The 57671-nt window shown below is 43.3% G+C and carries 57 protein-coding genes (2 of these 57 cut by a window edge); 42 read left to right on the forward strand and 15 right to left on the reverse strand.

Going from position 1 to position 57671, the window contains the following annotated elements; translation table 11 throughout:
- Window positions 1-1014, forward strand: the 3' portion of a protein-coding gene (locus AAA942_RS02775; protein WP_338218706.1) for a homoserine O-acetyltransferase family protein. 27 nt of this gene lie to the left of the window's left edge; 1014 of the gene's 1041 nt are visible here — the last part of the coding sequence; its start codon lies beyond the left edge, outside the window; it ends in the stop codon at window positions 1012-1014.
- A 20-nt stretch (window positions 1015-1034) separates the two neighbouring features.
- On the opposite strand, the gene AAA942_RS02780 is transcribed toward AAA942_RS02775, so the two are convergent.
- The gene (locus tag AAA942_RS02780) at window positions 1035-1475 is read right to left on the reverse strand and encodes a DUF2147 domain-containing protein (protein WP_338218707.1); all 441 of its coding nucleotides are present in this window, start codon (window positions 1473-1475) and stop codon (window positions 1035-1037) included.
- 48 nt (window positions 1476-1523) lie between these two features.
- Here AAA942_RS02780 and pdeM point away from each other — a divergent pair, with 48 nt between their 5' ends.
- From pdeM to AAA942_RS02825, 9 genes are all read left to right on the forward strand, one after another.
- Window positions 1524-2222 carry a ligase-associated DNA damage response endonuclease PdeM gene (pdeM, locus tag AAA942_RS02785; RefSeq protein WP_338218708.1) on the forward strand — a complete coding sequence of 233 codons (699 nt, stop codon included), beginning with the start codon at window positions 1524-1526 and terminating at the stop codon, window positions 2220-2222.
- Window positions 2223-2262: 40 nt separating this feature from the next.
- Window positions 2263-3153, forward strand: a complete 891-nt coding sequence (locus AAA942_RS02790; RefSeq protein WP_338218709.1) for a cell division protein FtsX — start codon at window positions 2263-2265, stop codon at window positions 3151-3153.
- A gap of 5 nt (window positions 3154-3158) precedes the next feature.
- Window positions 3159-3368, forward strand: coding sequence for a DUF3098 domain-containing protein (locus tag AAA942_RS02795; protein ID WP_338218710.1), 210 nt, complete (start codon window positions 3159-3161; stop codon window positions 3366-3368).
- A 38-nt stretch (window positions 3369-3406) separates the two neighbouring features.
- A complete protein-coding gene (gene truB / locus AAA942_RS02800; RefSeq protein ID WP_338218711.1) occupies window positions 3407-4090 on the forward strand; it encodes a tRNA pseudouridine(55) synthase TruB in 684 nt (227 codons plus the stop codon).
- On the forward strand, window positions 4077-5000 hold the full coding sequence (locus tag AAA942_RS02805) for a bifunctional riboflavin kinase/FAD synthetase (protein ID WP_338218712.1): 924 nt from the start codon (window positions 4077-4079) through the stop codon (window positions 4998-5000). The genes truB and AAA942_RS02805 overlap by 14 nt, the downstream gene beginning before the upstream one ends.
- A 12-nt stretch (window positions 5001-5012) precedes the next feature.
- The gene (locus AAA942_RS02810) at window positions 5013-5711 is read left to right on the forward strand and encodes a CoA transferase subunit A (protein ID WP_338218713.1); all 699 of its coding nucleotides are present in this window, start codon (window positions 5013-5015) and stop codon (window positions 5709-5711) included.
- A gap of 57 nt (window positions 5712-5768) precedes the next feature.
- Window positions 5769-6428 (forward strand): CoA transferase subunit B, encoded by a 660-nt coding sequence (locus tag AAA942_RS02815; RefSeq protein WP_338218714.1) that lies wholly within the window; start codon window positions 5769-5771, stop codon window positions 6426-6428.
- Window positions 6429-6482: 54 nt separating this feature from the next.
- Window positions 6483-6824, forward strand: a complete 342-nt coding sequence (gene gldC, locus AAA942_RS02820) for a gliding motility protein GldC (protein ID WP_338218715.1) — start codon at window positions 6483-6485, stop codon at window positions 6822-6824.
- A gap of 304 nt (window positions 6825-7128) precedes the next feature.
- Window positions 7129-10170, forward strand: a complete 3042-nt coding sequence (locus tag AAA942_RS02825) for a carboxypeptidase-like regulatory domain-containing protein (protein ID WP_338218716.1) — start codon at window positions 7129-7131, stop codon at window positions 10168-10170.
- A 405-nt stretch (window positions 10171-10575) separates the two neighbouring features.
- Here the strand turns inward: AAA942_RS02825 and AAA942_RS02830 are convergent, their stop codons facing one another.
- Window positions 10576-12075, reverse strand: a complete 1500-nt coding sequence (locus tag AAA942_RS02830; RefSeq protein WP_445083332.1) for a peptide MFS transporter — start codon at window positions 12073-12075, stop codon at window positions 10576-10578.
- A 473-nt stretch (window positions 12076-12548) separates the two neighbouring features.
- Between AAA942_RS02830 and pckA the strand changes: the two genes are divergently transcribed.
- Together pckA and AAA942_RS02840 are read left to right on the forward strand one after the other, a co-directional pair.
- Window positions 12549-14150 carry a phosphoenolpyruvate carboxykinase (ATP) gene (pckA, locus tag AAA942_RS02835; protein ID WP_338218718.1) on the forward strand — a complete coding sequence of 534 codons (1602 nt, stop codon included), beginning with the start codon at window positions 12549-12551 and terminating at the stop codon, window positions 14148-14150.
- Window positions 14151-14264: 114 nt separating this feature from the next.
- Window positions 14265-14702: a peptidylprolyl isomerase gene (locus tag AAA942_RS02840; protein WP_338218719.1), complete on the forward strand. Its 438-nt coding sequence runs from the start codon at window positions 14265-14267 to the stop codon at window positions 14700-14702.
- 133 nt (window positions 14703-14835) lie between these two features.
- Here AAA942_RS02840 and AAA942_RS02845 read toward each other — a convergent pair whose 3' ends face one another.
- On the reverse strand, window positions 14836-16392 hold the full coding sequence (locus AAA942_RS02845) for a hypothetical protein (protein ID WP_338218720.1): 1557 nt from the start codon (window positions 16390-16392) through the stop codon (window positions 14836-14838).
- A gap of 174 nt (window positions 16393-16566) precedes the next feature.
- Here AAA942_RS02845 and AAA942_RS02850 point away from each other — a divergent pair, with 174 nt between their 5' ends.
- Window positions 16567-17157: a hypothetical protein gene (locus AAA942_RS02850; protein WP_338218721.1), complete on the forward strand. Its 591-nt coding sequence runs from the start codon at window positions 16567-16569 to the stop codon at window positions 17155-17157.
- Between the two features lie 5 nt (window positions 17158-17162).
- Here AAA942_RS02850 and AAA942_RS02855 read toward each other — a convergent pair whose 3' ends face one another.
- The 4 genes from AAA942_RS02855 to AAA942_RS02870 form a co-directional block, all read right to left on the reverse strand.
- Window positions 17163-17873: a TrmH family RNA methyltransferase gene (locus tag AAA942_RS02855; RefSeq protein ID WP_338218722.1), complete on the reverse strand. Its 711-nt coding sequence runs from the start codon at window positions 17871-17873 to the stop codon at window positions 17163-17165.
- Between the two features lie 11 nt (window positions 17874-17884).
- Window positions 17885-20503 (reverse strand): DNA gyrase/topoisomerase IV subunit A, encoded by a 2619-nt coding sequence (locus AAA942_RS02860; RefSeq protein ID WP_338218723.1) that lies wholly within the window; start codon window positions 20501-20503, stop codon window positions 17885-17887.
- A gap of 81 nt (window positions 20504-20584) precedes the next feature.
- Window positions 20585-22483, reverse strand: a complete 1899-nt coding sequence (locus AAA942_RS02865) for a DNA topoisomerase IV subunit B (protein ID WP_338218724.1) — start codon at window positions 22481-22483, stop codon at window positions 20585-20587.
- A 9-nt stretch (window positions 22484-22492) separates the two neighbouring features.
- Complete coding sequence (locus AAA942_RS02870) at window positions 22493-22984, reverse strand: DNA topoisomerase IV (RefSeq protein WP_338218725.1); 492 nt, start codon at window positions 22982-22984, stop codon at window positions 22493-22495.
- Window positions 22985-23204: 220 nt separating this feature from the next.
- Between AAA942_RS02870 and AAA942_RS02875 the strand changes: the two genes are divergently transcribed.
- Window positions 23205-23591: a hypothetical protein gene (locus AAA942_RS02875; protein WP_338218726.1), complete on the forward strand. Its 387-nt coding sequence runs from the start codon at window positions 23205-23207 to the stop codon at window positions 23589-23591.
- Here AAA942_RS02875 and AAA942_RS02880 read toward each other — a convergent pair.
- Together AAA942_RS02880 and AAA942_RS02885 are read right to left on the reverse strand one after the other, a co-directional pair.
- On the reverse strand, window positions 23572-24504 hold the full coding sequence (locus AAA942_RS02880; protein WP_338218727.1) for an ROK family protein: 933 nt from the start codon (window positions 24502-24504) through the stop codon (window positions 23572-23574). The two genes, AAA942_RS02875 and AAA942_RS02880, sit on opposite strands and share 20 nt — an antisense overlap.
- 43 nt (window positions 24505-24547) lie before the next feature.
- Window positions 24548-25048, reverse strand: a complete 501-nt coding sequence (locus AAA942_RS02885; protein WP_338218728.1) for a YkgJ family cysteine cluster protein — start codon at window positions 25046-25048, stop codon at window positions 24548-24550.
- Window positions 25049-25111: 63 nt separating this feature from the next.
- Between AAA942_RS02885 and AAA942_RS02890 the strand changes: the two genes are divergently transcribed.
- Window positions 25112-25471: an arsenate reductase family protein gene (locus AAA942_RS02890; RefSeq protein ID WP_338218729.1), complete on the forward strand. Its 360-nt coding sequence runs from the start codon at window positions 25112-25114 to the stop codon at window positions 25469-25471.
- Here AAA942_RS02890 and AAA942_RS02895 read toward each other — a convergent pair.
- Window positions 25468-26301: a CvfB family protein gene (locus tag AAA942_RS02895; RefSeq protein WP_338218730.1), complete on the reverse strand. Its 834-nt coding sequence runs from the start codon at window positions 26299-26301 to the stop codon at window positions 25468-25470. The two genes, AAA942_RS02890 and AAA942_RS02895, sit on opposite strands and share 4 nt — an antisense overlap.
- Window positions 26302-26479: 178 nt before the next feature.
- On the opposite strand from AAA942_RS02895, the gene AAA942_RS02900 reads away from it, so the two are divergent.
- Complete coding sequence (locus tag AAA942_RS02900; protein ID WP_338218731.1) at window positions 26480-27373, forward strand: 3-hydroxybutyryl-CoA dehydrogenase; 894 nt, start codon at window positions 26480-26482, stop codon at window positions 27371-27373.
- A gap of 15 nt (window positions 27374-27388) precedes the next feature.
- A complete protein-coding gene (locus tag AAA942_RS02905; protein WP_338218732.1) occupies window positions 27389-28006 on the forward strand; it encodes a deoxynucleoside kinase in 618 nt (205 codons plus the stop codon).
- 2 nt (window positions 28007-28008) lie between these two features.
- Here the strand turns inward: AAA942_RS02905 and AAA942_RS02910 are convergent, their stop codons facing one another.
- From AAA942_RS02910 to AAA942_RS02920, 3 genes are read right to left on the reverse strand one after another with little or no spacing between them, the layout of a single operon-like run.
- Window positions 28009-28653 carry a DUF7255 family protein gene (locus AAA942_RS02910; protein WP_338218733.1) on the reverse strand — a complete coding sequence of 215 codons (645 nt, stop codon included), beginning with the start codon at window positions 28651-28653 and terminating at the stop codon, window positions 28009-28011.
- 3 nt (window positions 28654-28656) lie between these two features.
- The gene (locus tag AAA942_RS02915; RefSeq protein ID WP_338218734.1) at window positions 28657-29115 is read right to left on the reverse strand and encodes a DUF2452 domain-containing protein; all 459 of its coding nucleotides are present in this window, start codon (window positions 29113-29115) and stop codon (window positions 28657-28659) included.
- Window positions 29112-29270, reverse strand: a complete 159-nt coding sequence (locus AAA942_RS02920) for a hypothetical protein (RefSeq protein ID WP_338218735.1) — start codon at window positions 29268-29270, stop codon at window positions 29112-29114. The genes AAA942_RS02915 and AAA942_RS02920 overlap by 4 nt, the downstream gene beginning before the upstream one ends.
- 152 nt (window positions 29271-29422) lie before the next feature.
- On the opposite strand from AAA942_RS02920, the gene AAA942_RS02925 reads away from it, so the two are divergent.
- The 3 genes from AAA942_RS02925 to ggt are packed head-to-tail and all read left to right on the forward strand — an operon-like array spanning window position 29423 to window position 33848.
- Window positions 29423-29758: an Hpt domain-containing protein gene (locus AAA942_RS02925; protein WP_338218736.1), complete on the forward strand. Its 336-nt coding sequence runs from the start codon at window positions 29423-29425 to the stop codon at window positions 29756-29758.
- Between the two features lie 19 nt (window positions 29759-29777).
- A complete protein-coding gene (locus AAA942_RS02930) occupies window positions 29778-32141 on the forward strand; it encodes a prolyl oligopeptidase family serine peptidase (RefSeq protein ID WP_338218737.1) in 2364 nt (787 codons plus the stop codon).
- Between the two features lie 3 nt (window positions 32142-32144).
- Entirely contained in the window at window positions 32145-33848 is a 1704-nt protein-coding gene (gene ggt / locus AAA942_RS02935) for a gamma-glutamyltransferase (protein WP_338218738.1), read from the forward strand.
- A 12-nt stretch (window positions 33849-33860) separates the two neighbouring features.
- On the opposite strand, the gene AAA942_RS02940 is transcribed toward ggt, so the two are convergent.
- Window positions 33861-34457 carry a riboflavin synthase gene (locus AAA942_RS02940; RefSeq protein WP_338218739.1) on the reverse strand — a complete coding sequence of 199 codons (597 nt, stop codon included), beginning with the start codon at window positions 34455-34457 and terminating at the stop codon, window positions 33861-33863.
- 110 nt (window positions 34458-34567) lie between these two features.
- Between AAA942_RS02940 and AAA942_RS02945 the strand changes: the two genes are divergently transcribed.
- The 6 genes from AAA942_RS02945 (at window position 34568) to AAA942_RS02970 (ending at window position 38822) form a co-directional block, all read left to right on the forward strand.
- Window positions 34568-35227: a protein-L-isoaspartate(D-aspartate) O-methyltransferase gene (locus AAA942_RS02945; protein WP_338218740.1), complete on the forward strand. Its 660-nt coding sequence runs from the start codon at window positions 34568-34570 to the stop codon at window positions 35225-35227.
- A gap of 136 nt (window positions 35228-35363) precedes the next feature.
- Window positions 35364-35894, forward strand: a complete 531-nt coding sequence (locus AAA942_RS02950) for an acyl-CoA thioesterase (RefSeq protein ID WP_338218741.1) — start codon at window positions 35364-35366, stop codon at window positions 35892-35894.
- A gap of 89 nt (window positions 35895-35983) precedes the next feature.
- Window positions 35984-36580 carry a hypothetical protein gene (locus AAA942_RS02955; protein ID WP_338218742.1) on the forward strand — a complete coding sequence of 199 codons (597 nt, stop codon included), beginning with the start codon at window positions 35984-35986 and terminating at the stop codon, window positions 36578-36580.
- Window positions 36581-36586: 6 nt separating this feature from the next.
- Entirely contained in the window at window positions 36587-36898 is a 312-nt protein-coding gene (locus AAA942_RS02960; protein ID WP_338218743.1) for a DUF3817 domain-containing protein, read from the forward strand.
- Window positions 36899-36901: 3 nt separating this feature from the next.
- Window positions 36902-37918 carry a hypothetical protein gene (locus AAA942_RS02965; protein ID WP_338218744.1) on the forward strand — a complete coding sequence of 339 codons (1017 nt, stop codon included), beginning with the start codon at window positions 36902-36904 and terminating at the stop codon, window positions 37916-37918.
- A 19-nt stretch (window positions 37919-37937) separates the two neighbouring features.
- On the forward strand, window positions 37938-38822 hold the full coding sequence (locus AAA942_RS02970) for a CorA family divalent cation transporter (RefSeq protein WP_338218745.1): 885 nt from the start codon (window positions 37938-37940) through the stop codon (window positions 38820-38822).
- Here AAA942_RS02970 and rfbA read toward each other — a convergent pair.
- The gene (gene rfbA, locus AAA942_RS02975; protein WP_338218746.1) at window positions 38815-39675 is read right to left on the reverse strand and encodes a glucose-1-phosphate thymidylyltransferase RfbA; all 861 of its coding nucleotides are present in this window, start codon (window positions 39673-39675) and stop codon (window positions 38815-38817) included. The genes AAA942_RS02970 and rfbA overlap by 8 nt on opposite strands.
- 90 nt (window positions 39676-39765) lie before the next feature.
- Here rfbA and AAA942_RS02980 point away from each other — a divergent pair, with 90 nt between their 5' ends.
- The 16 genes from AAA942_RS02980 to hppD all read left to right on the forward strand — a co-directional run.
- Window positions 39766-41262, forward strand: a complete 1497-nt coding sequence (locus AAA942_RS02980; protein WP_338218747.1) for a glycoside hydrolase family 32 protein — start codon at window positions 39766-39768, stop codon at window positions 41260-41262.
- 63 nt (window positions 41263-41325) lie between these two features.
- Entirely contained in the window at window positions 41326-41673 is a 348-nt protein-coding gene (locus tag AAA942_RS02985) for a hypothetical protein (RefSeq protein WP_338218748.1), read from the forward strand.
- A gap of 52 nt (window positions 41674-41725) precedes the next feature.
- Complete coding sequence (locus tag AAA942_RS02990) at window positions 41726-42220, forward strand: hypothetical protein (protein WP_338218749.1); 495 nt, start codon at window positions 41726-41728, stop codon at window positions 42218-42220.
- A gap of 36 nt (window positions 42221-42256) precedes the next feature.
- Window positions 42257-43912, forward strand: coding sequence for a sodium-dependent transporter (locus tag AAA942_RS02995; RefSeq protein WP_338218750.1), 1656 nt, complete (start codon window positions 42257-42259; stop codon window positions 43910-43912).
- Window positions 43913-44219: 307 nt separating this feature from the next.
- Window positions 44220-44648: a (4Fe-4S)-binding protein gene (locus AAA942_RS03000; RefSeq protein WP_338218751.1), complete on the forward strand. Its 429-nt coding sequence runs from the start codon at window positions 44220-44222 to the stop codon at window positions 44646-44648.
- Between the two features lie 4 nt (window positions 44649-44652).
- Complete coding sequence (gene kefF / locus AAA942_RS03005; RefSeq protein ID WP_338218752.1) at window positions 44653-45219, forward strand: glutathione-regulated potassium-efflux system oxidoreductase KefF; 567 nt, start codon at window positions 44653-44655, stop codon at window positions 45217-45219.
- A gap of 6 nt (window positions 45220-45225) precedes the next feature.
- A complete protein-coding gene (locus tag AAA942_RS03010) occupies window positions 45226-47094 on the forward strand; it encodes a monovalent cation:proton antiporter-2 (CPA2) family protein (RefSeq protein ID WP_338218753.1) in 1869 nt (622 codons plus the stop codon).
- Window positions 47095-47157: 63 nt separating this feature from the next.
- The gene (locus AAA942_RS03015; RefSeq protein WP_338218754.1) at window positions 47158-47775 is read left to right on the forward strand and encodes a TetR/AcrR family transcriptional regulator; all 618 of its coding nucleotides are present in this window, start codon (window positions 47158-47160) and stop codon (window positions 47773-47775) included.
- Between the two features lie 42 nt (window positions 47776-47817).
- Window positions 47818-49173, forward strand: coding sequence for a TolC family protein (locus AAA942_RS03020; RefSeq protein WP_338218755.1), 1356 nt, complete (start codon window positions 47818-47820; stop codon window positions 49171-49173).
- 2 nt (window positions 49174-49175) lie between these two features.
- A complete protein-coding gene (locus AAA942_RS03025; RefSeq protein WP_338218756.1) occupies window positions 49176-50228 on the forward strand; it encodes an efflux RND transporter periplasmic adaptor subunit in 1053 nt (350 codons plus the stop codon).
- Between the two features lies 1 nt (window position 50229).
- Window positions 50230-53265: an efflux RND transporter permease subunit gene (locus tag AAA942_RS03030; RefSeq protein ID WP_338218757.1), complete on the forward strand. Its 3036-nt coding sequence runs from the start codon at window positions 50230-50232 to the stop codon at window positions 53263-53265.
- A gap of 4 nt (window positions 53266-53269) precedes the next feature.
- Entirely contained in the window at window positions 53270-53518 is a 249-nt protein-coding gene (locus AAA942_RS03035) for an acyl carrier protein (RefSeq protein WP_338218758.1), read from the forward strand.
- Between the two features lie 55 nt (window positions 53519-53573).
- The gene (locus AAA942_RS03040) at window positions 53574-54647 is read left to right on the forward strand and encodes an MBL fold metallo-hydrolase (protein ID WP_338218759.1); all 1074 of its coding nucleotides are present in this window, start codon (window positions 53574-53576) and stop codon (window positions 54645-54647) included.
- Window positions 54648-54846: 199 nt separating this feature from the next.
- A complete protein-coding gene (locus AAA942_RS03045; protein WP_338218760.1) occupies window positions 54847-55743 on the forward strand; it encodes a bile acid:sodium symporter family protein in 897 nt (298 codons plus the stop codon).
- A complete protein-coding gene (locus tag AAA942_RS03050; protein WP_338218761.1) occupies window positions 55740-56744 on the forward strand; it encodes a 1-acyl-sn-glycerol-3-phosphate acyltransferase in 1005 nt (334 codons plus the stop codon). The genes AAA942_RS03045 and AAA942_RS03050 overlap by 4 nt, the downstream gene beginning before the upstream one ends.
- A gap of 72 nt (window positions 56745-56816) precedes the next feature.
- Window positions 56817-57671, forward strand: the 5' portion of a protein-coding gene (gene hppD / locus AAA942_RS03055; RefSeq protein ID WP_338218762.1) for a 4-hydroxyphenylpyruvate dioxygenase. The gene runs 240 nt beyond the window's last position; only the first 855 of its 1095 coding nucleotides appear in the window; the start codon lies at window positions 56817-56819; its stop codon lies off the right edge, out of view.

Here is a 57671-nt window from a genome sequence, read left to right on the forward strand (position 1 = left end):
TTGACAATGATTGATCACACCTTTCACAGCGATGAACCTCTTGTCTTGGAATCTGGACAAGTATTTCAATCTTACGATTTAGCCTATACCACTTATGGTCAGCTTAATGAGAATAAGACCAATGTAATATGGGTAGTCCACGCTTTAACCGGCAACTCTCATGCTGCAGAGTGGTGGGAAGGATTGATTGGGGAGGGGAAATTCTTTGATCCATCTGAGTATTTTATCATTTGTGCAAATCTTTTGGGAAGCAACTATGGATCTACCAATCCACTTAGTATCAATTCGGAAACTGGAAATGCTTATTTCTATGATTTTCCCCAATTGACTCCGAGAGATTTGGCTGCCAGTTTGGAGAAATTGAGAATTCATCTCCAGCTTGACCAAATCCATACCTTGATTGGAGGGTCCCTCGGAGGGCAGGTAGCATTGGAGTGGGCCGTGGAATTAGGTGTGAAGCTAAAAAATGCAGTCATTTTAGCCTCAACGGCTAAAACCAGCCCATGGGTGATCGGATTTAATGAAGCTCAAAGAATGGCTATTGAATCCGACTCCACTTGGGGGAGCAAGACCTCAGATTCCGGCAAAAAAGGATTGGAAGCAGCAAGAGCCATTGCCATGCTGAGTTATCGACATCCAAGTGATCTGAAGAAAAAACAATCGGATTCGGAAGAAAAACTGGATGGTTTTCGGGCTGCTTCTTATCTCCGCTATCAAGGACAGAAATTAGCCAATCGATTCAATGCCCTCTCCTATTGGACTTTGACCAAGGCTATGGACAGTCAGGATTTGGGCAGAGGTCGGCGTGGAGTCGAAGACGCTCTTCAAAGTATTGAAGCAAGGGTATTGGCCATCGGGGTCAATACCGACTGGCTTTTTTTGCCGGAGGAGTCTCAGTTTATCGCTAAAAAAGCCAAAAAAGGCCAATACAAAGAAATCGATTCCTCAGCAGGTCATGACGCTTTCTTGATTGAATTTGGCCAATTAAGTGAGCTTTTAGCTGCTTTTTATTAGGAGTAGGAAAAGGGCTGGTTTTACTCCGCCTTAGTCCACTCGACTGTTCTCCCAATAAAAGAGAAACCCATGTATCCTTTCACTTCCAATAAGCCTTTATTGGTAAGTTTGACTTCACAGGAATAGGTATTACCTGATTTGGGGTCGTAGATTTTACCATTTTTCCAAGCTCCGCCGGAATACTTTAAGTCCTCCAGAATCGTCATTCCCAAAATGGGTCTGCTTTGAAGTTTGCTGTCCGAATTATTGGAATCCACCACGGGCTTACCATCTCTGATGGGTTCTTTCAGCCAGATTATCTTTCCATAAAAAGCTTCCCCTTTTTTTTCAATCTGAACTTTGGCGTCTTTTTCGGTATTGTACCAGACACCCAAAATGGCACTTTCAGTCTGAGCGTGGAGATTTCCAGCAGAGAATATCAGAAGAAAGAAAAACAAAGAAGTGAATTGTCGCATTTTCATATTCTTTAAGATTTCATATCGAATAATACGAATACCTTTGAAATTGTTATGTTGGAGACGGGAAAAATAACTAATCCTTCTGGATTTCAGACCATTCATTTTTTAGAGACCGACTTGGTTTTATTGAGTGAAAAGGCCATTTGGGTAAAAGATTTTCAGGCTCTTTTAATTTCGGATTTGCATTTTGGTAAAGCCGCTCACTTCAGGAAATCAGGAATCCCCATTCCGGAACCTATTCATTACTCTGACCTCCAAGTCATAGAGGGATTGATTAAAAAATGGGCCCCAACCGCTATCTTTTTTTTGGGTGATCTTTTCCATAGTGATTGGAATGGGCAATGGGAGGTTTTAATTCAGTTTATGGAGAGATTTGCTCAAATCAAATTTCATCTGGTCAAAGGAAATCATGATATTCTTCCATCTGCTTTTTACACCAATACCCCTTTAAAAATTCATTTGGAGACTTTCAGGTTGGGAAGTTTGCTTTTGTCTCACGAACCTTTTCCCAAAGTAGAACCTGAAATGATAAATATTTGTGGACATATCCATCCCGGAATTTTACTCAGAGGAAAGGCCAGGCAGCATGTACGAATTCCCTGTTTTCACTTTGACGGAAAAACGTTGATAATGCCTGCTTTCGGTAATTTTACTGGTTTGGCATTGGTCAAGCCAGAGTCGGGCCATTGGATTTGGGGTATAGCTCAGGAAAAAGTAATCCCTATCCTTTCTGGCACAGCGATTGGTTAAATCCCACTGGCTTTTCTATTTTTGACCCGAATTATCTGCAATGACTTCTCCAAACAAACAAAAAAAGACTTTAGGCTACTTCAAATTTGGAAGTGTACTTTTCAGCACCACACTTTCCCTTTTCATCGTCGGCCTCTTTGGTGTCATTTTGATTCAGGCCAGGACACTCAGCCGACTGATCCGGGAAAATATTGAGGTGCAGGTATTTCTGGATAAAAACCTTTCCTCTGAAGAATTAGGACAGATTCGCTCTGACATTTCAGGGAGGCCTTTTGTCTTAGTGAAAGAAGACTCGCTCAGCATGAAGTTTATCTCCGATGAGGAAGCTGCTGAGATTTTTATCGAAAGTACTGGAGAAGATTTTACCAAATTTCTGGAAGACAACCCTCTCAGAGACAGCTATGTAATCGGGATAGCTGAGGAGTTTCAGACATCCGAACAGCTGGAGGTCATAGCTAAAGAACTGGAAAGCATTCCCGGCGTATTTGAAGTGTCTTACATGACGGATTTGGTCGATTATATTAACAAAAACCTGATCAAAGTGAGTATTGTCATGTCTGCATTTATTGCCATTTTGATTATTACAGTGGCTATGCTGATTAATAATACCATTCGATTGGCCTTGTTTTCCCAGCGTTTCCTGATCCGCTCTATGCAGTTGGTGGGGGCGACTAGAGGTTTTATCCGAAAACCATTCCTAATGAGAGCTTGGGTATTTGGTATGCTGGCAGGGGCTGTTTCTTCAGGAATTTTATTTGGGCTGATTTCCTATGCCAAATCCAACATTGAGGGTTTTGCTCTACTTCAAAACGAATACCTGCTCTTTTTGCTCTTTGGCGCGCTTATCGTCATTGGGGGGATTTTATCCCTTCTGAGTACTTTGCGGGCAGTTAATAAATATTTGAACATGTCTTTGGACGAACTTTACTGATCATTATGAATAACCAACCGTTTCCTTTTGAAAAGAAAAATTATAGGCTAATGCTCATTGGGTTGGCTATGATAGTTCTTGGATTTGTCATCATTGGCTTGGACTCGGAGCCGCATGGCAATGGGTTTTTGGGCTTGACATTAGGCCCCATTGTAACCTTGGCAGGATTCATTTTTGAGTTTTACGCCATTTTCGCTAAGTCGGAGAAAAACTGATCTCCTTCCCTATTTCCAGGGATTACAAATTGAATTTCATGCAACAAGAAGCCTACGGCGAAGTATTTCTCATCGATAAACCCTTGGAGTGGACTTCTTTTGATGTGGTCAAAAAACTCCGCAATGCCCTCCGTATCAAGAAAGTCGGGCATGCCGGCACCTTGGACCCTTTAGCCACCGGACTGTTGATTGTTTGTGCAGGCAAGATGACCAAGCAAATTGAGACATTTATGGGTCAGGAGAAAGAGTATACCGGGACATTCGTCTTGGGGGCAACTACTGAGTCATTTGATCTGGAAAAACCTGTCATCCCTGTAGCAGACCCCAGTCGTATCACTTTAGCTGAGGTAAAAGAAGCAGCAGCCCGACTGACAGGGGATATTTTTCAGGTTCCTCCCATGCACTCTGCCATTAAAGTAGACGGAAAAAGGGTTTATGAATCCGCACGAGCAGGTAAAGAAGTGAAAATGGAAGCCCGGCCGGTACAGGTACGCGAATTCGAAATCACTAGATTTGAAGGAAATGAAGTGGATTTTCGAATTTCCTGCTCAAAGGGTACTTATATCCGGAGTCTTGCGAGAGATCTTGGAGAACATTTGGGGATTGGAGCCTATCTCAAAGCACTTTGCCGAACTAGAATTGGAGATTTCAGATTGGAAGAGGCAAAAGACATTATGACTTGGGTAGAAGAAGTTAAAAACCGCTCCCATGAGAATATATGAAGGCTTAGACGAATTTCACGCAGTATCCAATGCAGTGGTCACTTCTGGGACTTTTGATGGCGTGCACCTAGGCCATCAGAAGATACTGTCCCGAATAAGGGAAATCGCAAGAGGACTTCAAGGGGAAACCGTTTTGATTACTTTTTGGCCTCATCCCCGACTGGTCCTTTATCCCAAAGAGCACAAATTACATTTACTCACCACTTTTGAGGAAAAGGCCTCCCTTCTGAGAAAATACGGAATCGATCACCTAATTACCATTCCATTCACGAAGGAGTTTTCCCAGCTTAGTTCAGAAGAGTTTATAAGGAAAGTTCTGGTTGATAAAATCCATACCAAAAAACTGGTTATTGGATATGATCATCGATTTGGAAAAAACAGAGAGGGAAGCTTCGAATACCTACAGAATCACAGCTCTGAGTTTGGTTTTGAGTTGGAAGAGATCTCCCGTCAAGATGTAGATGAAATCGGTGTATCCAGCACCAAAATCCGTCGGGCTTTGGAGACTGGTGATATTAACACAGCCAACAGTTATCTGGGAAGACCGTATGAAATAAATGGAATTGTCGTCAAAGGTCAGCAAATCGGCCGTTCCATAGGCTTTCCTACTGCCAATATCCATGTGCCCAATGATTACAAACTTATCCCCTGTGACGGAGTTTACGCAGTGGAAGCCATGGTCGATGGAGGCCTTTTCAAAGCCATGCTCAATATCGGAAACCGGCCGACTGTGGATGGATCAAAAAAGACTGTAGAAGCCCATCTTTTTGATTATCAAGGAGACCTATACAATCGACAGATTACCATCTTCTTTAAGGAGTTTCTTAGAGAAGAGAAAAAGTTTGACAGCTTGGAAGAGTTGAAAAAGCAACTGCTGGAAGATCAAAAGCAGGCTAAACTTGTACTATAAACCCAAATAAAAATGATCAACAAAACCGTAAAAGACGCTCGGGAGGCGGTAGCTGATATTCCGAGCCATTCCTTTCTGATGATGGGAGGGTTTGGACTTAGCGGAATTCCCGAAAACTGCATTGCCGCGCTTTTGGAAAGAGATATTGAAGGATTGACGATCGTATCCAACAATGCAGGAGTAGATGACTTTGGGATCGGGCTTTTACTCAAAAAGCGGATGGTCAAAAAAATGATTTCCAGCTATGTTGGAGAAAATGCAGAGTTTGAACGTCAGCTCCTTAGTGGGGAATTGGAAGTAGAGCTAATCCCTCAAGGAACCCTAGCGGAAAGAGTGAGAGCTGGAGGAGCTGGAATTCCCGCATTTTTTACCCCAGCAGGAGTAGGTACTGAAGTAGCCCAAGGAAAGGAAACCCGGGAATTTGATGGAAAGCTATACCTTCTGGAAAAGTGGCTGAAAGCTGATTTTTCGATTGTAAAGGCTTGGAAAGGTGACACGGCAGGAAACCTGATTTTCAAAGGTACAGCAAGAAATTTCAATCCGATGATGGCTGCTGCTGGCAAGATTACCATCGCAGAAGTAGAAGAATTGGTCCCTGCCGGAGAATTAGATCCCAATCAGATTCACACTCCGGGAATTTACGTGCAGCGTATCTTTCAAGGAAAAGATTACGAAAAGCGGATTGAGCAAAGGACAGTTACAATAAAATGACCCGAAGTCATTTACAAGAACAAACAAGCTTTTGTCTAACTTCTTACCCAAACCTAAATGCTAACTAAAGAACAAATCGCCCAAAGAATCGCCAAAGAGGTGAAAAACGGGCAGTATATAAATCTTGGAATCGGTATTCCCACCTTGGTAGCAAATTATATTCCAGCTGAATTGGATGTAGTCCTACAGTCGGAAAACGGACTTTTAGGTATCGGCCCCTTCCCCACCGAAGAGCAAATTGATCCAGACTTAATCAATGCCGGCAAGCAGACGGTCACGATGTTGCCAGGCTCTTCCCTTTTTAATTCGGCTGAATCTTTTGCTATGATTAGAGGCGGCCATGTACATTTGACCATTTTGGGAGCTATGGAAGTATCTGAAAATGGAGACATAGCCAACTGGAAAATTCCCGGAAAAATGGTCAAAGGGATGGGCGGTGCAATGGATTTAGTCGCTTCTGCAGAAAATATCATCGTAGCCATGCAGCACTGTTCCAAGGATGGAAAGTCAAAATTGCTGAAAGAGTGCAGCCTTCCAATTACAGGAATTCGCTGTGTGAAAAAAATCGTTTCTGACTTGGCTGTTTTGGAAATAGCTCCTGATGGAGGATTTATACTCCTTGAAAGGGCTCCAAGCGTTTCCGTTGAAGAGATTCAAGAAAAAACTGAAGGAAAATTAATTATCAAAGGAGAGATTCCGGAAATGTCATTCAATTAAGGTGAGAGTTGAACTGTCAGAAATCTTTTCCTGTTCCACATCAAAATTTGAAACATGAAAAACTCAGAGATCAAGTTCCAGGTGCAGCTGGACGAGAATAATTTGCCAAAAAATATCCTATGGGATGCCTCCGACAAAGAGGCGGATGGTCTGGAGTCCACAAAAAGTATCAGCCTCAATGTTTGGGATAGTTTAAATCATTCTACCCTTAGAATAGATCTTTGGACAGATGAAATGTCTGTGGCAGAGATGAAGAGGTTCTACATTGATATTATGGGAGGAATGGCGCAGACAATCCTAAATAGTACAGGAGATGAGTACATGTCAGAGGAAATCAAGGACCTCTGTGATCGTATGGTCAAGCATGTGAATGAAGAAAATCGAAAGAATTCATAAGCTAAAAGTCCGGTCAATCCGGACTTTTTTATTTTTCACGGAATAATATTTTTTTCATTTCGTTTTACGGATTTTCAATAAAAATCAAGTCGAAATAATAAAACCTTAATAATGAATTCTAATTTTTTAGAAAAACCCAAAAAAAGACTCAGTTTCCTTTGCTAGGACAAAATTCTCTATTTGTATTTAGTTAATTTTTTTTCTGCAGTTTCATTGAATTATGGGTTTTTAACATAAATTTCGACGAAATGCAGTTATTACCCATCATTGCAACATCACCAAAAATAACCTCAAAAAAACGCCTATGAGAAGTTTTACTCAAAAGTTCTGGGCTTCAGTGTTTTCCCTTTTCCTTTTAGTTTCCTTGGGAAGTTGGGATGCCAAAGCTCAAACAACCATCTCCGGAACGGTAACCGATGCGGATACCAAGGAGACCCTAGTCGGTGTCAACATTGTGGTCAAAGGAAAAGTAATCGGAACGATTACTGACCTGTCCGGCAAGTTCACCCTCAATGTCAATCAGGATCCTCCCTTTACCTTGATCTTTTCAATGGTAGGATATACCTCACAGGAGGTGGAGATTACAGGGGGTATTTCCAATTTGTCCATCCAGCTTGCTGAGGCTTCGATTATGGGACAAGAAGTCGTTATTTCAGCATCCCGTGTGGAAGAGAGCATTATGAAGTCTCCTGTTTCCGTGGAAAAAATGGACATCATTGCCATCCGCGAAGTCCCTCAGGCCAGCTTTTATGATGCCTTGAATAACCTGAAAGGTGTAGAAATGAGTACCCAATCTCTCACCTTTAAGTCATTCAATACCCGAGGGTTCAACTCTAATGGTAACGTCCGAACTGTCCAAATGATTGATGGAATGGACAACCAAGCACCGGGCTTGAACTTCTCTGTGGGTAACATCGTGGGGATTTCCGAACTGGATTTGGAAAGTGTAGAATTGATCCCAGGTGCAGCGTCTGCACTTTATGGTCCCAATGCGATCAACGGAATTTTGTTGATGAACTCTAAAAACCCATTCCAATACCAAGGATTGTCTGCAAATGTGAGAACAGGCTTCATGAATGAAGACAGCAGAACTCAACCGGGTACAGGGTTTTATGACTTCAGTGCTCGATACGCTAAAGCCATTTCAGATAAGGTTGCTTTCAAAGTAAATGTAAGCTATTTGGCCGCTGACGATTGGCAGGCAAATGACTTCAGAGACCAATCCCTTTTGAATGGATCTACTATCGAAGGGGGTACCCGACTTAACAATCCCGGATATAATGGGGTCAATGTCTACGGTGACGAAACCAACGTGAGCATGACTTCTGTAGCCAATCAAATGGTGGCAGCAGGTGTGCTTCCTCAAGCGGCCTTAGGATTGATTCCAAATACCTTTGTATCCAGAACGGGCTACAGAGAAAGTGACTTGGCTGATTATAACACCAAATCCCTCAAGCTTAATGCGGCTTTGCACTGGAGATTGAATGACCGTGTGGAAGCTATCCTTCAAGGTAATTACGGATTTGGTACTACTGTTTACACAGGTGCTGACCGCTATTCAATCGCAAACTTCAACCTAGGTCAATACAAAGCCGAACTGAGAGGTGCAAATTGGTTCTTGAGAGCCTATACCACTCAAGAGCGTTCTGGTGATGCTTTCGCAGTAGGTATCGCTGCACAAGGAATCAACGAAGAGTGGAAGCGCAGTCAGCAGTGGTTCCCTGAGTATGTTGGAGCTTTTGTTCAGGCCAAATTACAGGGTGCCGATGATGCTACTGCTCATGGTGCAGCCCGAGGATTTGCTGACCAAGGTAGATTTATGCCAGGTTCACCGGAATTTGAAGCTGCCAAGCAGCGAGTGATTTCTAGACCTATTCCAGGAAATGCCCAAGGTGTAGGTGCACAGTTTGTCGATAAGACCAATTTGTATCACTTTGAAGGTTCTTATACTTTCACAGGAATCAAATTCGCTGACTTCGTGGCAGGAGCTAACTACAGAATCTACGCATTGAATTCCGAAAAGACCCTCTTTGCTACCGATGAAAATGGAGATGAATTTAGCATCAACGAATACGGTGGATACCTTCAGGGTTCCAAGCTTCTTTTCAATGACAAGTTTAAGCTGACCGCTTCTGTTCGTTACGATAAGAACGAAAACTTCCAAGGACAGTGGTCTCCAAGAGTTTCCGGTGTCTATTCTGTAAACAACCACAACTTCAGAGCTTCATACCAAACCGGTTTCCGTATCCCGACTACTCAAGATCAGTACATCGACTTGCTAACTCCTCAGGCCAGATTATTGGGAGGTCTTCCTTTATTCAGAGATCGGTATAACTTCAATACCAATCCAGTTTACAGCTTAGCCACTGTTCAGCAGTTTGGAGCGGGAGTACAGGCGGATACCCAGCCAGGTTCACCTGTGTATCAGCAAAGTATACAGCAGTCTACTCAGCTCGCAATACAGCAGGCTACTCAAATTGTAACTGAACAAGTTCAAGCTGGCCTTATTCCACCTTCTGAAGCTCCTGCTGCCATTGCCGCTTTGGTTCCACAGCTAGTACCTGCGATTGCTGCCCAAGTAGTACCAGTGAATGCATCTACAGCCAATTTGGGAACATTGACTCCATTTGAACTGACTGAGTTCAAGCCTGAGCGAGTGAAATCTTTCGAAGTAGGTTATAAAGGCCTTTTCTCCAACAGACTTTTGGTTGATGCTTACGCTTACTTCAACCGATTTGAAAACTTCATCGGTGGTCAGGTATTGGTACAGGACGGTGATCCGAATACCGGAGGTCTTGGACCAAATCCTATCACAGGGTTGAACTTGATCGGTGTCGGCCCTGGAGGTAGATCTATTTACTCCATTCCGGTAAACAGAACAGAAATTATTCAGTCTTGGGGTTGGGCTTTGGGATTGGATTACAAGCTTCCTAAGAACTACTCTATCGGTGGTAACGTGTCTTATAATACACTTTCCAATTTGGAGGAATTGGCTGAGACCGGATTCCAGCCGTCCTTTAATACTCCAGAATATCGTTACGTCATCAACTTTGCAAATAGAGAAGTGGTAGACAATGTAGGCTTCGCCCTCTCCTACCGTTGGCAGGGTGAATTCGTATGGCAGTCTTCTTTCGTAGGTCCTGCGGTTTCTTCTCAGCAGTTGTCAGTGATGCCAGCATTTGGCACATTCGACGCTCAAGTGAGCTACAAGATGAAGAGCATCAAGTCCATCCTTAAACTGGGTGGCACCAACCTCTTCAGCAACGGATATCGTCAGGCTTGGGGTAACCCAACCGTAGGCAGCATGTTCTATGTAAGCTTGACCTTTGACGAGTTCTTGAATTAAAAATCAATTAACCACCAATCAACCAAGCCATCCCGAACATTCGGGATGGCTTTTTCTATTTCGATTTTTTAGTTTTTGGAATGTCCCATTAAGAAACTATGATGATCCCCCTTTCTTGCGCAAAGAATGAAAAGTACTTGCGTCTCGAAAAGGTTATGGATTAATTTCAGTACAGGGATTGATACTTATATCGAACTGATAAAAATCTATTGCTGCCTTATTTTCTTCTTTTTCAAATAGCTAATTCAAAATGAAACAGAACAACTGTTTCTGAGCTTATTGGAATCAAAACCGAAGCAAAATCAGGGGAATTTGGTGTTTGGGGATTCGTTGGTAATCCTTTAAGCCAAAAAAAAAGCTTATCCAAAAATTCGGAAAAGCCTTAATTATTGAAAGAGAGTGACCTTAGTGTACCTCTCCCATCATTTTCCTCAAAATAGGTTTAAGTAAGAAGAGAACAAGAGCAGAACCAATCACCGTATACACAATCATCATAAACTGATCCGGCATGGCTGCTAATCCTTCTTCTGAACCCCCACTCGCCTCTCCAGCGATCAATCCAGCGATAAGATTACCCAATGCGACTGAAAGGAACCAAATCCCCATCATTTGTCCTCCATAGCTCTTTGGAGCCAATTTGGTGACCAAAGACAATCCAACCGGAGAAAGACTCAACTCCCCAAATGTGTGGAGTAGATAGGTGATGATCAACCAGCTTGGAGCTGCCAATTCTCCGGAAGCGGCAATTTTGGTAGCGAAATACATGACAAAGAATCCCAAGCCAAGGAGAAGCAAGCCAAAGGTGAATTTCAGAGGAGAACTGGGCTCTAGATTCATTCTACCAAGCCACACCCAAAGTGCTGCAAAAAAGGGAGCAAAAATGATGATAAATAAGGAATTGATCGACTGAAAATACCCTGTAGGAATATCCCATCCCATCACTGTCCGATCGGTAAATCGCTCTGCAAACAGATTTAAAGTCGACCCTGCCTGCTCAAATCCCGACCAAAACATGGCAGAAAACAAAAACAGAATGGCTATCACTCCTACCTTATTTCTATCGCCTTTGGAAAGTCCTCCAAAGGCAATGACATAACCCAAATAGCCAAATGCAACCAAGGCGATGACAGTACCTGAAGCACCCGCAATGGCAGAAGCATTGATTGGAATAATCCCAGTGAATAAGACTCCCACAAAAACAGCCAAGACAAGTCCGATTACTTGGGTAACAGACCTTAGTTTATTTCTGTCCTTGATTTCTTTTGGACTCTCGGCAACGGGAGCTTCACCATAGCCATCCAGTGCCTTTCCGGTCAGTTTGTATTGGATCAATCCAAATACCATCCCCAAGCCTGCAAGACCAAAGCCAAGGTGCATATCATACTCTGCCACCGTGCTGCAGGCCAAAGGCGCAATAAATCCTCCAATGTTGATACCCATGTAGAATATGGAAAAACCCGCATCCCGCTTGGAACTGCCTGTAGGGTAAAGCTGCCCAACTATCGAGCTGATATTTGGCTTCAAAAGCCCAGTTCCTAAAACGATCAAGATCAACCCTAAAAAGAAGGAATTGGTATCTAAGCCAGAAAGGCTTTCCTTGGGTCCAGAGTTGCCGTAAATCCAATTTTCTATGCCGGGCAAAGCCATCATAAAATGCCCTAGTGCAATTATGATTCCTCCATACCAAACACTTTTTTTCAACCCAAACAACCGGTCAGCCAACCAGCCTCCCGGAAGTGCCAGAAGGTAGACTCCCATGGTATAAAGACCATAGATAGCCCCGGCTGTTTTATCATCAAAGCCCAATCCTCCATCTACGATGGCCTTGGTCATAAATAGGATGAGCAGGGCACGCATCCCGTAGTAGCTGAACCTTTCCCACATTTCTGTGAAAAACAATGTCATCAGGCCTTTAGGATGTCCAAAAGCCGTCCCTCCGCTAAATTCGGTAATGGGTTTATTTTCCAATGGTATTTAGATTTTGAATGAAGTTGAATTCACAATGATAAATGATTTTGCCCTTTGTTTCCAAAGTTTACCAATCTCAAACTGCTCATTCTTTGGCCTAGGAGATAAGAATCTAAATCCGCCACTTTATAAAAGCTTCTTCTTTGGTTTTTAAGGAAAGGATAAGGTATCTATTTCATAATCAACTTATTTTATGATAAATTAAATTATATCCTGTCATTCTTGTTTTTGGAAAGTTTTTAAATTCCAAAGAAAATTTTGTTGGCCAAAACATGACCTATGTCATTTAAACCGTGTTTTTTCTTCCGAAATCGATTGAACGGCTAAATTTCGCAGATTTTTTATCTGCCAATTAAAATTCATTACTTAATTTTGGCAAGACAATTTTCAGTTTGTAAACCCAAAAATTTATGCAGGACAACGTTCTGGAACTTACCGCTTCCCCGATTTCATTCCTTGATTTTTCCACTCAGGGAAAAGTGTATCACAACCTGCCACCAGCTGAATTGGTGGAACATGCACTGGCAAGAAAGGAGGGATATCTTACTTCTACTGGAGCCTTTATGGCAGATACCGGAAAGTTTACCGGTAGATCTCCCAAAGACCGCTATGTGGTCAAGGATGAGCTCACCGAAAATGCAGTTTGGTGGGGAGAAATCAATATTCCGGTATCCCAAGAGACTTTTGACCACCTTCTTCAGAAAATGTTGGTCTTTTTGGAAAAGAAAGATCTTTTCGTTCGGGATGCTTTTGCCGGAGCTGATCCTGAGCACCGACTCAATCTAAGAGTTATCAATACTTGGGCTTGGCACAATCTGTTTTGCTCCAATATGTTTCTACGGCCTTCACAGGAGGAATTGGAAAATTTTGAGCACGATTTCACCATTATCTGTGCTCCGGGATTTGAAGCCGATCCTGCTACAGATGGGGTTCAAAACCCCAACTTCGCTATCCTGAATCTAAGCAAGCGTATGATCCTGATCGGTGGTACCGGTTATGCAGGGGAAATGAAAAAAGGAATTTTCTCTGTCCTGAATTTCTTACTTCCCCATGAGAAGAACGTCCTCTCCATGCACTGCTCGGCAAATGTGGGAAAAGAAGGAGACACAGCTGTTTTCTTTGGACTTTCCGGGACGGGAAAAACCACACTTTCTGCCGATCCTAACCGGTCTTTGATCGGAGATGATGAGCATGGATGGACAGAAACCCAAATATTCAATTTTGAAGGGGGATGCTACGCAAAAGTGATTGATTTGACGAGGGAAAAAGAACCTGAGATTTACGATGCGATCAAGTTTGGGGCTATTGTGGAGAATACCCGATTCATTCCGGGTACCCGACAGGTCGATTATACCAATAAATCGGTCACTGAAAATACCCGAACGGCCTACCCTATTCATCATATTGCCAATGCGGCCATACCTTCTGTGGCCCCTATTCCAAAAAACATCTTTTTCCTTACTGCAGATGCTTTTGGGGTAATTCCACCGATCTCCAAATTGAACAAGAGTCAGGCGATGTACCATTTTATTTCTGGTTACACAGCAAAAGTAGCCGGTACTGAAATGGGAGTAACAGAGCCCAAACTTACTTTCTCAGCCTGCTTTGGAGCGGCCTTCCTTCCACTCCACCCGACTGCTTATGCTAATCTTTTTGGAGAAAAAATGGAAAAGCATGAAGTCAATGTATGGCTAATCAATACCGGCTGGACAGGCGGACCTTACGGCGTGGGATCCAGAATGAAGTTAAGCTATACACGAGCCATGATCTCCGCAGCTTTGGAAGGAAAATTGGATTTTGCACCTTTCCGTACCGATGAAAACTTCGGTTTTCAAGTTCCTGTTATTTGTCCCAATGTACCTTCTGAGGTGCTCAATCCCAGAAATACCTGGAGCAATCCTGATGATTACGATAGGCAGGCAAAGGAATTGGCACAGGCTTTCATCAAAAACTTTAATAAGTATAAAGACTTTGCCACGGAGGATATACTATCCGGTGCGCCGAGAGTCTAATCTAAAAATGAGGAGTGCTTCGGCACTCCTTTTTTTGTTTTTGTGCTGAAATGCCAAATCAAAGTTTATTTTTGTCAGCGATTCAAAATACGCCTGAATTTTAAACCATAACCAATGAAAACAGCTGAAATTATTACCGAAAAGGGTACCATGAAGGTGGAGTTTTATGAAAAAGACGCTCCCAATACAGTCCAAAATTTTGTGGACTTAGCAAACAAAGGCTTTTATGATGGACTTACTTTTCATCGCGTAATTCCCAATTTTGTGATTCAGGGGGGGTGTCCCGTTGGCAATGGAACCGGAGGCCCGGGTTACAAAATCAAATGTGAACTAGACGGGGATAATCAATACCATGACCGGGGAGTCTTGTCCATGGCTCATGCAGGAAGAAATACTGGTGGTTCCCAGTTTTTCATTTGCCACAGCAGGACAAATACCGCGCATTTGGACAGAAATCATACTTGCTTTGGAAAAGTAGTCGAAGGTTTGGAAGTAATCGACGCTATTCGGGCCGGAGACACGATCGAAAAGATTGTTATCCACGAAGCTTAAATTAAAAAATTTCTGATTTAAAATTATCGTTTGTCACATTGAGCGAAGTCGAAATGTTGTCCAGAATTTTGGAAATGACCTTCGACTCCTCTCAGGTTGACTACGGGACAACAAATTTCACAGAATCATTTTTTTAGTTCATCTCTTCAAGGATGCTCAGTATTTCCCGGTGGATTTTAGGGGCTGTTTCAGGTCCCAAAGAGTTTATTTCCCCATAGGGACGATTTTTGTAATCATAAGTAAAAGGCGGCTCTGTATCCCACTGACTTTTAGGTACAATGTATCCGATCATATCATTGGTCAAACCTCCGAAAAACTTGAATTTTCCGGGAATACGGGTTTGGATAGCTGGAACTTCTACCGGCTGAATTCCAAAATCGGCTCCATCAGGGGATTCTACTCCTCCATGGAGGATTTCTGGATACAACTCTCCGGGAACATGTACGAATGTAGCCGGACCCAATGTCCAAGCTGATACCTCCGAGCGAATATGCTTCCAAGAGGTAAATCCCCTTTCAAAGATCCCCAATATTGCCGCCAGGTGAAAAAGGGAATTATCCATTTTCAGGTCGATGGTTTTGGCACGAATATGTAAAGGTGCTGTATGAAAAGTCTCCCAAACAGAGTCCTGAAGGGTTTCCAAGGTGATTTTCGCCAAGGCTTTACCTTGAGCTCTCATTTTTTCCGGGCTTTGTCGGAGAAAGGTCTCCCCGGAATAAGGATCAACAACCTCCATCTCCGGATGGGTAGTCATAAGACCACCTACCGCTCCGTTCAAAAAAATGGCCACTCCTCCTACTCCTTCCATGACCAAGGAGTCACCCACCTGAATTCCTGATTCTACCCCATTGCGCCAAGGGTCTGGAAAATCAGAACTGAGTTGGATGTTTTCAGACCAAAGGGTCTCCGGATGATTTCCCCAATTCATAAGTGTGCCCAAGGTTGCTCCGGTTTCTACATCCAATACCTGCATCAATTTCAACGAAGCATCAAATATGGCAGGTGGTCGTGTATCTCCCACAAGAGGCTTTAGCTTTTCGCTTTCCTCTGCAAATCGGACATAGGCAGGACGAACTGCGGAAGATGCTTCCGATACAGCATCTTTGATTCCTTCCAAAACCTGATTCAAATAATCAGGATTTACGCCTCTAGTATAATCCGATGGACCCCACTGCCCGATGAGGTCTGGGGATGAGTGTACATGTGTACTGGCAATGAGCACATAGTCCAAGTCAGGATTACTTTCCAAGATCCGCTTCCGGGCTAGGATCACCTCATCATTGCCAAAGCCAATCATATCGATAACACAAAGGGCCATTTTGATTTCTCCCGCTTCCAGTACCATCGCTCTGGCCCAGAGAGGGTCTAAGACACCTTGTGCAGGTCTTGAATTATGAAAACCGGCCAACCAGATTGCATCAAATTGCCCATTGCCATTGGCATCTTCGAAGGTGTCCCCATCCTCAGGATTGTACCGGGAATCTCCATTGGCATCTGTCCAAGTTTCAAATTCCCGGGGTGTAATATCCACTTTGGCAAAACCGGCAAAAATTGGAGATTCAGGACTTTTCAAATGAAGGTCTAATGAATAATCGGGGAATCGGTCTTTGGTCTTGACATAAATCCAAACGACCGAAAACAGAAGCAGGATACCGATTAATAGTGTGAAGGTGAGGAATAGCTTTTTCATAGGAATGATGAAAAATAATCAGGCAGGAATCTAGTCAAAAGAAGGCAAAACTCAGATTGAATCTTGGTATTTCTCCTGAAAGCAAAACAAGAAGCATTCAATCTCAACGCATTGGGAATGAATCGGAAATTAGTATGGAATGGTTATTGTCATTTAAAGAAGAATTCTACTCTTATGATAAAAAAGTTACTAATCGTTTTCATCCTTTTCCTATCCTTTCAAAACGTTTATTCCCAACGGTATGGGACTGCTTTGGGCCTTAGATTCGGAAATTCCGAAAGCTACCGGACTTTGGGTCTTACCCTTCAGCAGCGCGTCGCCGATCGCTTGACGATAGAAAGTATTATTCAGTCGGATTTCAGTAGGAATACCCATTTATCACTTTTAGCTCAAAAACATCGGCCGATTGTGTCCAAGCGTTTCAATTATTACTTAGGTGGCGGCCTCTCTTTTGGGATTGAAGAGAGTTTTGTAAAAAATCCAACCGACAGAGAAATCATTCATACTTACGGCAATTCTACCTTGGGAGTAGATTTGATTGCCGGTGTGGAACTGACTCTTGCTGGAGCTGTGATTTCGCTTGACTATAAGCCCAATCTTAACATCAGTGGGCGTCAGGAATTTTACAAAGGGCAAGTGGGAATCTCCGCAAGAACTGTCCTTGTGAAAAGTAAGGATCAAAAAAAGAAGCAAAGACAACGACAAAGAGCCAGAAATAAATCAGAATCCAAGCCTTTTTCGGGGCTATTTAATGGCAAAAACTAAGTGATTTAGGTATTTCCTTTGACCTTATCCCAAAGCACTTTTTCATGAACTTCTGAGTGCTTGACCACATTTCTGTACCATTTTATCCGGATTTCTTCCTTTTCTTTTTCCGAAAGGAAAAAATCAGCATGTTCATACTTTTGGGCTTTTTTGATCAGATCAAAAAGAAAAATAGAAGCTGAAACCGAGATATTGAAACTATCCGTAAAGCCAAGCATCGGGATATGTACTAGCAAATCTGCCTCCTCTTTTACTTCCTGTGAAATCCCCTCATGCTCATTTCCAAAGACTAAGGCTAGCTTTTGATCGGGTTCCAAGTCATGGATAGAGATGGCACCTTCAGCAGGCGTGGTTGCCGCTATCCGATACCCATGCTTCTTCAAATGCTGAAAACAGGACTTGACCGAGGAGCCATCTTTTTCAAAGTATTTATACAAATCCACCCACTGTGACGCCCCTCGGGTGACGTAGGGATTGATTTTGTATTGGTTGGTTTTTTCTATCACATGGATATCCTGAACTCCAAAGCAATCACAGGTCCGAAGCACGGCACTGGCATTGTGGGGTTTGAAAATATCCTCCAAAACCACCGTAATGAAGCGTGTCCGCTGACTGAGTACTTTTTCCATCACTTCTTTTTTATGATCTGTGATGAATTGACCCAGGTAGTTTAGCAAATCAGCTTCATGGTTTTCTGAGGAACTAGATAAACTCATGGTGTAAATTTTCAGAAAAGTCCCAATTGCTCTTCATCATCCTTTTTTGGAGACAGATCAATGGTACTTCCGATTTCCAGCTCATCATGGGATGTGGGATTTTTATCCTCAGATGGCTGTTCTTTTTCTTCTTGAGAAATCTCAGACTCGATTAATTGAAGCTCCTCCACTGGGTAAGTGCTCAACTTATTTCCGATCGCCTTCCACCCTTTTACGTCAATGAGCATTTCGAGGTCAAATTCCATTACCTCTGTTTCCTTGCCTTTTTTCACTTTCACCTGAACCTGTGCTTGGGCATCAGTAGTCACCAGTTTTAAATGTGACTGCTTGTGGTCCGTAATGAAATTGAAGCGCTTATTTACAGTCGTAGTTTCGATGAGGAATCGCTTGACGAAGAAATTTTTCGATCCACCGTCGTAATAGATTGCTGCTACCACCTTTTTAGGATCAAATTTCTGAATCAAGACCACGTCATTTGGCTCGTACCGGTTGGTCAATTCAAAGCCGGTAAGTTCATAGTCACCGTTTTTGTAAAAGACCAATATCTTATCATCACCAAGGAAATTCCCGATGAGCTTTCCTCTCTGATCGGTATTTAAGCGGCCCACAGAAGGATCATAAAATACATCCAATCCTCCCAAAGTAGATTTACCTTCCATCTTGAACTGGATCTTCCTGACTGGATACTTAGTGAGAATATTGCCTCCGGCACCACGTCCCTTGATTTCAATCTCAGCAAAGTCGAAATCAAAAACTTTGATTCTCGCTTTGGCGCCTTGAGTGAGGTACACCGTGACAACTTCTGCCTCTCCGTTCGGATTTCCGCTGAGGTAGTAGACTTTAGATCCCTTGGTGCCTTTGGTGAGGTCGTACTCCTTGTCTCTAGTGACTCCTCCAACCTGAAACCTCTTGATCATCGTACGGCCACTGGTGCCGTCCAGATAGATGAGATTGAAGGTCATTCGGTCATCATTTTTCCGGAATACCCCTACATAGAGAATGTCTTTCCCCATAAAGGTTTTTTCCTGAATTTTGGATACGACCATTTTGCCATCTTTTCGAATGGCAATGATCTCATCCAAGTCTGAGCAGTCACAGACAAATTCATCTTTTTTCAAACCGTATCCTACAAAACCATCCGCTCGATTGACGTATAGTTTGGCATTATTTGCGGCCACCACGGCTGCCTGAATGGTATCAAAAGCTCTGATTTCTGTCTTCCGCTCCCTGCCTTTTCCGTATTTGGCTAGCAGGTTTTGGTAATAAGTGATGGCAAATTGAGTAAGATGCTTCAGATTGTAATTAACTTCTTTCAATTCCTCCTGAAGGCGTTTCATCAGTTCATCTGCCTTGAATGCATCAAACTTGGAGATTCTTTTGATTTTGATCTCAGTCAGTCGGATCAGATCCTCCTGAGTGATTTCTCTGTAAAAATCAGGCTTGTAGGGTTCCAAGCCTTTATCGATGGCCTCCAAAACCGCATCCCAAGTAGTACATTCCTCAATATCCCGATAGATCCTGTTTTCGATGAATATTTTCTCCAATGAGGAAAAGAGCAACTTTTCCATCAACTCCCCTTTTCGAATCTCCAACTCTCTACGAAGCAGTTCTTTGGTTTGCTTGGTATTGTATTCGAGGATTTTATTGACGGTAAGGAAGACCGGCTTATCCTCAATGATCACACAGGCATTGGGCGAAATAGAAACCTCACAATCCGTAAATGCATACAAAGCATCAATGGTCACATCAGGCGAAACGCCGGGTGCAAGCTGAATGACTACTTCAACATCCTTAGCCGTATTATCGACCACCTTTTTGATTTTGATCTTGCCTTTGTCATTGGCCTTGAGAATGGAATCGATCAAAGAATCAGTGGTTGTTCCAAAGGGTATTTCTCTGATTACGAGAGTTTTGTTGTCCTCCTCTTCAATTTTTGCTCTTACTTTGATTTTGCCTCCTCTGAGTCCTTCCTGATAATCGGAAAAGTCGGCCAAGCCTCCAGTCATGAAGTCTGGAAGAATGTTGGTAGGATTGCCTTTGAGGATTTCTATGGAGGCTTCAATCAGCTCACAGAAGTTATGAGGAAGGATTTTAGTGGAAAGGCCCACAGCAATTCCTTCTACCCCCTGAGCCAGCAATAGTGGGAATTTGACTGGAAGAGTGACGGGTTCTCTTTTTCTCCCGTCATAGGAAAGCTGCCATTCGGTAGTCTGTGGATTGAAAACTACTTCGAGAGCGAATTTGGATAAGCGTGCCTCGATGTATCGCGCTGCAGCAGCTCCATCTCCTGTTCGGACATCACCCCAGTTGCCCTGAGTATCGATCAGAAGATCTTTCTGTCCCAAATTGACAATGGCATCGCCGATGGAAGCATCACCATGCGGGTGATACTGCATAGACTGACCGATGATATTGGCCACTTTATTGAATCTCCCATCGTCCATTTCCTTCATGGAATGAAGGATTCTACGCTGCACAGGCTTGAGACCGTCTTCGATGGCTGGGACTGCCCGCTCCAGAATTACATAGGAAGCATAGTCCAAAAACCAGTCCTTGTACATGCCCGTTACCGGGACGGAATCGTGAAGGCTTTCGTCTCCTGAATTGATCTGATCGTCGTTTTCAGTCATTTCTTGATTTCAACTAATGATGAAAAGAGGATATCCCCTTTTTGAAATTGTCTTTTTTCAAAATGAAAAAGCAAAACCTAATTAGGCCGCCTCTTCATTTTCAGTCTCGGCTACTGCTTTGGGATCTTCCAGCGCAAGGTCTTTTTCAATCTTCAGATTATCGATGATGAAGTTTTGCCTGTCAGGAGTATTTTTCCCCATGTAGAAACTCAGTAGATCCGAGATTTTGGTGTCTTTATTCAGAATAATTGGGTCGAGACGAATGTCCTCTCCGATAAAGTTGCCAAACTCATCCGGGGAAATCTCTCCCAATCCTTTGAATCGGGTGATTTCCGGCTTGGATCCTAACTTATGAATTGCTCTCTGTCGCTCCTCGTCTGAGTAGCAATAGATGGTTTCCTTTTTGTTTCTCACTCGAAACAGTGGGGTATCAAGGATAAAAAGATGACCATTCTTGACCAAATCAGGGAAAAACTGCAGGAAATAGGTCATGATCAGCAGCCGAATATGCATGCCGTCTACGTCAGCGTCTGTGGCAATGACGATCTTTCGATACCGAAGATTTTCTATTCCATCTTCGATATTCAGTGCATGTTGAAGAAGATTGAATTCTTCATTTTCATAGACCACTTTTTTGGTCATTCCGTAGCAGTTTAGAGGCTTGCCTCGGAGAGAGAAGACCGCCTGGGTCTGCACATCCCGGCTTTTGGTGATGGATCCTGAGGCAGAATCTCCCTCCGTGATGAATAGCATGGTTTTGTTTTTCACTTCCTCATCCCCTTTGGGATCATCGTAGTGGACCCGGCAATCTCTTAGCTTTTTGTTGTGCAGATTGGCCTTTTTTGCCCTTTCGTTTGCGAGTTTTTTGATTCCCGAGATTTCCTTTCGCTCCCGCTCTGACTGAAGAATCCGCTTCAGCAGGGCATCGGCTGTTGCCGGATTCTTATGCAAATAATTATCCAGCTCCGTCTTGATGAAATCATTGACAAAGGTCCGTAGTGTAGGTCCGTCAGGACCAATACTTTGGGACCCAAGCTTGGTTTTGGTCTGAGATTCAAAGACAGGTTCTTGAACCCGAACAGCAATGGCAGCTACTACTGATTGTCGGATATCGGAAGCATCGTAGTCTTTTTTGTAAAACTCCCGAATAGTCTTCACGATGGCTTCCCGGAAAGCCGCCAAGTGAGTCCCACCCTGCGTAGTATATTGCCCATTGACAAAGGAATAGTACTCCTCTCCATAGCTTCCAGAGTGAGTGATGGCCACTTCTATATCATTTCCTTTCAGGTGAATGATTGGATATCGGATACTCTCTTCGTCGATTTTATTAGAAAGAAGATCGTAAAGTCCTTTATCTGAGAAATACTTTTTCCCATTATAATTGATGGTCAAGCCCGCATTCAGATAGGCGTAGTTCCAAATCTGGTTTTCCAGATATTCAGGGATGAAATGGTAATTTTTGAAAATCGTGGCATCCGGTGTGAAAATTACCTTGGTACCATTTCGCTCCGAAGTCTTATCCACCGGGGCATCGTTAGTCAAAATGCCTTTTTCAAACTCCGCCACCTTGGTCTCCCCATCCCTGTAAGCTTGCACTTTGAAATAATCCGAAAGGGCATTGACTGCTTTGGTACCGACTCCATTCAGACCTACCGACTTTTGGAAGGCTCCGGAATCGTACTTACCCCCGGTATTGATCTTGGATACGCAGTCGATGACTTTGCCGAGAGGAATACCCCGGCCATAATCCCGGACCTCGACCCTATGCTCGGAGATTTTCACATCGATAGTCCGGCCAAAGCCCATCATGTGCTCGTCGATGGAATTGTCCAGGACTTCTTTGACTAGGACGTAAATCCCATCATCCTGAGCGCTTCCGTCTCCAAGCTTTCCGATATACATCCCTGGACGAAGCCGGATATGCTCCCTCCAATCCAAGGATTTGATACTGTCTTCGGTATATTTTACTGGTTCTGCCATGTTCTAATTTTATCCTTGCTGTACTGCTTTAAATTTCCCCACAAACAAAACAAATAATCCCACTACCCAAACCAATAGCAAAGCCGGGATCAGGTAAAACCAAAAATTAAAAAGGCTTGCGGAAATTTCTTCCTGATTATTGATTGAGTGGACATAAAAAACAGCTACTGCCAAACTCACATTGATCAATGCTCCGAAGGAATAAAACCAAGCCAAAAGGTAATCTCTGTAAGGGTCCCCTACCGGAAAAACCCGATGAAGTTTTTTATTCGCTTTGGTTTCCAAGGATTTGGGAAAAAAAACCGTCACCGCGTTGAGCAGTACAAATGCCAAAACGGTCATGTAAAAGAAGGTGCTTTTTTCCCAAGATCGGTCGATAAATCCGTTTTCATCAATGGCTAATCCCACTTTTTCGGGCAGTGCCGAATAGAAATAAAGAAGGAAGAAAATGAAAATCAACACACTGACCATGAAAAAGGCCTTTCCGAATCTGTAATACATGAAATTAGGGAAATTGAACGTGCTAATATAACCCATTTGAGCAAACAGGAAGCTACGAATTCAAGTTGATAGGTTGTCAATTTCTGACTGAAAACCAGAATCCATTCTTAATTCCATGAAATTCAGGAGAGTATTCGAATCCGCTCAAACAAGCTAAAAATCCAGTTTTTGAAAAGAAAAGCGAAAAATACTCCGATCTTCGCAGCAAACTAATTCACCCATGAACAAAGTATTGATCCCCGCACTTTTCATCTTCCTGCTTCTCCTGCAAGCTTGCAGTCCTGCTATGGACGCCGGAGAGGTCAATTTGGACAATTGGAAAGCTGACAGATATGGATGCAAGGGATTGAGATTGCAGGATTTGGAAAAATTCCGTGCGATCAAAAATGACTTTCTTGGGGCAGATAATCAGTCCATCATCAAAACCTTTGGAAGGCCCGACCGGGTAGAATTGGTAGACAAAAGCCAAAGTTTTTTCTTTTACTTTCTGGAGCCAAGTGAGGCTTGTGAAGAGGTAGAAAAAGAAAAAGAACCCCTGAGAGTTCTTTTTCGGATGAATGCCATAAGCAAGGTTTCTGAAGTCACTATTACAACCCTGAACCCATAAAGCAGAGAGCAGCTGCCCCCAAGGTTCCGGCATTATTCTCCAGAGTGGCTTTTTTGAGTTTCAGATCCTTCACATAATATGGTGTAAGGTACTTTCGGGTATTGTACTCAATGGTGGGCATCATAAATTCCAGCCCGGCTGAAATTCCTCCTCCAAAGTATACATCGGTCACATCCAAAATCCGGATGGTGGACACAATGGCTTCACTGATGATATCTGCAACTTCTTTGAATACCATCAGAGACACTTCATTTCCAGCCTTTGCCGTATCTACGAGCAAATGAGTGCCCAATTCTTTTCCAACCAGTTCTTTGGCCTTTTCAGGATATGCTGAAATAAGATTTTCCATGATTCTCAAGATGCCATTCCTTCCTATGAGCGTCTCCAAACCAGCATTTCCCCGAGAAAGCATATGTCCCATCTCCATGGCATTTCCTCTGGAACCTTTAAATACCTGTCCTTCCAAAACCAGCGCACTGCCTATTCCCGTCCCCATCGTGATGAAAAGGAAGTTTTCAGCCACATCCCCTTTTCCATAGTAAAATTCCCCGATAGCAGCCGCAGCCGCATCGTTTTCAAGGAAAAATTCATGGTTTGGATATTTTTTTTCCAAACCCTCCTTGAGTTTAAAATTGTTGAGGTCAGGAATGGCGGGAATTTCCAGTGGAGTACTTCTGTCTTTGGATATCATTCCTGGAAGTCCGATTCCTACTTTTTCGACCTGTGGGTATTTCTGGAGATATTTTTCCATCTGATCAATAAAGCATTTTCCAAATCCTTCGGGATGATCTCGGAAGGGACTCGTGTCTTCTTTTTGGAAATCAAGCATGGTGCCTTCCCGATCTACCAAGCCGATCTTGAGATGGGTTCCTCCCACATCCACACCAAGAAAATGCTTTTCTTTATTATTCATAGTTATTCATAGGTTTGATTGTCAAAAAAGCAAAACTATTGGTTCACTTCCTATAATCTTTGCCGATCTCATAAAAAATTTTAAATACTGCCGGACAAACCAAAGTATTTCTAAGCGTCAAGTCCAAGATTCCCAACATGTTCTTTCTATCGGTATGTGGATACTCTCGACAAGCTTTGGGACGGTCTTCATAGACAAGACATTTATTATCCCCTCCTAAAAACGGACAAGGTGAGGAATTAAGCACATAGTCTCCTTCCTCATCCCGATGCAGATAGGTTTCGATAAACTGACTGCTTTTCATGCGAAAGGTCTTCGCCAAGCGATCGATATCCGTCTGAATAAAAATGGGACTCGTCGTTTTACAGCAATTGGCACAATCCAAACAGTCAATTTCTTTGAATGTCTCCTCATGAAGCTGATGAAATCGCTCATCCAGATTTTTTCCTTTGGTCTTCCTCAGCTTTTCCTTCAGCTTTTTATTGGAAGGAAATTCGGATTTTGACTCTTGGTTAAATTTTTCCAGATCGATCGAAGATTTCACAAGCGATTGATTTTCAAGTTTTTTAAATATGCTTAAATTTTAGGTAACCAAAATGACTTAGCCATGAAGATCCATCCCTCAGAATTGTATTTCTATCACAGTTCATTTCAGCCGATAGACAAACAGACCAAGGCCTATGCAAAATCCCTCAGCAAGTTTGTCAATGAAATCGATGTAGTAAAAGAAAAACTGACTCCTACCCAATGGGATCAAATTCTAACCATGCTCAGTTTGCGCCCAAAAGACCTACTCAACAGAGCTCATCCGGATTATCAGAACCATATCGCTGGCAAAGAATGGGATGAGGAGAGCTGGCTGAATATTTTGGTTCGATTTCCTCATCTGATCAAATCGCCTATCGCCATTTTCCGCAACCGGGCGATTCTGTGCAAAACTCCCACAGATATACTTAAGCTGGATTAATCCTGTGCTAGGGAAATTCCGTTTTCCTGAATGGTAATTTCCCTGGCTTTGTAGAGCTGTCCTATACATTGTTTGAAATGTTTTTTACTCATTCCCAAAACTCGCTTGATTTCTTCTGGGTCAGATTTATCATGTATAGGCAAAAAGCCCTTTTCATTTAAAATCTCAAGAATTTTCTCGGCTCCTTCCTCATACTTCTCTCTGCCTTTGGGTAAAAGTTGGAGGTCAATTTTCCCATCGTCTCTTCGTTTTTTTACATAGAGCGTCCTCTTTTCTCCAATTTCCAAAGCCTGAAATACTTCATTGGCATAGATCAAACCTTCGTAGCGGTCCTCTAGCAGAACCTTATAGCCCAACTCTGTTTTTTCAAAAATCAGTCCCTCACAAGCATTGCCCGGTTCGTAATCTTTTGGGGCCGGATACATGAATTCCCTGTACTTGCTCACTCCGATCAGTCGGTTGGTCCGATAGTCTACACATACCCGGATCAGGTATTTTTGACCTGCAGTCATAGGCTTTGCCATTTCCGAATTGGGCACAAAAAGATCTTTCAGAAGACCCCAATCCATAAATGCTCCAAAAGAAGTCACCTCTTTGGCTTCCAAAACAGCAAATTCATCCAATAGCGCCTTGGGACGATCCGTAACTGCTACAGGCCGGTCTTCGCTATCTGTGTAAACAAAAACTTCTTTTTCATCCCCCTCTTTTTCATCTCCATTCAAATAGCCTTGAGGCAAAAGTACCTCTCCCCCGTCAGACAATGCCAAATAGGCGCCAAAATCGGTAAAGCGATTGATGGGAAGGGTACTGATGATTCCTAGTTCTTTCATAAGACCAAAGGTAAAGATTAATCCCTTCAGGGATTTCAAATTCTGACAAACAAAGTCGGGAATCCCTCTGTTGAAATTGGAAAAAGCCGGGCTTCGGCTTAGTTTTGGCTTGCATAAATTCCTTTATTGGACAGCATAAACCCAAATCATAACGTTTTTCTCTAGTAATCACTTCTTTATGAAAGCAATCTCAGTAATCGGATCCGGAACCATGGGCAACGGTATCGCCCACGTATTTGCACAGCATGGCTACCCTGTAGCCTTGATTGATATCCAAGCCGCTCAATTGGAAAAGGCAATGGCTACCATCTCCAAAAACATGGACAGGCAGGTGAGTAAAGGCAGCTTGTCAGAAGAGCAAAAAACAGAGGCAATTTCCAGAATTTCCACATTTACCGATTTGCAAGAGGGTGTAAAAAATGCCGACTTGGTCGTGGAAGCTGCCACAGAAAACATGGCACTCAAACTGGATATCTTTCGAAAACTGGATGAATTTGCTCCTAAGACGGCCATTTTGGCGACCAACACTTCCTCTATTTCCATCACCAAAATCGGTGCAGTGACGCAAAGACCTGAGCAAGTCATCGGTATGCATTTTATGAATCCAGTTCCTGTAATGAAGTTGGTCGAAGTAATCCGAGGCTATGCCACATCGGATGCCGTGACCGATACCATCATGGATCTTTCCAAAAAACTGAGCAAAGTTCCTGTCGAGGTAAATGATTATCCAGGTTTTGTGGCCAACCGGATTTTGATGCCTATGATCAATGAGGCCATCTATTCTCTCTACGAGGGAGTTGCAGGAGTGGAAGAAATCGATACGGTGATGAAGCTGGGAATGGCCCATCCTATGGGTCCTCTGCAATTGGCTGATTTTATCGGATTGGATGTATGCCTTTCGATATTGAGAGTCTTGCACGAGGGATTTGGAAATCCAAAATATGCACCTTGCCCGCTTTTAGTAAATATGGTGGAGGCAGGCTACAAAGGCGCCAAAACCGGGGAAGGCTTCTATCATTACACTCCGGGGAGTAAGGACTTGGTGGTGGCTTCCAGATTTTCCAAAAACTAATCCAGTTCAGATCACATGCACTTTGCAGTATCCGGAAATATCGGCAGCGGAAAAACCACGCTTACTGAGAAGTTGGCCAAACATTACGGTTGGAAAGCCGAATTTGAAGCCGTGGACAACAACCCCTACCTGCCTGATTTCTACGAGGACATGAAGAGGTGGGCCTTCCACCTTCAGGTCTATTTCCTGAATTCCCGCTACAATCAAATCCGCAAGATTCAGGAAAGTCCTGATCACACCATTCAGGATCGGACGATCTATGAGGACGCGTACATTTTTGCTGCCAACTTGTACAAAAGCAAACTGCTGACAGAACGGGATTATTGGAACTACCGAAGTCTTTTTGACTCTATGATTACTCATGTCAAAGCTCCGGATCTGCTGATCTATCTCAAAGCAGATATTCCCAAGCTCGTGGGACAAATTGAAAAAAGAGGCAGATCCTACGAAACTGCCATGCGGATAGATTATCTCAAAAACCTCAATCAGCACTACGAGGATTGGATTTCCAACTACAAGGAAGGAAAACTACTGATCATCGATGTCAATGACTTGGATTTTGTGGAGCGGCAGGAAGATTTTTCCTTTATCGTGGAAAAGATCGAACGGGAGATGTTTGGCCTTTTTGCCTAAAATCAGGAAATCTTTCGCATCAGCCATTGGAAGAGCATCGCACGTTGCTCTTCTTTTGGGTTGATGAGTAGCTGATCCAGTCGCTTCAGGGAGCCTCCGGTCATTAGCGTTTCGTAGGGATTGAGTCGGATAAGTTTATACCCATGAATTCTGGTCTGTATGTCTGCCTGAGAATCGTTGTAGGCCAGTAGTTTCCAACCTGAAGCACCGGTCCCTGAAAAGTCTCCGATCTCTGAGGCCATTCCAAAACAAGACTTTGCGATAGGCGGTCCCTCCCATATTCTTTTTTGAAAACCGATTTTTTGAGCCTCCTTTTCGTAAGTTCTGGACAATCGCTTGTAGGACTCGGAAAAAGCAAAATTCCACTCGGAATACATGTCTGATCGAAGGGTAATCAGTCGATATCGGTTGAAATGAATGTCCTCATCCCATGTCAACAAATGACGGCCCATCTTGAAGTCAAACTTGAACTTCTCCAACAAAGGTGGAGTGCCAATTCCTCCCAAATCTTCAAAAATTTCTTTTAGCCAGCCTTTGCCTTTCTCATCCAAATATTTTGGATTGACTTCAAGTTCGGGCAAAAAATCATACTCAGCCCCCCCTTCCTTAAGGATAAGGTCCAGTTGTCTGGTCATCAAATGCTCCATGAGTTAGGTGTCTTCCCTGAGAATCTCCCAAGTATGGTCGGCTAGCAGCTTTACTTCTGCTACAAAATTTGCCCAGTCTTTTTTCCTTCCCCATTCTTCAGGAGCAATCATGCTCATGAAGTCAATTCCATCTTCTTTTTGGTAGAGAAAATACCGATGATTGATCAGGGGTTCAAAAGCAATGGATGCCTGGTAGATTCGCTCGGATACTTCTACACGGGATTGGATTTTTTTGGCCTGATCAGCCAATAATCGCATCTGCTCATAGATCTGAGCCATCTGCATATCTGTCTGACTGTGCATGGCTGCTACAGCCCGACCTGTTATTTTTCCTTTGTCCTCCGGTTTGATCAGTGCACTTCCAGAATGATGGGCATAAGGTAAGGTTCCCGGGTTTTCGGTGGTTTTTTCTTTCATCAGCTCTAGGTCGAGCTTGGAAACATCAATTTTTTTCCCGGTCATTTTTTTTCGGATTCTACTTCAGATGAAATTCGTTCTTTCAGATTGCCTTTAGAGCCTGGGAAGGTGGTTCGCTTGGATATGTCGTAGCTCACATACAAGATGATCAGCATGAAGATTCCAAAGAGCACCAAAAAGAGTTTCTTGTTTTTCTGCATGAGTCCCGTTTTTTGCAAAGGTAAGCAGGATGATTAAAACTGCTTATCCATTAATCCCTAACCTAGAAAGAAAGCTTTTTGAAAATTGTTTTTAAATTTATCGAAAACCTTACCGATCTCTTTTTTTTAACCCATCTACGATTTCGCCCTTTATGTACCAATTGATCAGCGAACAAGCCATTTATCAGTATTTTGGTGACGATGAGCCGGAAATGATCCGGGAAATGATTCAGATAATTTTGGATACCAATATCAAAGAACTGAAGGAATTAGACACCTTTTACACCTCAGGTGATTTGGATACTGTCAAAAAACGATGCCACAAAGCTAAACCCAGTATGAGCTATATTGGTGCGCTAAAAACCCGAAAAACACTTGAACAAATCGAAGCTGAACTGCAAAACTCCAAAGAAATAAACGATTCTCTTCAGGAACAACTTATCATTATCGAATCAGAGCTCAGCTCATTCCTCCGTGGATTAAACTAATACCGACACACTCTTTACCATGCAGAAATCCTTCTTTCTGCCCTTGCTTCTCTTCATCACCTTAGGAGTACAGGGTCAGTCCCAATTATCTGTTGATTACATCATGAGAGACCCCAAATGGATGGGGACTTTTCCTTCTTCTCCCAGCTGGAGTGAAGATGGCAAGACGATTTATTTCCAGTACAATCAGGAAAATGATCCTGCAGACTCTTTGTACAAAATCAATTTGAGTGATCCCGGCACTCCTTCTAAAGTTTCACTGCAAGAAAAAAGAAGTCTGGAAAGAGGACTTGAAGCCTTCAATTCAGACAAAACCCTACGTGCCTATCGGGTCAAAAATCAACTGTGGATACAAGACCTAAAGAAAAACAAGGAAGCTTTACTGATGGAATGGCACGAAGCCTTTTCCTCTTTGGGATTTTTGGCTGATGAAAATCTGATTTCATTTAATTCAGGAGGGAACATCTATATCCTGGACAGAACCACCAAGGCTATAAAAAAAGCCACCAGAATAGTTTCCGGTACTAAGCCGGGAAATGGATCTTCCTCCTCCAAAGAGTCCACCTCTTTTTTGGAATCAGAAAACTTGTCCCTGCTTCAGGTGGTAAGGGAAAGAAAGGAAGCTCAGGAAAAATCCAGAGCCTATCGGGAATCTATTCGGGAAGTGTCCAATGAATTTGTTTTTTACACTGAAGGAAAAAATCTCAGCAACCTCCAAATCAGCCCTGATGCAGCGTATGCCACCTTCTCCGTATTCACTCCAAGCAGTAATAAAAACACCAAAGTGCCGGACTATACAGCTGCTTCTGGCTACACCGAGGATCTAAACGCTAGACCCAAAGTCGGGACTAAGCCCAGCAAAATAGAAATCGGAATCTATAACCTGAATAGAGACACGGTTTACTATGTGAGCACCTCCGATTTGCCAGGCATCAAGGACCTTCCTGACTATGTCAAAGATTATCCTGACAAAACTTGGGAAGAAAAAGAGCGGGAAGTAACGCTATCCGGCCCCTATTTCTCTCCCAATGGAAAAAGGGCCATCATTCAAGTCAGATCCTTTGATAACAAGGACCGATGGATTACTGAACTGGATCTTATCTCTGGAAAATTGAAAACTTTGGACCGTCAGCGGGATGAGGCTTGGATAGCGGGCCCAGGTATTGGGTGGTCATTTGGAGGTGGTACTTTAGGTTGGTTACCCGATTCCAGACATATTTACTTTCAATCTGAAGAAACAGGCTACTCTCACCTTTACCTTTTGGATGTGAGTACCGGAGATAAAAAACCACTCACCTCTGGAAGCTACGAGGTATTTGATCCATTTCTTTCCAAAGACAAGAAACACTGGTATCTGACCACTTCTGAAGTGGATCCAGGAGAGAGACACTTTTACAGGATGCCCGTCATGGGAGGTGCCATGGAAAAGCTGACCAGCATGACCGGAGAGAATCAGGCTTTACTTTCCCCAGATGAAAAGAAAATAGCCATTCTCCACTCTTACAGCAATCAGCCCACAGAACTTTATGTTCAAGACAACAAAGCAGGAGCTTCGCCACAAAAGCTGACCTCGGGCCAAAGCGAAGAGTTTAAATCTTACCCTTGGAGAGATCCTCAAATCGTACGTTTTGAGGCCCAAGATGGGGCCAAAGTACCGGCCCGGTTATACCTTCCAGAGCCATCCAAGAAAAATGGAGCTGCTGTGATCTTCGTCCATGGGGCAGGATACCTTCAAAACGTCCACAAATGGTGGAGCAGCTACTTCCGGGAGTACATGTTCCACAATTTATTGACCGACTTGGGCTATACAGTTTTGGATATCGACTATCGGGCTTCTGCAGGATATGGCAGAGATTGGAGAACAGGTATCTATCGACATATGGGAGGAAAAGACCTTTCAGACCAAGTAGATGGTGCAAAATATCTAGTCGCATCTCATAGAGTAGACGCCGATCGTATCGGAATCTATGGAGGTAGCTACGGGGGATTTATTACCCTGATGGCCCTCTTCAATCACCCGGATGTGTTCAAATCCGGAGCAGCCCTTCGCTCTGTAACGGATTGGGCGCACTACAATCACGGCTACACTTCCAATATTCTCAACACACCGGAAGAAGATCCGATCGCTTACCGCCGTTCCTCTCCTATTTACTTTGCAGAAGGACTTCAAGGCAATCTTTTAATCGCACATGGCATGCTAGATGTCAATGTTCACTTCCAGGATGTGGTCCGGCTTTCGCAGCGTCTGATCGAATTAGGTAAGGACAATTGGGAAATGGCTGTCTATCCCGTTGAGGATCACGGCTTTGTTGAGCCGAGTTCATGGGCCGACGAATACAAGCGTATCCTTAAGCTATTCAATACCACCCTCCTACCTGATTAAGTCATGCATTCTTCACGCAAAACCTACCTCAGTTTAGTTTTTATTTTTCTGTTGTTTTCCTGCGGAAAGGAGAATAAACAACCGGAGATAAAGCGGGGCCTAATTGCCGAAAAAGCAATGGTAGTATCTGCAAGAGAAGAAGCTTCAAAAATTGGCTTGGAAATCATCCGGAAAGGCGGAAATGCCTTTGATGCGATGATGGCTACTGAAATGGCACTTGCAGTGACTTATCCGTTTGCCGGGAATCTTGGAGGCGGAGGTTTTGCTGTTTACCGCCTGGCCAATGGTGAAATCGGATCCATTGACTACAGAGAAAAAGCACCCCTAGCTGCCGACAAAGACATGTATCTGGATGAAAATGGAGAGTTTCTCCCCCAGCTTAGTACAAAAGGTGCATTGGCTTCTGGGGTTCCAGGGACAATAGCCGGGATTTTTGAAGCCCAAGGCAAATATGGAAAGCTCAGCCCAGAGGAAATCCTTCAGCCGGTCATCGATCTGGCCAGAAATGGTTTTGTAATCACAGAAAATCAAGCCCAACGCCTACAGCGAGTAAGAGCATTAGTGGTAGAAGTCAATGGTCCTGAAACCTTTTTCAATCGAGACTTTCAGCCAGGAGATACCTTGAAAATCCCTATTTTGGCTGCCACCTTAGAGCGAATTGCTAAAAATGGAAGAGATGAATTTTACAAAGGAGAAACCGCAAAAATTCTTGCCAAACATATGCAGGACAAGGGCGGAATCATCACCGAAGAAGATCTCGCCTCCTATGAGGCCGTTTGGAGAGACCCAGTGGTATTCGATTACAGAGATCTACGGGTGATTTCCATGGCACCTCCCAGTTCTGGGGGAATTACTCTAGGCCAAATCCTCAAAATGATTGAACCCTTCGATCTGAAGAATTTAGGACATCATTCTACGGAATATATCCAAGTATTAGTAGAAGCTGAACGAAGAGCCTATGCCGACAGAAATTATTTTCTGGGTGATCCCGATTTTGTTAAAATTCCTGTAAACCAACTACTTGACACCGACTACCTGAAGTCAAGAATGGAATCTTTTTCTTGGGCAAAAGCCACCAAATCTGAGGAAATTGCCCAGGGTGAAATTCTTTTCTCAGAAAGCATGGAGACTACCCACTACTCTATTTTGGACAGTGAGGGGAATGCCATTTCGATTACTACCACCCTGAATGGAGGCTACGGTTCCAAGCTTTTTGTGGATGAATTGGGCTTTTTTATGAACAATGAAATGGATGACTTCAGTGCCAAGCCCGGAACCCCGAATATGTTTGGACTGATCGGAGCAGAAGCCAACAGTATTGCACCTGGCAAAAGGATGCTCAGTTCCATGACTCCTACTTTGGTAGAAAAAGACGGTAAACTCTGGATGGTCGTGGGTACTCCCGGTGGTTCGACGATCATTACCTCCGTTTTGCAGACCATTCTCAATGTCGCTGAGTTTGGCATGGGAATGCAGGAAGCAGTCGAAGCTCCCCGCTTTCACCACCAATGGCTTCCTGATTTGGTCAATTTTGAACCCGGCTCTTTTGATTCTCTTCTGATTCAAGGACTAAAGGCCAAAGGATACCTGATTAATGAAGGCAACAGCCCTGTAATCGGCAAAGTGGACGCCATTCTGGTTTTGCCTGACGGAAGACTGGAAGGGGGCGCAGATCCCCGGGGAGATGATCGGGCGGCAGGGTTTTAAACTACTTAAAGGCTATTCTTCGGGATAGCCTTTTAGCATTCTGGCGATGTATTTTCCCACGATATCAAACTCCAAATTGACCTCGTCTCCTACTTGTAGCTGATGAAAATTGGTGTGTTCGTAGGTGTAAGGAATGATAGCCACTGAAAACTGTCCCGGACCACTATTGAAGCAAGTCAGACTCGTTCCGTTGATGGTGATAGAGCCCTTTTCCACGGTCACATTTCCGGTGGAGTCGGCATATTCAAAGTCGAAAATCCAAGAACCATCCTGATCACTGATTCTTTTGACTTTTCCAATCTGATCCACATGCCCCTGGACAATGTGTCCGTCAAATCGACCATTTGCCGGCATGCAGCGCTCTAGGTTAACCTTTTTTCCCTCTTTCCATGAAGAAAGATTGGTCTTGTCCAACGTTTCCTGAACTGCCGTCACCCTATATTCTTCATCCGAAGTTTTGACCACCGTGAGACAAACTCCATCATGGGCAAGGGATTGATCTATCTTTAATTCGGATGCCAAAGGAGAAGTCAAATCAAAATGAATATTCGTGCCTTCCTGGGTAATTTTTTTGATCGTCCCAAAAGCTTCTATGATTCCTGTAAACATGGATTTATTCTAAGGTTCAAACACTCAATGAATAAGCAAAAATTGCCCAATTCGGTTTCAAAGTAAGGGAATTATTGCTTTATCTTCGGCAAGAAAACCAGCGACCTTACATGCTCAAATTAGAAGACACCTACCTTCATCAGGGAAAAAGAAGGGCTCTTGTCCAAGAAATCAAAGCCAAAGGGATTAGAAGCGAGCGGGTGCTGGATGCCATTCTTACCCTCCCGAGGCATTTCTTTTTTGATACTGCTCTGATTTCTCATGCGTATGAAGACAAGGCTTTTCCGATTGGTGAAGGTCAGACTATCTCCCAACCCTACACCGTAGCATTCCAAACCGAGCTATTAGAAGTAAAGCCAGGTGATCGGGTTTTGGAAATCGGAACAGGTTCAGGCTATCAGGCTTGCATTCTTCATATTTTGGGAGCGGAGGTATTTACTATCGAGTATCAAAAGAAGCTTTTTGAAAAAACCCAGCGCTTTCTCAAGCGATTGGGAATAGAAATGCATCTTTTCTATGGAGATGGTACAGGGGGCCTTCCTCAGTATGCCCCCTTCGATAAAATCATCGTGACAGCAGGAGCTCCTGTGGTGCCGGAGGCCCTTATCAGTCAACTGAAAATCGGTGGGATTTTGGTAATCCCGGTAGGAGACCGAAAGCGTCAGACCATGGTGAAAATCACCAAAAAATCCTCGAAAGAAGTGATTAAAGAGGAGTTTGAAGGTTTTGCTTTTGTCCCTTTGTTGGGCAAAGATGGCTGGAAAGGATAAGCTTTTTTATATTCTCCCCTATTCCTAGTTCAATAAATGTTGAAAATTTCATTTTTATAGAATTAAATTTGGAATTAGTGATTTTGATTCGATAGATCAGAATTTTATTTTTACTTTTGTTCAAATCTGAAATTTTATGGCGAAGAAGAAGTTTGCGAAAGATTCCGTAACCATCATGACGGAGATGGTTTTGCCCAATGACACCAATACACTGAATAACCTCATGGGAGGTCGGTTGATGCATTGGATGGATATTGTGGCTGCCATTGCTGCTCAAAAACATTCCAACCGAATTGTAGTCACTGCTTCGGCAGATAGCATTTCCTTCAAGCAGCCCATCAACCTGGGCAATGTCGTTACACTAAAAGCTCAAGTCACCCGGGCATTCAACTCCTCCATGGAGGTATTTATCGAAGTGACTGCAGAGGATATCCCTGCAAGTAAAAAAATCATGACTCATCGGGCATTTTTCACCTTTGTGGCAGTGGATCAAAACGGTAGACCTATTGAGATACCCGAGGTAGTTGCCGAATCAGAAGAAGAAAAAGAATTGTATGAAGGTGCTTTGAGAAGAAGACAATTGCGTTTGGTGTTGGCCAAACGAATGAAGCCGGAAGATGCTCAGGAGCTTAAGTCCATCTTTAATCTGGAAGGACCTACGACTTGATCGGGATTCACCAAATCAGAAATGGATTTTTCGCGGATTAAATCCATTTCTGACTTGGCCGATCGGCATTTTTTACCCAATTTTCCCTCATGGATACCATGAGTTTTGAAGAGTTAAGTTCCTTTCTCCAGGAAGACATTTTTTTAATTCCTGAGGAAAAACCCCTCTATTCCGGAGGACAAATAAAAGATGCTCCTCAGGTGAAGGAAGAAAGAGAAAAACTCGAGATACCTGAGCCTATAATGGCCACTCCAAAAATCGAAAATACCCCCGAACAGGTCATAGAAGAGGAAATCACTCCCGAACCGATTCAGGTAAGAGGAAATTTCACCAAAGGCATCTTGGTACTTCATGAGGAGTCCGAACTCCTTCCTGAGGTCATGGAAATGCTGGTGAAAATGATAAATGCCTGCGGACATTCAATGAATGAAATCGGCCTTTTATCCTCTGAGGCTCTTGGGAATCGCAGCATGGAGGATTTTATGGCACTAAATGCTCATACTGTTCTGAAGTTTGGAAGAATCAAGCATCCAATCAATGCAATCCCCGCCCAACTCTATGAAATTCACTCAGAAGAAGAAACAGAGTTCCTTTTTGCCGATTCTCTTACGGTGATTTCTGAAGACCGGGAATTGAAATCCAGACTTTGGAAGTCTTTGAAAGTTTTATTCAACATTACCTCCTGATAGCTCATGAATGCAGAACAGACCCTTTGGGCACGTAGATTTAAATGGATCAGTATTTTGGAAGGAATTTCCTTTTTGCTGCTTCTTTTCATTGCCATGCCTTTGAAATACATCTATGATTTTCCTCAAGCGGTGACTTATGTTGGCTGGGCACATGGACTCCTGTTTATACTTTACATTTACGTGGTCTTTCCCACTGCTCAGAAACTGAAGTGGGAATTTGGGAGAACTTTTTTTGCACTGTTTGCCTCTATCCTTCCCTTTGGGCCATTTATTTTCGACAGAAACTTGAAGAAAAGTCAACATGTGAATCTGTAAGCCATGGCCTTGATCAGTAAAAAGAAAGTCATCTATCCCATCAGCGCAGGACTGAGACGATATCTGATCAAATACGGGCGGGAAGTCGATATTCCGATACACTACCATGAGCTACTTCGCTATTCCAATTCCATCGCGCTTTACGATTCCAAAGATCAGGATACCTTTTGGGAGACTGTCTTCTACGATCAAAGCGATCGGGAAGAAATCCACCTGAACGTCAAAAAAATCTATGCCCTGCTCAAGGCCGGAGGGGACATGAGCGTAATGGAACATTTGTACATTGACCGAATTGACCTGTGCATTTACGGGAATACCCAGCCATTTCGGGTGAGGATTGTCAATCGAATCAACGATAATTTCGACTACTTCTACATCAAAAATGCGGATGCGTCCAGAGTTTACGGTTTGGAACTGGAAGATTTGCTTTCTCCCAACAGAATTAGCTATCTCGTTCATCAAAATACCTTGATAGAGGAGCATATTGCAGGGATTCCGGGTGATAAATTCATGCGACAGCACATGGATGATCCGAACATGAATCCCATTCGTTTGGCTAAAGAATTCGTCAAATTCAACGAACGCTGCTTTGTGCGATTACTTGGGGACATGCATTCTTCCAATTTTGTGGTGGATGTCACTCCAGACTTTGAAGAGACCCATTATCGGATTCGGGCAATAGATTTTGATCAGCAATCCTACGAAGGCAAAAAATCGATTTATCTCCCACAATATTTTAAAGAAAACAATGCCTTGATCAATCTCGGAATGCAGTTTATTACTCCCGAGTCCATGCGGCAGTATCAAAAAGAAGAGAGAGCACTTATAGCCACACGGCTCAAGTCCTCCCATAAAGAAATCGAGGATATACTCCACACTATGGAAAAGGATAAAATTTCGCTTCCAGAAAATGTTGATTCTTTAAAGAAGGATTTGGCAAAACACTATAAGAATGATAAATTTTTAACCTGTCAAAACATGGGAGGAATCCTGAGAAAAAGTTTGGAACAGGTCTTATAACCCTGAAACAAGAAAAAAGATGGCTCTTACGATCAAGGATTATCCCGGTTTTCAATGGTTTGACTTTGTCAATCCAAAAAAGAGTGAGCTCCGACAGTGTTTTGAAGATCATGGAGGAAATTCCCACCTGATGGACGATATCCTGGAAGTAGGGCATTTGCCCAAGATTGAGAAAATCAAATCTTCCACTTTTCTCCTTTTCAGAGCTGTTTCGCATAAAATTTCAGGTGAAAGATCAACTATTTCTCAGCTTACCAACAAGATTGGTTTTTTCTATAATGATTCGGTTTTAATCACCGCACATCAAAAGGAATTCGAGTTTTTGGAAGAAATTCAACAAGACGTCAACATCAACTCTTCTGAGGAATTGATGCTCAAAATCCTGGAAGCCATGTTGAATACCTATCTCGTGCCGGCTCAGTGGCTATCGGACAAAATGGACTCCTTTGAGGCCGAAATTTTTCTTAAGGACCACAAAAAAATGTCAATTGAAAGCCTCTATTTTGACAAAGCGAAAGCAAGGGCATGCAAAAAACTGATTTTGCTTACCCAGTCGGTCATGAACCAAATCCAGGTAAACCCCACCCACTTGACCAAGCTGCAGGACTTGAAAGAAACGGCTTCGAGCTTGTTTTTTCAGTTTGATGAGGCCCTGGATGATGCCCAAGCTCTACTTAATACCTATATGTCGCTCACTTCCCAAAAAACCAACGAGGTGATGAAACTGCTGACTATCTTTTCAGCTTTTTTCCTCCCTCTCACCTTTATCGTTGGGGTTTACGGAATGAACTTCGAGCTAATGCCTGAATTGAAGTGGGAATATGGCTACTTTGTCATTTGGGGTCTGATGGTAACCATGTCCATATTTATTTACATCTGGTTTAAGAAAAATAAATTCATTTGACCAAGCGGCGCAAATAGGTGCCATAACCGCTTTTCCCCAACTTTTCAGCGGCCTTCAGTAATTCTTCCTTGCCTATAAATCTGTTTCTGTAGGCGATTTCTTCAATACAGCCGATTTTCAATCCCTGTCTTTCTTCGATGACTTCCACGAATTGAGCAGCTTGGAGCAGTGATTGATGTGTACCGGTATCCAACCAAGCTGTACCTCGATTCAGGATGGCGACCTGAAGTTTGCCCTTTTTCAGATACTCATTATTGATATCGGTGATCTCCAATTCCCCTCTTGGGCTAGGCTTGATTTTTTTGGCTATTTCCACTACCTGGTTGTCATAAAAATACAAACCTGGCACTGCAAAATTTGACTTCGGGTTAGCTGGCTTTTCTTCAATGGAAATGGCTTTTTGGTCCTCATCAAACTCCACTACTCCATACCGCTCAGGGTCGTTGACATGGTAGGCAAATACCACTCCCCCATCCGGATCAGTATTTTCCTGCAGGGTCTTTTGTAAACCTGACCCGTAAAAAATATTATCACCAAGGACTAAGGCCACTTTGTCCTTTCCTATGAACTTTTCTCCAATGATAAAGGCTTGAGCCAAGCCATCCGGACTCGGCTGGACTGCATATTCAAAGCGGCAACCCACCTGAGAACCATCCCCCAATAGTTTCTGAAAAGAAGCCGAATCTTCGGGAGTAGTAATGATTAACACCTCTCTAATCCCTGCCATCATTAATACTGAAAGCGGATAGTAAATCATTGGCTTATCGTAAACAGGCATTAATTGCTTGCTGACGGAGATAGTCAAGGGGTAAAGTCGCGTTCCGGAACCACCGGCTAAAATGATACCTTTCATAAACAGTTGATAAAATGAATCCCCAAAGCTAAGCGATATCTGTTATTTTTGACTCAGTTTCATACAAAAGTCCCCCATTCTGATGAGCCGATGATTTCTAAAAACGCTTTTTCGATTCTGATTCTGTTAATTGCTTTAGGGACTGCATCCTGCCAAAAACAAACGGAGGTTACCTTCCAAAGTGCTAATCTTGAGCCATATCGCCCGATTTATCATTTTGCTCCTGAATCAGGCTGGATGAATGATCCCAATGGAATGGTTTACCTGGATGGGAATTATCACCTCTTTTTTCAGCATTACCCAGATACTACAGTTTGGGGACCAATGCATTGGGGACACGCAGTCACCGAAAATTTGACTGACTGGAAAGAGCTTTCCATCGCTTTATATCCGGATAGTTTGGGTTATATCTTTTCAGGAAGTGCAGTATTCGATGCAGAAAACAGTTCTCAGCTGGGAACGGAGTCCAATCCTCCTTTGGTAGCCCTTTACACCTATCATGATATGGCAGGTGAAAAATCAGGAAAAACAGACTACCAAAGTCAGGCTTTGGCTTACTCACTGGATAAGGGAAAAACATGGGAGAAGTACCAAGGAAACCCGGTCCTCCCCAATCAGGGCATAAAAGATTTCAGAGATCCAAAGGTATTTCAGTGGGTAAATGCAGAAGGAAAAAAAGAATGGATCATGACCCTCGCTGTGATGGACCGGATTCAGTTTTATGGTTCTGAAAATCTGCTTACTTGGACTTTGAAGAGTGAGTTTGGCCAAGGTATCGGAGCCCATGGAGGAGTTTGGGAATGTCCCGACCTGATTCCGTTTACCCTGGCAGACGGAAGCCAAAAATGGGTCTTACTGGTAAGCATTAATCCCGGAGGTCCTCAAAAAGGATCTGCCACTCAATACTTCATAGGGCAATTTGAAAACGGGGTTTTCACTCCGGATGATACGATGATTAGATGGCTGGATTATGGTCCTGACAACTATGCAGGAGTCACCTGGTCCAATCTGCCTAAAGACCAAAACCGAACGCTTTTCATTGGTTGGATGAGCAATTGGCTCTATGGTCAAGAAGTACCCACTGAGAGATGGAGGTCTTCCATGACCACTCCTAGAGAACTCTCCCTTTTTGAAGTCAATGGAACTCTACTTTTGAAGTCTGCACCTGCGGAAGAGCTGACCCAATTGAGAAATGCAAGTTTTCAAGTTAATTCCAATGAAAGCGGCCTTCCTTCGGAAGCTTTCGAAATCACAGCATCGATCGAAAACTCAGAAAATTTCAACCTATACCTCAGCAATGAAAATGGAGACAGTCTTAGAATTTTCAAAGAAGGAAATCTAGTATCATTGGATCGCTCCAAATCGGGGATTACAGATTTCCATGAAGACTTTGCCGCTGTATTTTCAGCCCCTATGAGTTGGGAAGCCACTTCAATCCGGATTTTTGTAGATGCTCACTCGGTAGAGATTTTTGTCAACGAAGGGGAATTGGTACTGACTGCATTGGTCTTCCCTACCTCTCCATGGAAAAAATTAGCCTCAATTAATGGCCTGGATGATGTGATGATATTTGACTTGAAAAAATAAATTTAACACCCATTGTTAATTTGATTTTTATTATTGAACCTTCGCAAAGTTTTTGCTGAATCCATGATAAGAAGGCTGGCTATATCATTTCTTTCCCTCAGTTGGGTGCTGGGATTTTGTAGCTTTTTTCTCCTGTCCACTCCTGATTTTACTCAAGTAAATACTCAACAGGAAGTTAAGATTCAATCTGTGGATTTGGTTCGTTTTTCCTCAACCGTTCCTCAGCAGATTAAAGTTGAGATTCCGACATTCAAAATTGACTGGAACAGTTTTGGAAAGTTCAATGCGGAAGATCTGTTCAGATTATTGCCTTTACAAAAGGCAAGCTTACAAATCCTCGAAGAGCAGTATAGACCTAAGTCTCTCTTCGATGTCAAAATCACCTTCCTCCATTTCTTTTTCACCTGGTAGAGATTTCTGAATTCCGTTCAATTCAATTCAGAAATTAATATCTACTCAACTCATGATCGACATGGATCCTGGGACACTTATCGTGTCCACTTTATTCATGGCTGCATTTATTGCGCCATTTGTCTACCACAATATCAAATCAAAAAAGGTGGTGACCCAACAAAATGACTCTTTTAACTCTCTCGCTGGACAATCCGGAGCCAAGCCCGAAGTCAGGGAACGATGGAGAAACATCTACCAAATCGGACTGGATAGGGATAAAAAAATACTGGTTTATCAACGCTATGGGGAAAAGCCAATGGAATCTGCGGTTGACCTGAAGAAAATCAGCAAAGTGAGCGTAGAAGAAAAAGCGCATACAGTAGTGGTGGAAAAAGAAAAACGGGTGATCCTAGACTACCTGGCCTTGAATCTCTATCCCAAAGACAAAGAACAAGGCCCCATATCACTTGAATTTTACGATGGAGAACTATTCACAGACTTGTTAGGTGAGCGTCTGCTGGCCAATCAATGGAAAAGTAATTTGGATCAGTTAATCACTCATTAAAATCCCGGGGAGGAGTCTTCCTTCCCTGCTTTTCCTATGACTAAAACCAACGAATCTTGGGGATCAAGAACCGGACTCATCCTAGCTATGGCAGGTAATGCCGTGGGACTAGGCAACTTTCTCCGCTTTCCTGTTCAGGCAATTGAAAACGGTGGGGGAACTTTTATCATCCCCTATTTGGTCTGTTTCCTTTTGATGGGCTTGCCCCTGCTTTTTATCGAATGGTCCTTGGGACGATTTGGGGGGAAAAGCGGCAATCACAGTACACCGTATATTTTGGAATCCATGGGTTCAAAGCCCATTTGGAAATATATCGGTGTATTTGGGATCTTCACCAATATCGCTGTAGTTGCTTATTACACCTACATCGAATCCTGGACGCTTATCTATGTGGTCCACACCCTCTTGGGCACCTTCACTGGATGGAGCAAAGAGGAAATCAGTAGCTTTTTTACCCAGTATGTCCAGCTGGAAGGTGCAGATTTTGGAGTTCCCTATTTTCCGCTCTTGGTCTACCTTTTCGTTCTTGGAATCAATGTTTTCATCCTATCTACCGGTCTTGGGGGGATAGAAAAAGTAGCCAAAATCGGGATGCCTTTATTGATCCTCTTTGGGGTGATTTTGGCAGTGAAAGGATGGACCATGGGGAGCAGCTATGCTTCTGAGGAGTTTCCTGATGCGAATGCCTGGGATGGGATTAATTTCCTTTGGACTCCCCAATTCACTTCTCTGGCAGACCCCAGGGTCTGGCTGGCAGCTGCGGGGCAGATCTTTTTCACCCTGTCTGTAGGCATGGGGTCCATTCAGTGCTATGCATCCTATCTGAAAGCCAATGAGGACATTGCCTTAAATTCCATGACAGCTGGATTCACCAATGAATTTGTGGAAGTGCTTCTGGGAAGTGCTATCGTCATCCCAATAGCTGCCGGATTTTTGGGATTGGATTGGGTATTGGAAAATGCCGGTTTTGGGATGGCCTTTCAGACTATGCCTTATCTGTTTCAGCAGTGGGGAGGTATTTTTTCGGTGATCGCGGGGGTGTCTTGGTTTGGACTTTTGTTTTTCGCAGGTATCACTTCCTCGCTTGCCATGGGGACTCCTTGGATGGGGTTTATGAAAGACGAGTTTGGATGGAGCAGAAATAAAGGAGCCTGGTCTTTTGGACTTTTGGCCTTAATCATGGGGATTCCTACCGTACTTTTTTATTCCTATGGGTATTTCGACGAGTATGACTATTGGGCCGGGACGGTCAGCTTGGTGATTTTTGCCTTGCTGGAAACCATTCTTTTCTCTTGGGTTTTTGGGATAGATCGAGGATGGAATGAACTCAACCGGGGCGCAGATATCGAATTGCCTTTGTTCTTTAAATGGGTGATGAAGTACCTCACTCCTATTCTTCTCCTTTTGGTATTTGCTGGAGCTCTTTTTACTCCGGAGAACAACGATTGGTCGGGCGCCTTTCAGCAATTGATCAAAGGAGAGGGATGGACGCTGGATTCAGAATCTCTTCTGGCTAAATTATCTTTTAAGGATATTTATTTGGAAATGGAAAAAGATCCGGAGAAAAAAGCCTTTCTAGAGTTGAAAATCAAGTTTTCCGGTTGGGCCAGAACTCAACTGGTACTCCTTTTTCTATTCATTACCGGGATAGTTTGGTATGCATCTTCACTTCGAAAATCACAAAAATCATGAATTCGTCAGCAATAATTCTCGTCATTCTCACGCAGGGATCTGTATTGGGTATTACCGCCTATTGCTTTTACCGAGTTTTAAAAAAACCTGATCCAAACGCCTAATTGAAATCAATCCCTGTCTTCTCATTAGGACAGGGATTTTTCTTTGGCCAAAAGCAGTGAGAAATGAATCCTTTTTGGTAAACTTAAGAGAGCATCTGTTTTGACTCTATTTTAAGATTTGAGGTATTTACGCTTTATTCTATCCAAAGGCGATTAATTTAAAAATACCGGAAACCTGAATTGAAAAACTACATTTTATAACCATGGGCGAAATAAAAAAAGAATACAGTAATGGCGAGGTGACCATCACTTGGGAACCGAAGAAATGCATTCATTCTGCCAATTGTGTCAAAGGCTTGCCTGCCGTCTTTGATTCACAAAAGAAGCCTTGGATTGATCCGATGGGTGCAGAAACTGACCAAATCGTATCCCAAATCCAAAAATGCCCAAGCGGAGCATTGGGTTATTATTTTGAGGATAAAGAGAATAAGGTAGCTGAAAATACCCAATCAGAACAGATCGTGGAAGTTGTCTCCAATGGCCCCCTGATGGTTTATGGAAACCTTCAGGTAAAATTGCCTGACGGAGAGATCAAAAAGCAGTTTAAAGTATCAGCGTTTTGCCGGTGTGGAAGCAGCGCAAACAAGCCCTTTTGTGATAGTACGCATAAAAAAATAGGATTCCAAGGATAATCAGATGCGAAAAATCCTGATTCTTTTTGCTCATCCCAAGTATGAACAGTCGGATGTAAACCAAGCCCTGATTCGGGAAATCAGAGGATTGGAACAGGTTACTATCCGGGATTTGTATGAGCTTTATCCGGACTTCTCTATTGATGTGCAGCAGGAGCAGGAGCTACTTTTTGAACATGAAGTGGTGGTCTGGCATCATCCAATTTATTGGTACTCCTGTCCCCCTTTGCTCAAGCAGTGGATTGACTTGGTGCTTGAATATGGATGGGCTTATGGTCAAGGGGGGATTTACCTTAAAAACAAGTATGTATTCAATGCCATTACTTCAGGAGGCTCAGAGGAGGTGTACCAACATTCAGGACGAAATCGGTATACCATGGAGGAATTTCTTCGACCCTTTGAGCAGACGGCCTACTTGTGTAACATGAGGTATCTGCCCCATTTTCATGTGGGAGGTACACATAAGATTACAAAAGAAGAGCTCAATAGGCAAAAGGCAGCCTATAGGGAATTGATCCTTTCCCTGAGAGACAGTCCAGAAATCACTTTGCCTTACATCCAAAAGCCTTGACCCACTATGGAAGGATTTCTTTTTAATTCAATCATTTACATTCTGGCGGCAATAGTCTGTGTTCCCATAGCAAAAAAACTGGGAATGGGCTCTGTTTTGGGCTATCTGATAGCAGGTATTCTGATCGGTCCCTATGTTTTTGGATTTATTCAGGATGGAAAGGAAGGGCAGGACATCATGCATACCACAGAATTTGGAGTGGTAATGATGCTTTTTTTGATCGGACTGGAGCTGGAGCCCAAAAACTTGTGGAAAATGAAAAACCTTATCCTCCGGGTAGGCTTGACCCAAGTTCTGATCACTATTTTGGTGATTTTTGGTTTGGCTATGCTGGTCTTGGATGATTGGAGAATCAATCTTACCCTCAGTATGGCCATGGCCCTATCCTCTACAGCAATTGTTCTCCAGTCTCTTAAGGAAAAAAATCAACTGGATAGCCCATCAGGAAAGATGTCCTTTGGTGTCTTGCTGATGCAGGATATCGCGGTGATTCCCATATTGGCTATCCTGCCTCTATTGGCAGTATCCGAGCCGATGGTCTCCGGAGAAAGTCATGGCAGCCTGCTGGAGCATCAGCCGGGATGGGTTCAGACCTTATCCATCTTTGGTGCGATTGGGCTGGTTATTCTATTGGGACGATTTGGATTTGGTCCCTTGCTTAATTGGGTTTCCAAAACCAAACTCAGAGAATTATTTACCGCTTCTGCCCTATTGATAGTAGTTGGAATAGCTTTCTTGATGGGGCTTGTAGGACTCAGCCCTGCATTGGGTACATTCCTGGCAGGAGTAATTTTGGCCAATTCTCCTTACAAACATGCTTTGGAATCTGACTTGGATCCATTTAAAGGCCTGCTACTAGGCTTATTCTTCATGGCTGTTGGTGCTACGATCAATTTTGATCTGATCATGGCCAATCCGGGAATTATCATCTCTGTGACTTTTGGAGTTATGCTTGTAAAAGCTATCATCCTATTTGTTATTGGTAAAACCAAGAAATTGGGATTTGCAGAAAACTTGAGCTATGCGTTTGGACTGGCTCAGGTCAGTGAGTTTTCTTTTGTCATCTATGCATTTGCTCTACAGCTGGGAATCGTGGATGGTGAAGTTTCGGATTCTCTGATGGCCATCACGGCGCTAAGTATGACATTTACCCCAATACTAGGGTTGGTGCTGGACAAAACTATCCTCGCGAAAGCACAAGGAAAATCAAAAGGAGAAGAAAGGGAAGCAGATACTATCGAAGAGAAGAATGCTGTAATTCTGGTTGGTTTCTCACATTTTGGATCTACTCTGGGAAGATTCCTCCGAGCCAATGGAATAGAAGCTACTGTATTGGATTACAATCCGGACCAAGTGGATTTGCTGAGAAGAATGGGATTCAAAGTTTTCTATGGGGATGCGACACGAGTGGATTTGCTCCATTCAGCAGGTGCAGAAGAGGCCAAAATCCTCATATCGGCAGTCAACTCGGAGGAAACCAATAAAAAACTGATCGAAGTTTGCCATGAACACTTTCCACATTTGGAATTAATGCTTCGTGCTAAAAACCGAATGGATGCCTACGAATACATGGAAATGAATGCCAAAAACATCTATCGTGAGCATTTGGACAGTTCTATTCGTATGGGAGAAGATGCCCTCAAAAAACTAGGTTTTAGAGCATATACCGTTCATCGACTTGCTGCCCAATTCAAAAAATATGACGAAGAAGCCTTGGAAGTCCTAGTTCAATTCAAAAACAATCGGGAAGAATATATCAGTAAGGTCAAGAAGCAAATCGAACTTCAGGAAACTCTCCTTTCGGGTGAGTTGGCAAAAAAATTCTCGCTCAACGACCATGCATGGGACAGTGATGCTATGAAGGAGCAAAAATAAATTCAAATTATTTTTTGGAATTTAACAGTGTTCAATTACTTTTGATTGTTCAACAGATCTACTATGGGAATTTCAGATAGAAAAGAACGGGAAAAGGAGGAACTCAGGGAAAAAATCCTGGGTGCGGCCAAAGTTCTCTTTTTGGAAAAAGGATTTGAAAAAACATCCATCCGAAATATCGCTGACCGAATAGAGTACAGTCCGGGGATTCTTTACCACTACTTCCGGGACAAAAACGAGATTTTTCATGCACTTCATCAGGATGGCTTTCAACAGCTATTGAATATGATGCAGGTCCTGAATGCCGTTCGAGACCCTTTGGAAAGACTCAAAGCCATGGGAAGTATTTATATAACTTTTGCAATACAAAACCCTGATATGTATGACCTTATGTTTATCAAGGAAGCTCCAATCAATCATATTCATGACAGTGAGCATGATGATTGGAAAGAAGGTGGAGGAACATTTAACTACCTGAGAGATACCATTCAGGCATGTATGAATGAGGGACATTTTGAAGGACATCAGTTAGAGCCACTTTCATTTTTGATTTGGTCTACAGTCCATGGAATGGTTTCGCTGCAAATCCGAGGACGCTGCGAAGTGATCAAAGAAGAAAACAAAGAAGGAATCGTGAATAGTGGATTAGAAGAGTTTTACCGAATCCTGGATAAACTCTGATTTTTTTTGACCCATCATTAAACATCGTTTAATAAAAAAACAATGAATAAATTTCTCAACCTAACCCTACTCCTAACCCTACTGATCACATCAGTCGGCACCTTATCCGCACAAGGAATCTTGGATCAATACATTGAATTGGGATTGGAGAATAATTTGGTTTTAAAAGAAAAAAACATCGAGCTGGACCGAAGTCTTCTGGCCTTGAAAGATGCCAAAAGTTACTTTTTACCTGCAGTGGGATTCGAGGCGAGCTACACTTTAGCGGCAGGTGGTCGAACCATCGACTTTCCTATTGGAGATTTACTAAACCCCGTTTATTCCACTTTAAATCAGCTGACAGGGACCAACAATTTTCCCCAGTTGGAGAATGTTTCGGAGCAATTTCTACCCGACAATTTTTACGATGCGAGATTCCGCGCATCCATGCCCATCCTTAACACGGATCTTTCTTACCAAAAGAAAATCAGACAAAATCAGGTCCTACTGTCCGAGTATGAGGTCCAAATCTACAAAGCCACACTGGTCCAGGATATCAAAATCGCCTATTACAACTTCTGCGTGGCGCATACCGCCATCGATGTGATAAAAACCTCTGAGGATTTGGTCCAGCAAAACCTAAGAGATACCCGAATTCTTTTTGAAAACGGAAAAGGTCTTCCATCAGCTGTTCTAAGAGCGGAAAGTGAGGTCGAAAATATCCGAGCTCTATTGATCGAAGCCGAAAACAGAAAACAGAATGCGGCAAACTATGTCAATTTCCTATTGAATCGACCCATTCAGGAAGAGGTCATTTTTGAGCTTCAGGAACCCTTCGTGGCAGAAATTGCCCTTTGGCTGGAAGAGGAAGATCTTTCCTTCCGCCCTGAAATCCTTCAAATCCAAACTGCCGAACGGATTCAGGAGACAGCACTTCAAGCCAGCAAAAATTACTGGGTTCCCAAGGTCAATGCCTTTGGGGATATGGGTTCTCAGGCCTTTGATTGGGCTTTTGACGAGAAATCCAGATATGCTCTTTTGGGACTGAACCTTAGCATTCCCATCTACCTCGGAAATCGAAATCAGAATCAAATCAAACGCAGCGAATTGGGCCTGAAAACGATCCAATACCAAAAAGAATTGGTCAACAACCAGCTCAGTCTGCAGCTACAACTTACCAAGAATGAGATCCAAACAAATTTATCTGCCCTGCGCTCAGCAGAGAAAAAGCTGGAATCCTCAGCAGCCTATTTCCGATTGGTGGAAAGAGGCTTCCGGGAAGGAGCCAATTCCCTGATCGAATTCATCGATGGCCGCAGTCAGTTTACCCAAGCTTCCCTTCAAAAAACCATTGCTTCCTATAACGTACTCAAATCCATCGCGGCTTTGGAAAGACAACTCTCCACCGAAACGTATTGACTATGAAACCTTTTCCTATCCTTTCAAAAATAGCTCCGGTAGGATTACTCCTACTGATTGCCTGTGGCCAATCCACTCCCGAAAAACAGCTCCCATCCCGATCAGAAGCCATTCCGGTGAAAACTATTTCTCTTCAGAGCGGAGCCTTTTCACCTACAATTCAGGCCAGTGGTACATTCTCGACCAAAGATGAGACCTTGCTTTCCTTTAAAACCGGAGGAATAATTTCCGGAATGTTTGTGCAGGAGGGCGACCCTATCCGAAAAGGCCAGCTATTGGCCACCTTGGATTTGACAGAAGTGGATGCCGGAGTCACGCAAGCAAAGCTTGCCTATGAAAAAGCAAAGAGAGACTCAGAAAGAGCGGCTAGACTCTACCAAGACAGTGTCGCTACCTTGGAGCAATTTCAAAACAGTCAAACAGCTCTTCAAATTGCCGAGCAACAGCTTCGGGCTGCGGAATTCAATAAAAGTTATTCAGAGATTCGAGCAACCAAAAGTGGCTATGTCCTGCGAAAGTTTGTCAACTCGGGCCAGCAAGTAGGCCCCGGAGCTCCGGTCTTTCAAATCAACGGTGCGAATCAGAATTCCTGGACTCTTCAAGCTACTGTCAATGAACAAAACTGGTCCAGCATAGCTATCGGGGATTCGGCTACCATCCTATTGGAAAATGTAGTGGAGAAAATCCTTGCAAAAGTGATTCGAAAATCCCAGGCCGCTGATATGGCTACCGGTGCCTATTGGGTAGAAATCCAGCCAGAAACGGAAATTTATTTTGCCTTGGCATCGGGGATGTTTGGCAAAACAGAAATTTTTCCCAGTCAGAAGACTGAGGGTTGGCTTATCCCCTATGAGGCTCTTTTGGATGCTGAAGGCGACATAGGTTATGTATTTGTGACCGAGGACAGGAAGACAGCCAAAAAGATCAAAGTCAAACTCGGAAAACTGGAAACCACTCAGATTCAGGTGAAATCAGGCCTTGAAAATCAAAAAGAACTGATTGTCTCCGGAAGTGCCTATTTGTCCGAAGGATCCAACCTATTAATCCAGGACTGACATGAAGATCTCTGAATTCGCAGTGAAGAATTACCAGTTTACTCTGGTGATTTTCCTCATGACTATAGCCGTTGGGCTGACTACTTTTCTGAATATGCCCCGAAGTGAAGACCCGGTGATCGAGTCTCCACAGTTTCCCGTGATCGTCATCTATCCCGGGACCAGCCCCGAGGATATGGAGGAGCTGGTGGTAGACCCCATCGAAAAGGCAGTCTATGCCCTGGAAAATATCAAAAAGATCAAAACAGAGATCAAGGATGGAGTTGCCATTCTTTTCGTGGAATACAACTACGAAGAAGATGTGGATCAAAAGTATCAGGAACTCGTCCGCGAGATCAATGCTCTTCGGCCTGACCTACCTCAGGATATTTACTCCATCGAGGTAAGGAAAGTAAGGCCTTCGGATGTAAGCATCCTTCAGATCGCCCTGATCAGTGAGACAGCCGGGAAAGACCAGCTAAAAAAGTATGGCGAACGCCTGCAGGACGAGCTTGAGAAAATCACCGAACTCAAGAAAATTACTATCCATGGACTTCCTGAACCCACAGTTACGGTCAAGTTGAAAATAGATCAACTGGCAGAAATGAATATTCCTCTAAACGCCGTTTTAGGAAGTCTTCAGAGTGAATTGGGCAACCTTCCTGGGGGGCAATTGGATGCAGGGAGCAAGACCTTCAATGTGAAAACCAGTGGAAATTACCGAACGGCCGAAGAAATAGCCGAGACGGTCATTTTTTCCTATCAAGGAAAAAAAGTAAAACTGGGCGACGTAGCTCTTGTAGCTGAAGACTGGGAAGAGAGCAAGCACATTACCCGAATCAATGGCTATCGGTCCATTTTTGTCACTGCTGCACTCAAGGAAGGAAATAATATTTCAACCATTCAGGAGAAGTATTTAGCTGTACTGGATCACTTTGAGCAGGAACTTCCGGAAAACATTGATTTCTACTTAGCTTTTGATCAAGCCAATTATGTCAATCGTAGACTGGGCGGATTGGGGATAGACTTTCTTATCGCTATCGGGTTGGTTTTTCTTACCCTTTTGCCTTTGGGCAATCGTGCCTCGGTGATTGTGATGATTTCCATTCCCCTTTCCTTAGCGATCGGCTTGGTTTTGCTCAATGCTCTAGGTTTTGGACTCAATCAATTGAGCATTGTAGGTCTGGTAGTCGCATTGGGACTGCTGGTGGATGACAGTATTGTGGTGGTCGAGAATATCGAACGCTGGATTATCGAAGGATTTTCGAAGAAAGAAGCTGCTTTGAAAGCCACAAAGCAAATCTCGCTTTCAGTGGTAGGATGCACGGTCACCCTAATAATCGCCTTCCTACCCTTGGTTTTTTTGCCTGAGGCTTCGGGGGATTTTGTCAGAAGTCTTCCCATAGCTGTGATTTTAAGTGTATTTGCGTCAATGATCGTTTCGCTGACTATCATTCCTTTTCTTTCTACTTGGCTATTGAAAGACAAAGGCCCCGACCATTCCAACAAAATTTACGAACTCTTCAAGCGGGGAATCCATGCCAGCTATGCCCCCCTTTTGGAAAAGGCGCTAAACAGTCCAAAAAGAACTCTGGTCCTGGCTGCAGTGATTTTCTTTTCCTCCATGGCCCTGTTTCCCATTATTGGATTCAGCCTTTTTCCTCCTTCGGAAAAGCCACAGTTTCTGATCAATATCACCACACCCTTGCAGTCCAACTTGACTACCACAGATGAGGTTGCCCAAGCTGTAGAAAAAGAATTGATGGAAATCCCAACTATCCGGAATTTTGCAACAAATGTGGGTAAGGGAAACCCGAGAATCTATTACAACGAAATCCCGGAAAATGAGCGAACCGATTATGCTCAGATTTTCGTCCAGCTCCAGCCTGAAACCTCTCCTCCAGACAAGCTTAAGCTGATTGAAGACCTAAAGGCAAAATTTGGAGGTTTTACGGGAGCAAAGGTTGAAATCAAAAACTTTGAGCAAGGTCCTCCGGTGACGGCACCTGTAGAAGTAAGGCTTACCGGAGAAAATCTGGATACTCTTCGGGCCTTAGCCGGTGAGGTAGAATCTCTCCTGAGACAAACCCAAGGAACCATCTACATCAATAATCCTGTAGCCAATCTTAAAACCGACATACGAGTAGCCATAGACAAAGAAAAGGCAAGACAATTGGGAGTCTCAATCGGAGATATTGACCGTACAGTAAGGTTGGCTATTTCAGGTTTGGACCTAGGCTCGTTTACCGACTCGGAAGGCATAGAGCGCACGCTGAAAGTGACCAGTCCAAGGACAGAGCGGGCAAATCTCCAAACCTTTGACGGACTGTACGTAAACAATGGCCAAGGCGCAGCCGTTCCTTTATTTCAGTTTGCTGATTTAAAACTGGAAAGCAGTACGCTGACTATTGATCACTACAATAAAAAGAGGGCTGTTTCGGTTTCTGCTTTTGTCGACCAAAATTTCCTGGCAGACCGGGTCATTTCTGATGTGATTGCAGAGATGGATAAATTGGATTTTCCAGACGGATACAGTTATACCATGGGAGGTGAATATGAAACTAGACAAGAGTCTTTTGCCGGTTTCAATACCATCATCATCGTAACGGTGTTCCTTTTCATTGCGGTTTTGATCTTACTGTTCAAAACCTTCAAAAGTACCATTATCGTGCTTTCCGTGATTCCATTAGGTATGGTAGGAGCTTTGACCGCACTTTGGATTACCGGGAACTCTTTGTCTTTCGTAGCGATTATAGGCCTTATTGCGTTAGCAGGTATTGAAGTAAAGACCTCAATCCTTTTGGTGGATTTCACCAATCAATTGAGAAAAGAAGGAAGGCCTTTGGACTTGGCTATCCGAGAGGCCGGAGAGATCAGGTTTTTGCCCATCGTACTGACTACCATTACTGCAATCGGAGGATTGATTCCCATTGCGCTGAGTACCAATCCGCTGATTTCTCCCTTGGCAATAGTGCTGATTGGAGGTTTGATCAGCTCGACACTTCTCTCGAGAATTGTCACCCCTGTGATGTATAAATTATTACCGCCTACTATTTGAAACTATGAACCAACAATTCTCAAAACTTAAAAAAGCAGTGGAGGTCTTCCACTCCTATGGCATCACACTAGCCGGTGAGCGAAAAAACGATCACTTTATCCAAAAGCTGAACATGGACCCCGTTTTTATCAATGGCTTGATATTCGAGCTGGAATACAACCTTCAGTTGTTTTTCCAGGACGAATGGCTCGGGAAAGCCTGCACACCCAAAGAAGTGATCAAGCTTTTGATGAATATCCCGCAAGACAATTGATCCTTGTGGTTAATTGTCCGGAATATCCTTGCCTTTCTTTTAGAAAAGACCAATGATGAACAGAAGGAAGTTTCTCGGTAGCCTGGGAGTTGCAGTCCCGGCAGTTGCTCTGTATCACTATTTGGATCTAAAACCCGAACCCACTTTGAGCTACATATCCAATCCCAAACTTGCCTACGACAGAATTCCTTCTGGTTGGAAAGGTACGCCTCTGCGAAGTGATGGCACTTTTCAGAATCTTTTCCACCCTTTTGAGGCAAGTTTGACAGAAGTTTTGAAATGGAAACTCAAAGGGAATCCTCAAGCCGAAGAAAAGAAGAAGGATAATCGAAGATTGGAAGTCCAAAAGATCGACCAATTCAAGCCCAACGGAAATGATCAGATTATCTGGCTGGGGCATGCGAGTTATCTGATTCATATTGGAGGAGTGACCTTATTGACCGATCCTGTTTGGCTAGAAAACTGGATATTAAAAAGGTACTCTGACCTACCCATCGATCCGGAGACTTTGGAAGGGATCGATTATATTCTGATTTCGCACGATCACAGGGATCATTGTGATGAAGCTACTTTGAAGCTGCTGGGCAAGACCCTACCTCAGGCACAGATTCTTACCGGATTGAAAATGAGCGATCTTTTACAGCCTTGGATGCCAAAAAACAAAATCCAGGAAGCAGGCTGGTTTCAATCCTATGATTTGAAGGAAAGTCTGAGGATTACTTTTGTCCCGTCAAGGCACTGGTCCAGAAGAGGGCTATTGGACACCAATCAGCGACTTTGGGGTGGGTACTATATCGAAAGTGGGGAAAAGAGCCTCTATTTCATGAGTGACTCAGGGTATGGTCCTCATTTCCAAATGATCGGCGATACCCTGGGAGCACCTGACTATGCGATGATGGGTGTAGGTGCATTTAAGCCGGAGTGGTTCATGCATCCAGTTCATACCAGTCCTATGGATGCAGTGAAAGCATTTCAGGAAATGAGGGGTAAAAATTTTATTCCCATGCACTTTGGGACCTTTGACCTTTCCGATGAACTTCTCCTAGAACCCCTAGATTGGCTAACAGAAAATCAGGATGCAGTCGGAGGAAATCTGATTTATCCCGTTTTGGGAAAAAATCTGATCTAGTATTTAGATTCACCTTGCTGATGATTTAGGAATCCCAGATCATTTAACAAAAGGGAGATATAACGATAATTCACTTTGACCTCAATTCAATAAAATTCGACTTCCACAGGATTTAGTAGGATATATTATTTTTTGAAAAATTCCATTTTCTAAAATTTCGATTTTGATTTTTCCCTCATTTTGGACAAATCGCAAAGTAGTGACCCCAACCGATCTCGATTCCGTTCGCCTCAATTTCTCTAAAGGAGACCTACTTCTGCTCAATCTTGCTTTGGCACTTATCATGTATGGAGTGGCCCTTGACCTGAAATGGAGTGATTTTAAATACTTGGCAAAAAATCCAAAAGGGTTTTTCCTTGGCCTTTTCTCACAGTTTCTTTTGCTCCCTTTCCTCACTTACCTATTGGTTTTAGGTATTCAGCCTCCTCCAAGTGTGGCTTTGGGAATGTTTCTGGTGGCTGCTTGTCCTGGTGGAAATGTTTCCAATTTCCTTTCCAGTCTGGCTAGAGGAAATACAGCTTTATCAGTTAGTCTTACCGCTTTTTCATCCAGCAGTTCTATATTTCTTACTCCCCTGAATTTCGCCCTTTGGGCTGGACTTTATTCACCTACCGCGTCCATGCTGAAAGAGATTTCACTGGATATTGGAGAGGTTTTTATGACAGTAGGCTTGATTTTGGGCGTTCCTTTGATTTTGGGAATACTTACCCGTCAGAAGTTACCTGAATTTGCAGATAAGGCCTCCAAAATACTCCGTCCTTTAAGCATTCTGATTTTTGCCGCCTTTGTGGTTATTGCTTTTGCAGGCAATTTTAATCTGTTTATTCAATACATTCAGCTGATATTCATCTGGGTTCTGGCACATAATCTGGTTGCATTGCTAGCCGGTTTTACCACAGGGAAACTCGGCAAACTCCCTCTTCCTGATATCAAAACGCTCACTATTGAGACAGGAATTCAAAATTCCGGTTTGGGTCTGGTTTTGATTTTCACGTATTTTGACGGTCTGGGCGGGATGGCAATCATCACTGCCTGGTGGGGTATTTGGCATCTGATTTCCGGTTTGGGAGTCGCCACATTTTGGAAAAATAAATGATAAAAAACCTTTTCAATGGAGTATTGAGAGTCTTAGTGAAAATTGCCCTGCATGGCTATTTTCATAAGATCCACGTCCTTGGCAAGGAAAATATCCCAAAAGGGAAACCGATAATTCTAGTAGCCAATCATCAAAATGCGTTGATCGATCCCTTGCTTTTGGCTACACATACACGGCTTCGCCCCTACTTTTTGACCCGGGCATCGGTATTCAAAAATCCAATCGCTGCCAAACTCCTGGACTTTATCCGCATGCTTCCTGTGTATCGGGTTCGGGATGGTTTTTCCACGATTCAGCAAAATCAAAATACCTTCGAGAAGACTTTTGAGGTACTGAAAAACAAAGGTACTGTCATCATTTTTGCCGAAGGCGGACACAGTCTAGTCAGAAATGTCAGGCCTTTGAGTAAAGGATTTACCCGGATGGCTTTTGGGCTGATTGAAAAATATCCTGAGGTCCAGCCTGTCATTCTTCCTGTGGCAATTGACTACAGTGCACATAAGCGATCCGGATGTCAGGTCAGAATCACTTTTGGAGTCCCTGTGCCCGTGGATATGCCATCCTCCCAGTCTGGCAAACTGACCAAACGAGTGGAAAAAGAGCTGAAAGAACTGGCAGTAAATATCCCTGATGAGGGTTATGAAGCCAACCTTCAAAGCATGTTGGACCACCAAGTGGATGTGAGCTCTAAGTCTGAAGTTGATTATTTTCTAGCCCATGGAAAGGCCAAGAATCCTATACCCGAAATCTCCGGTCTCAGGAATAAGGTGATGAAACTGTTCCATTTGCCACTTTTTGGCCTTTGGCTGCTCAAAAAGCCGGGGGTTAAAGACGAGGTATTTACAGCCACCTGGAAATTTTTGATCGGTTTCTGCTTCGCCATTCCCTATTACTTTTTCCTGCTATGGCTTACTATGGAGACCTCGGTGGGCACTTGGGGACTTGCCTTTCTTCTTATGGCTTGGATTGCACTTTGGAGAAATAAAAATCCAGAAGAATAGCTTTTCCCTGCCAAATATTATTTGGTGAAGTTTCTTAACTTTGGGATGAATTTAGACCCAAATTAACTCACCATGAACGAAGACTTCTTACCAATAAACGGTACTGACTATGTAGAGCTATATGTTGGCAATGCCAAGCAGAGTGCTCTTTACTATCAATATGCTTTCGGATTTGAATTGATCGCCTATTCCGGTCCAGAAACCGGAGTTAAAGATCGAGCCAGTTATGTTCTCAAGCAGGACAAAATCCGGTTGGTTCTCACTTCACCTCTTTCCTCAGAGCACCCCATCAATGCCCACATTCAAAAACATGGAGACGGGGTAAAAGTATTGGCCCTGTGGGTGGATGATGCAGAGAAATCCTGGAAAGAGACCACTTCTCGTGGAGCCAAATCTGCAGCTGAACCGAAAGTTTTTAAAGACGAACATGGAGAAGTGAAAATGGCCTCCATTCATACTTATGGAGATACTATTCACACCTTCGTAGAAAGAAAAAACTACAAGGGAATCTTTTTGCCTGGTTTCAAACCTAGAAAAAGCACCTATCAGGCGACCTCAATCGGTCTGAAATACATTGACCACTGTGTGGGAAATGTGGCTCTGGGAGAAATGAATCAATGGGTGGATTTCTATGAAAAAGTGATGGGTTTCAAGCTGCTGATCACTTTTGACGACAAAGATATCTCCACCGAATACTCCGCCCTCATGTCCAAGGTAGTTTCCAACGGCAACGGCTACATCAAATTTCCGATCAACGAACCTGCAGAAGGCAAGAAAAAGTCCCAAATTGAAGAATATCTGGATTTTTATGGAGGCCCCGGGGTGCAGCACATGGCTATCGCTACGGATGACATCATTCACACGGTCGGTGAATTGAGAAAAAGAGGAGTTGAATTTCTTGAAGTTCCCGGCACATATTATGACGAT

Origin of the sequence: Algoriphagus sp. oki45 (assembly GCF_036245605.1) — a bacterium.
In the GTDB taxonomy this organism is placed as follows: domain Bacteria; phylum Bacteroidota; class Bacteroidia; order Cytophagales; family Cyclobacteriaceae; genus Algoriphagus.

Excerpts from the sequence above, each read along its gene's own strand:
- AAA942_RS02985 (WP_338218748.1), top strand. The coding sequence starts at position 41,326 with ATGATAAGAAGGCTGGCTATATCATTTCTTTCCCTCAGTTGGGTGCTG.
- kefF (WP_338218752.1), top strand. The coding sequence starts at position 44,653 with ATGCGAAAAATCCTGATTCTTTTTGCTCATCCCAAGTATGAACAGTCG.
- AAA942_RS02910 (WP_338218733.1), bottom strand. The coding sequence starts at position 28,653 with ATGGAGCATTTGATGACCAGACAACTGGACCTTATCCTTAAGGAAGGG.
- AAA942_RS02815 (WP_338218714.1), top strand. The coding sequence starts at position 5,769 with ATGCTAACTAAAGAACAAATCGCCCAAAGAATCGCCAAAGAGGTGAAA.
- AAA942_RS02875 (WP_338218726.1), top strand. The coding sequence starts at position 23,205 with ATGAACAAAGTATTGATCCCCGCACTTTTCATCTTCCTGCTTCTCCTG.
- AAA942_RS02790 (WP_338218709.1), top strand. The coding sequence starts at position 2,263 with ATGACTTCTCCAAACAAACAAAAAAAGACTTTAGGCTACTTCAAATTT.
- AAA942_RS02925 (WP_338218736.1), top strand. The coding sequence starts at position 29,423 with ATGTACCAATTGATCAGCGAACAAGCCATTTATCAGTATTTTGGTGAC.
- AAA942_RS02990 (WP_338218749.1), top strand. The coding sequence starts at position 41,726 with ATGATCGACATGGATCCTGGGACACTTATCGTGTCCACTTTATTCATG.
- AAA942_RS03025 (WP_338218756.1), top strand. The coding sequence starts at position 49,176 with ATGAAACCTTTTCCTATCCTTTCAAAAATAGCTCCGGTAGGATTACTC.
- AAA942_RS02920 (WP_338218735.1), bottom strand. The coding sequence starts at position 29,270 with ATGCAGAAAAACAAGAAACTCTTTTTGGTGCTCTTTGGAATCTTCATG.
- rfbA (WP_338218746.1), bottom strand. The coding sequence starts at position 39,675 with ATGAAAGGTATCATTTTAGCCGGTGGTTCCGGAACGCGACTTTACCCC.
- AAA942_RS02850 (WP_338218721.1), top strand. The coding sequence starts at position 16,567 with ATGATAAAAAAGTTACTAATCGTTTTCATCCTTTTCCTATCCTTTCAA.
- pdeM (WP_338218708.1), top strand. The coding sequence starts at position 1,524 with ATGTTGGAGACGGGAAAAATAACTAATCCTTCTGGATTTCAGACCATT.
- ggt (WP_338218738.1), top strand. The coding sequence starts at position 32,145 with ATGCATTCTTCACGCAAAACCTACCTCAGTTTAGTTTTTATTTTTCTG.
- AAA942_RS02880 (WP_338218727.1), bottom strand. The coding sequence starts at position 24,504 with ATGAATAATAAAGAAAAGCATTTTCTTGGTGTGGATGTGGGAGGAACC.
- AAA942_RS02970 (WP_338218745.1), top strand. The coding sequence starts at position 37,938 with ATGGCTCTTACGATCAAGGATTATCCCGGTTTTCAATGGTTTGACTTT.
- AAA942_RS02965 (WP_338218744.1), top strand. The coding sequence starts at position 36,902 with ATGGCCTTGATCAGTAAAAAGAAAGTCATCTATCCCATCAGCGCAGGA.
- AAA942_RS02955 (WP_338218742.1), top strand. The coding sequence starts at position 35,984 with ATGGATACCATGAGTTTTGAAGAGTTAAGTTCCTTTCTCCAGGAAGAC.
- truB (WP_338218711.1), top strand. The coding sequence starts at position 3,407 with ATGCAACAAGAAGCCTACGGCGAAGTATTTCTCATCGATAAACCCTTG.
- AAA942_RS02940 (WP_338218739.1), bottom strand. The coding sequence starts at position 34,457 with ATGTTTACAGGAATCATAGAAGCTTTTGGGACGATCAAAAAAATTACC.
- AAA942_RS02950 (WP_338218741.1), top strand. The coding sequence starts at position 35,364 with ATGGCGAAGAAGAAGTTTGCGAAAGATTCCGTAACCATCATGACGGAG.
- AAA942_RS02915 (WP_338218734.1), bottom strand. The coding sequence starts at position 29,115 with ATGACCGGGAAAAAAATTGATGTTTCCAAGCTCGACCTAGAGCTGATG.
- AAA942_RS02780 (WP_338218707.1), bottom strand. The coding sequence starts at position 1,475 with ATGAAAATGCGACAATTCACTTCTTTGTTTTTCTTTCTTCTGATATTC.
- AAA942_RS02960 (WP_338218743.1), top strand. The coding sequence starts at position 36,587 with ATGAATGCAGAACAGACCCTTTGGGCACGTAGATTTAAATGGATCAGT.
- AAA942_RS02855 (WP_338218722.1), bottom strand. The coding sequence starts at position 17,873 with ATGAGTTTATCTAGTTCCTCAGAAAACCATGAAGCTGATTTGCTAAAC.
- AAA942_RS03040 (WP_338218759.1), top strand. The coding sequence starts at position 53,574 with ATGAACAGAAGGAAGTTTCTCGGTAGCCTGGGAGTTGCAGTCCCGGCA.
- AAA942_RS02860 (WP_338218723.1), bottom strand. The coding sequence starts at position 20,503 with ATGACTGAAAACGACGATCAGATCAATTCAGGAGACGAAAGCCTTCAC.
- AAA942_RS03050 (WP_338218761.1), top strand. The coding sequence starts at position 55,740 with ATGATAAAAAACCTTTTCAATGGAGTATTGAGAGTCTTAGTGAAAATT.
- AAA942_RS03000 (WP_338218751.1), top strand. The coding sequence starts at position 44,220 with ATGGGCGAAATAAAAAAAGAATACAGTAATGGCGAGGTGACCATCACT.
- AAA942_RS02845 (WP_338218720.1), bottom strand. The coding sequence starts at position 16,392 with ATGAAAAAGCTATTCCTCACCTTCACACTATTAATCGGTATCCTGCTT.
- gldC (WP_338218715.1), top strand. The coding sequence starts at position 6,483 with ATGAAAAACTCAGAGATCAAGTTCCAGGTGCAGCTGGACGAGAATAAT.
- AAA942_RS02870 (WP_338218725.1), bottom strand. The coding sequence starts at position 22,984 with ATGTATTACAGATTCGGAAAGGCCTTTTTCATGGTCAGTGTGTTGATT.
- AAA942_RS02830 (WP_445083332.1), bottom strand. The coding sequence starts at position 12,075 with ATGACATTGTTTTTCACAGAAATGTGGGAAAGGTTCAGCTACTACGGG.
- pckA (WP_338218718.1), top strand. The coding sequence starts at position 12,549 with ATGCAGGACAACGTTCTGGAACTTACCGCTTCCCCGATTTCATTCCTT.
- AAA942_RS02795 (WP_338218710.1), top strand. The coding sequence starts at position 3,159 with ATGAATAACCAACCGTTTCCTTTTGAAAAGAAAAATTATAGGCTAATG.
- AAA942_RS02840 (WP_338218719.1), top strand. The coding sequence starts at position 14,265 with ATGAAAACAGCTGAAATTATTACCGAAAAGGGTACCATGAAGGTGGAG.
- AAA942_RS02805 (WP_338218712.1), top strand. The coding sequence starts at position 4,077 with ATGAGAATATATGAAGGCTTAGACGAATTTCACGCAGTATCCAATGCA.
- AAA942_RS02930 (WP_338218737.1), top strand. The coding sequence starts at position 29,778 with ATGCAGAAATCCTTCTTTCTGCCCTTGCTTCTCTTCATCACCTTAGGA.
- AAA942_RS02810 (WP_338218713.1), top strand. The coding sequence starts at position 5,013 with ATGATCAACAAAACCGTAAAAGACGCTCGGGAGGCGGTAGCTGATATT.
- AAA942_RS02945 (WP_338218740.1), top strand. The coding sequence starts at position 34,568 with ATGCTCAAATTAGAAGACACCTACCTTCATCAGGGAAAAAGAAGGGCT.
- AAA942_RS03010 (WP_338218753.1), top strand. The coding sequence starts at position 45,226 with ATGGAAGGATTTCTTTTTAATTCAATCATTTACATTCTGGCGGCAATA.
- AAA942_RS02995 (WP_338218750.1), top strand. The coding sequence starts at position 42,257 with ATGACTAAAACCAACGAATCTTGGGGATCAAGAACCGGACTCATCCTA.
- AAA942_RS02825 (WP_338218716.1), top strand. The coding sequence starts at position 7,129 with ATGAGAAGTTTTACTCAAAAGTTCTGGGCTTCAGTGTTTTCCCTTTTC.
- AAA942_RS02900 (WP_338218731.1), top strand. The coding sequence starts at position 26,480 with ATGAAAGCAATCTCAGTAATCGGATCCGGAACCATGGGCAACGGTATC.
- AAA942_RS02905 (WP_338218732.1), top strand. The coding sequence starts at position 27,389 with ATGCACTTTGCAGTATCCGGAAATATCGGCAGCGGAAAAACCACGCTT.
- AAA942_RS03030 (WP_338218757.1), top strand. The coding sequence starts at position 50,230 with ATGAAGATCTCTGAATTCGCAGTGAAGAATTACCAGTTTACTCTGGTG.
- AAA942_RS02980 (WP_338218747.1), top strand. The coding sequence starts at position 39,766 with ATGATTTCTAAAAACGCTTTTTCGATTCTGATTCTGTTAATTGCTTTA.
- AAA942_RS02865 (WP_338218724.1), bottom strand. The coding sequence starts at position 22,483 with ATGGCAGAACCAGTAAAATATACCGAAGACAGTATCAAATCCTTGGAT.
- AAA942_RS03020 (WP_338218755.1), top strand. The coding sequence starts at position 47,818 with ATGAATAAATTTCTCAACCTAACCCTACTCCTAACCCTACTGATCACA.
- AAA942_RS03015 (WP_338218754.1), top strand. The coding sequence starts at position 47,158 with ATGGGAATTTCAGATAGAAAAGAACGGGAAAAGGAGGAACTCAGGGAA.
- AAA942_RS03035 (WP_338218758.1), top strand. The coding sequence starts at position 53,270 with ATGAACCAACAATTCTCAAAACTTAAAAAAGCAGTGGAGGTCTTCCAC.
- AAA942_RS02890 (WP_338218729.1), top strand. The coding sequence starts at position 25,112 with ATGAAGATCCATCCCTCAGAATTGTATTTCTATCACAGTTCATTTCAG.
- AAA942_RS02895 (WP_338218730.1), bottom strand. The coding sequence starts at position 26,301 with ATGAAAGAACTAGGAATCATCAGTACCCTTCCCATCAATCGCTTTACC.